49 protein-coding genes, 1 tRNA gene, 1 pseudogene and 1 riboswitch (1 of these 52 running past the window's edge) are annotated in these 57,671 nt (G+C 71.5%); of the genes and pseudogenes, 30 read left to right on the forward strand and 21 right to left on the reverse strand.

Annotated elements, in window-relative coordinates:
• The first annotated feature begins 392 nt into the window (after window positions 1-392).
• Both AB0G79_RS00860 and AB0G79_RS00865 read left to right on the forward strand, forming a co-directional pair.
• Window positions 393-581 carry a helix-turn-helix domain-containing protein gene (locus AB0G79_RS00860; RefSeq protein ID WP_360798119.1) on the forward strand — a complete coding sequence of 63 codons (189 nt, stop codon included), beginning with the start codon at window positions 393-395 and terminating at the stop codon, window positions 579-581.
• Between the two features lie 56 nt (window positions 582-637).
• The gene (locus tag AB0G79_RS00865; RefSeq protein WP_360798121.1) at window positions 638-2,020 is read left to right on the forward strand and encodes a site-specific integrase; all 1,383 of its coding nucleotides are present in this window, start codon (window positions 638-640) and stop codon (window positions 2,018-2,020) included.
• 144 nt (window positions 2,021-2,164) lie between these two features.
• Here the strand turns inward: AB0G79_RS00865 and AB0G79_RS00870 are convergent.
• Window positions 2,165-2,251 (reverse strand) — tRNA-Ser (locus tag AB0G79_RS00870).
• Between the two features lie 220 nt (window positions 2,252-2,471).
• Between AB0G79_RS00870 and AB0G79_RS00875 the strand changes: the two genes are divergently transcribed.
• Entirely contained in the window at window positions 2,472-3,314 is an 843-nt protein-coding gene (locus AB0G79_RS00875) for an MHYT domain-containing protein (protein WP_360798123.1), read from the forward strand.
• A 61-nt stretch (window positions 3,315-3,375) separates the two neighbouring features.
• On the opposite strand, the gene AB0G79_RS00880 is transcribed toward AB0G79_RS00875, so the two are convergent.
• A complete protein-coding gene (locus AB0G79_RS00880; protein ID WP_360798125.1) occupies window positions 3,376-4,896 on the reverse strand; it encodes a trypsin-like peptidase domain-containing protein in 1,521 nt (506 codons plus the stop codon).
• Between the two features lie 197 nt (window positions 4,897-5,093).
• Here AB0G79_RS00880 and AB0G79_RS00885 point away from each other — a divergent pair, with 197 nt between their 5' ends.
• The 3 genes and pseudogenes from AB0G79_RS00885 (at window position 5,094) to AB0G79_RS00895 (ending at window position 7,720) form a co-directional block, all read left to right on the forward strand.
• Window positions 5,094-5,930 carry a glycerophosphodiester phosphodiesterase gene (locus AB0G79_RS00885; RefSeq protein ID WP_360798127.1) on the forward strand — a complete coding sequence of 279 codons (837 nt, stop codon included), beginning with the start codon at window positions 5,094-5,096 and terminating at the stop codon, window positions 5,928-5,930.
• A gap of 73 nt (window positions 5,931-6,003) precedes the next feature.
• A pseudogene (locus AB0G79_RS00890) lies at window positions 6,004-6,617 on the forward strand (ATP-binding protein).
• A gap of 125 nt (window positions 6,618-6,742) precedes the next feature.
• On the forward strand, window positions 6,743-7,720 hold the full coding sequence (locus tag AB0G79_RS00895) for a DUF5926 family protein (RefSeq protein WP_360798129.1): 978 nt from the start codon (window positions 6,743-6,745) through the stop codon (window positions 7,718-7,720).
• A gap of 235 nt (window positions 7,721-7,955) precedes the next feature.
• Here the strand turns inward: AB0G79_RS00895 and AB0G79_RS00900 are convergent, their stop codons facing one another.
• Both AB0G79_RS00900 and AB0G79_RS00905 read right to left on the reverse strand, forming a co-directional pair.
• Window positions 7,956-8,687, reverse strand: coding sequence for a hypothetical protein (locus AB0G79_RS00900; protein WP_360799122.1), 732 nt, complete (start codon window positions 8,685-8,687; stop codon window positions 7,956-7,958).
• A gap of 148 nt (window positions 8,688-8,835) precedes the next feature.
• A complete protein-coding gene (locus AB0G79_RS00905) occupies window positions 8,836-9,516 on the reverse strand; it encodes a bifunctional DNA primase/polymerase (RefSeq protein WP_360798131.1) in 681 nt (226 codons plus the stop codon).
• 530 nt (window positions 9,517-10,046) lie between these two features.
• Between AB0G79_RS00905 and AB0G79_RS00910 the strand changes: the two genes are divergently transcribed.
• On the forward strand, window positions 10,047-11,519 hold the full coding sequence (locus AB0G79_RS00910) for a PP2C family protein-serine/threonine phosphatase (protein ID WP_360798133.1): 1,473 nt from the start codon (window positions 10,047-10,049) through the stop codon (window positions 11,517-11,519).
• A 133-nt stretch (window positions 11,520-11,652) separates the two neighbouring features.
• Complete coding sequence (locus tag AB0G79_RS00915) at window positions 11,653-13,125, forward strand: aminopeptidase P family protein (RefSeq protein ID WP_360798135.1); 1,473 nt, start codon at window positions 11,653-11,655, stop codon at window positions 13,123-13,125.
• Between the two features lie 224 nt (window positions 13,126-13,349).
• Here AB0G79_RS00915 and AB0G79_RS00920 read toward each other — a convergent pair whose 3' ends face one another.
• Window positions 13,350-13,814, reverse strand: coding sequence for an ATP-binding protein (locus AB0G79_RS00920; protein WP_360798137.1), 465 nt, complete (start codon window positions 13,812-13,814; stop codon window positions 13,350-13,352).
• 204 nt (window positions 13,815-14,018) lie between these two features.
• Here AB0G79_RS00920 and AB0G79_RS00925 point away from each other — a divergent pair, with 204 nt between their 5' ends.
• The 9 genes from AB0G79_RS00925 (at window position 14,019) to AB0G79_RS00965 (ending at window position 23,800) form a co-directional block, all read left to right on the forward strand.
• Complete coding sequence (locus AB0G79_RS00925; RefSeq protein WP_360798139.1) at window positions 14,019-14,828, forward strand: hypothetical protein; 810 nt, start codon at window positions 14,019-14,021, stop codon at window positions 14,826-14,828.
• Window positions 14,829-14,948: 120 nt separating this feature from the next.
• Window positions 14,949-15,725 carry a YcnI family protein gene (locus AB0G79_RS00930; protein ID WP_360798141.1) on the forward strand — a complete coding sequence of 259 codons (777 nt, stop codon included), beginning with the start codon at window positions 14,949-14,951 and terminating at the stop codon, window positions 15,723-15,725.
• 67 nt (window positions 15,726-15,792) lie between these two features.
• Window positions 15,793-16,506 carry an SCO family protein gene (locus tag AB0G79_RS00935; RefSeq protein ID WP_360798143.1) on the forward strand — a complete coding sequence of 238 codons (714 nt, stop codon included), beginning with the start codon at window positions 15,793-15,795 and terminating at the stop codon, window positions 16,504-16,506.
• Window positions 16,503-16,961 (forward strand): copper chaperone PCu(A)C, encoded by a 459-nt coding sequence (locus tag AB0G79_RS00940; protein WP_360798145.1) that lies wholly within the window; start codon window positions 16,503-16,505, stop codon window positions 16,959-16,961. The genes AB0G79_RS00935 and AB0G79_RS00940 overlap by 4 nt, the downstream gene beginning before the upstream one ends.
• A 29-nt stretch (window positions 16,962-16,990) precedes the next feature.
• A complete protein-coding gene (locus AB0G79_RS00945) occupies window positions 16,991-18,967 on the forward strand; it encodes a copper resistance protein CopC (RefSeq protein WP_360798147.1) in 1,977 nt (658 codons plus the stop codon).
• Window positions 18,892-20,292, forward strand: a complete 1,401-nt coding sequence (gene efeB / locus AB0G79_RS00950; protein WP_360798149.1) for an iron uptake transporter deferrochelatase/peroxidase subunit — start codon at window positions 18,892-18,894, stop codon at window positions 20,290-20,292. The genes AB0G79_RS00945 and efeB overlap by 76 nt, the downstream gene beginning before the upstream one ends.
• A 51-nt stretch (window positions 20,293-20,343) precedes the next feature.
• Complete coding sequence (gene pheA / locus AB0G79_RS00955) at window positions 20,344-21,279, forward strand: prephenate dehydratase (RefSeq protein WP_360798151.1); 936 nt, start codon at window positions 20,344-20,346, stop codon at window positions 21,277-21,279.
• A gap of 425 nt (window positions 21,280-21,704) precedes the next feature.
• Window positions 21,705-22,994 (forward strand): serine--tRNA ligase, encoded by a 1,290-nt coding sequence (serS, locus tag AB0G79_RS00960; RefSeq protein ID WP_360798153.1) that lies wholly within the window; start codon window positions 21,705-21,707, stop codon window positions 22,992-22,994.
• The gene (locus tag AB0G79_RS00965) at window positions 22,991-23,800 is read left to right on the forward strand and encodes an HAD family hydrolase (RefSeq protein ID WP_360798155.1); all 810 of its coding nucleotides are present in this window, start codon (window positions 22,991-22,993) and stop codon (window positions 23,798-23,800) included. Before serS ends, AB0G79_RS00965 begins: the two co-directional genes overlap by 4 nt.
• 239 nt (window positions 23,801-24,039) lie before the next feature.
• Here the strand turns inward: AB0G79_RS00965 and AB0G79_RS00970 are convergent, their stop codons facing one another.
• Entirely contained in the window at window positions 24,040-24,657 is a 618-nt protein-coding gene (locus tag AB0G79_RS00970; protein ID WP_360799125.1) for a rhomboid-like protein, read from the reverse strand.
• Between the two features lie 116 nt (window positions 24,658-24,773).
• Window positions 24,774-26,177, reverse strand: a complete 1,404-nt coding sequence (lpdA, locus tag AB0G79_RS00975) for a dihydrolipoyl dehydrogenase (RefSeq protein WP_360798157.1) — start codon at window positions 26,175-26,177, stop codon at window positions 24,774-24,776.
• Window positions 26,178-26,309: 132 nt separating this feature from the next.
• Here lpdA and AB0G79_RS00980 point away from each other — a divergent pair, with 132 nt between their 5' ends.
• Both AB0G79_RS00980 and AB0G79_RS00985 read left to right on the forward strand, forming a co-directional pair.
• Window positions 26,310-27,002 (forward strand): FCD domain-containing protein, encoded by a 693-nt coding sequence (locus AB0G79_RS00980; protein ID WP_360798159.1) that lies wholly within the window; start codon window positions 26,310-26,312, stop codon window positions 27,000-27,002.
• A gap of 119 nt (window positions 27,003-27,121) precedes the next feature.
• Window positions 27,122-28,360, forward strand: a complete 1,239-nt coding sequence (locus AB0G79_RS00985; protein ID WP_360799127.1) for an MFS transporter — start codon at window positions 27,122-27,124, stop codon at window positions 28,358-28,360.
• 37 nt (window positions 28,361-28,397) lie between these two features.
• Here AB0G79_RS00985 and AB0G79_RS00990 read toward each other — a convergent pair whose 3' ends face one another.
• Genes AB0G79_RS00990 through AB0G79_RS01005 form a run of 4 tightly spaced genes read right to left on the reverse strand, consistent with a single transcriptional unit; the run spans window position 28,398 to window position 31,922 of the window.
• Window positions 28,398-29,117 (reverse strand): ABC transporter permease, encoded by a 720-nt coding sequence (locus AB0G79_RS00990; protein ID WP_360798161.1) that lies wholly within the window; start codon window positions 29,115-29,117, stop codon window positions 28,398-28,400.
• A 14-nt stretch (window positions 29,118-29,131) separates the two neighbouring features.
• Entirely contained in the window at window positions 29,132-30,043 is a 912-nt protein-coding gene (locus tag AB0G79_RS00995) for an ABC transporter ATP-binding protein (protein ID WP_360798163.1), read from the reverse strand.
• A complete protein-coding gene (locus tag AB0G79_RS01000; RefSeq protein WP_360798164.1) occupies window positions 30,040-30,954 on the reverse strand; it encodes an ABC transporter permease in 915 nt (304 codons plus the stop codon). Before AB0G79_RS01000 ends, AB0G79_RS00995 begins: the two co-directional genes overlap by 4 nt.
• Window positions 30,951-31,922, reverse strand: coding sequence for an ABC transporter ATP-binding protein (locus tag AB0G79_RS01005; RefSeq protein ID WP_360798166.1), 972 nt, complete (start codon window positions 31,920-31,922; stop codon window positions 30,951-30,953). The genes AB0G79_RS01000 and AB0G79_RS01005 overlap by 4 nt, the downstream gene beginning before the upstream one ends.
• 247 nt (window positions 31,923-32,169) lie before the next feature.
• Here AB0G79_RS01005 and AB0G79_RS01010 point away from each other — a divergent pair, with 247 nt between their 5' ends.
• The 6 genes from AB0G79_RS01010 (at window position 32,170) to AB0G79_RS01035 (ending at window position 37,913) form a co-directional block, all read left to right on the forward strand.
• Window positions 32,170-33,015 (forward strand): M24 family metallopeptidase, encoded by an 846-nt coding sequence (locus tag AB0G79_RS01010; protein ID WP_360798168.1) that lies wholly within the window; start codon window positions 32,170-32,172, stop codon window positions 33,013-33,015.
• Entirely contained in the window at window positions 33,015-34,817 is a 1,803-nt protein-coding gene (locus tag AB0G79_RS01015; protein WP_360798170.1) for an SDR family oxidoreductase, read from the forward strand. Before AB0G79_RS01010 ends, AB0G79_RS01015 begins: the two co-directional genes overlap by 1 nt.
• Window positions 34,818-34,930: 113 nt before the next feature.
• Window positions 34,931-35,860 carry a MerR family transcriptional regulator gene (locus AB0G79_RS01020; protein ID WP_360798172.1) on the forward strand — a complete coding sequence of 310 codons (930 nt, stop codon included), beginning with the start codon at window positions 34,931-34,933 and terminating at the stop codon, window positions 35,858-35,860.
• Window positions 35,861-35,942: 82 nt separating this feature from the next.
• Window positions 35,943-36,485, forward strand: coding sequence for an RNA 2'-phosphotransferase (locus AB0G79_RS01025; RefSeq protein WP_360798174.1), 543 nt, complete (start codon window positions 35,943-35,945; stop codon window positions 36,483-36,485).
• 40 nt (window positions 36,486-36,525) lie between these two features.
• Window positions 36,526-36,978: a hypothetical protein gene (locus AB0G79_RS01030; protein WP_360798176.1), complete on the forward strand. Its 453-nt coding sequence runs from the start codon at window positions 36,526-36,528 to the stop codon at window positions 36,976-36,978.
• Window positions 36,979-37,007: 29 nt separating this feature from the next.
• Complete coding sequence (locus AB0G79_RS01035; protein ID WP_360798178.1) at window positions 37,008-37,913, forward strand: LLM class flavin-dependent oxidoreductase; 906 nt, start codon at window positions 37,008-37,010, stop codon at window positions 37,911-37,913.
• Here AB0G79_RS01035 and AB0G79_RS01040 read toward each other — a convergent pair.
• Window positions 37,897-38,136, reverse strand: a complete 240-nt coding sequence (locus tag AB0G79_RS01040; RefSeq protein WP_360798180.1) for a hypothetical protein — start codon at window positions 38,134-38,136, stop codon at window positions 37,897-37,899. The genes AB0G79_RS01035 and AB0G79_RS01040 overlap by 17 nt on opposite strands.
• A gap of 144 nt (window positions 38,137-38,280) precedes the next feature.
• On the opposite strand from AB0G79_RS01040, the gene AB0G79_RS01045 reads away from it, so the two are divergent.
• Window positions 38,281-39,144 carry a Cof-type HAD-IIB family hydrolase gene (locus AB0G79_RS01045; RefSeq protein WP_360798182.1) on the forward strand — a complete coding sequence of 288 codons (864 nt, stop codon included), beginning with the start codon at window positions 38,281-38,283 and terminating at the stop codon, window positions 39,142-39,144.
• Window positions 39,145-39,267: 123 nt separating this feature from the next.
• Here AB0G79_RS01045 and AB0G79_RS01050 read toward each other — a convergent pair whose 3' ends face one another.
• The 5 genes from AB0G79_RS01050 to hisC all read right to left on the reverse strand — a co-directional run bounded on the left by AB0G79_RS01050 (window position 39,268) and on the right by hisC (window position 48,458).
• Window positions 39,268-40,980, reverse strand: a complete 1,713-nt coding sequence (locus AB0G79_RS01050) for a GAF domain-containing protein (protein ID WP_360798184.1) — start codon at window positions 40,978-40,980, stop codon at window positions 39,268-39,270.
• Window positions 40,981-40,999: 19 nt separating this feature from the next.
• Entirely contained in the window at window positions 41,000-44,548 is a 3,549-nt protein-coding gene (gene cydD, locus AB0G79_RS01055; protein WP_360798186.1) for a thiol reductant ABC exporter subunit CydD, read from the reverse strand.
• Between the two features lie 42 nt (window positions 44,549-44,590).
• Window positions 44,591-45,592 (reverse strand): cytochrome d ubiquinol oxidase subunit II, encoded by a 1,002-nt coding sequence (gene cydB, locus AB0G79_RS01060; protein ID WP_360798188.1) that lies wholly within the window; start codon window positions 45,590-45,592, stop codon window positions 44,591-44,593.
• An 18-nt stretch (window positions 45,593-45,610) separates the two neighbouring features.
• On the reverse strand, window positions 45,611-47,119 hold the full coding sequence (locus tag AB0G79_RS01065; RefSeq protein WP_360798190.1) for a cytochrome ubiquinol oxidase subunit I: 1,509 nt from the start codon (window positions 47,117-47,119) through the stop codon (window positions 45,611-45,613).
• 241 nt (window positions 47,120-47,360) lie between these two features.
• On the reverse strand, window positions 47,361-48,458 hold the full coding sequence (gene hisC, locus AB0G79_RS01070; protein WP_360798192.1) for a histidinol-phosphate transaminase: 1,098 nt from the start codon (window positions 48,456-48,458) through the stop codon (window positions 47,361-47,363).
• A gap of 379 nt (window positions 48,459-48,837) precedes the next feature.
• On the opposite strand from hisC, the gene AB0G79_RS01075 reads away from it, so the two are divergent.
• The 3 genes from AB0G79_RS01075 to AB0G79_RS01085 all read left to right on the forward strand — a co-directional run bounded on the left by AB0G79_RS01075 (window position 48,838) and on the right by AB0G79_RS01085 (window position 52,329).
• Entirely contained in the window at window positions 48,838-49,944 is a 1,107-nt protein-coding gene (locus tag AB0G79_RS01075) for a LacI family DNA-binding transcriptional regulator (RefSeq protein WP_360798194.1), read from the forward strand.
• Between the two features lie 249 nt (window positions 49,945-50,193).
• Window positions 50,194-51,519 carry a metallophosphoesterase gene (locus tag AB0G79_RS01080; protein ID WP_360799130.1) on the forward strand — a complete coding sequence of 442 codons (1,326 nt, stop codon included), beginning with the start codon at window positions 50,194-50,196 and terminating at the stop codon, window positions 51,517-51,519.
• Between the two features lie 159 nt (window positions 51,520-51,678).
• Entirely contained in the window at window positions 51,679-52,329 is a 651-nt protein-coding gene (locus AB0G79_RS01085) for a hypothetical protein (RefSeq protein WP_360798196.1), read from the forward strand.
• 68 nt (window positions 52,330-52,397) lie between these two features.
• Here the strand turns inward: AB0G79_RS01085 and thiC are convergent, their stop codons facing one another.
• The gene (thiC, locus tag AB0G79_RS01090) at window positions 52,398-54,176 is read right to left on the reverse strand and encodes a phosphomethylpyrimidine synthase ThiC (RefSeq protein WP_360798198.1); all 1,779 of its coding nucleotides are present in this window, start codon (window positions 54,174-54,176) and stop codon (window positions 52,398-52,400) included.
• Window positions 54,171-54,320, reverse strand: a riboswitch (TPP riboswitch). (Overlaps the previous gene by 6 nt.)
• Before the next feature lie 71 nt (window positions 54,321-54,391).
• On the opposite strand from thiC, the gene AB0G79_RS01095 reads away from it, so the two are divergent.
• Entirely contained in the window at window positions 54,392-55,747 is a 1,356-nt protein-coding gene (locus AB0G79_RS01095) for a YibE/F family protein (protein ID WP_360798200.1), read from the forward strand.
• A gap of 16 nt (window positions 55,748-55,763) precedes the next feature.
• Here the strand turns inward: AB0G79_RS01095 and AB0G79_RS01100 are convergent, their stop codons facing one another.
• The 3 genes from AB0G79_RS01100 to AB0G79_RS01110 all read right to left on the reverse strand — a co-directional run.
• Window positions 55,764-56,198: an SsgA family sporulation/cell division regulator gene (locus AB0G79_RS01100; RefSeq protein WP_360799133.1), complete on the reverse strand. Its 435-nt coding sequence runs from the start codon at window positions 56,196-56,198 to the stop codon at window positions 55,764-55,766.
• Window positions 56,199-56,333: 135 nt separating this feature from the next.
• A complete protein-coding gene (locus AB0G79_RS01105) occupies window positions 56,334-57,104 on the reverse strand; it encodes a helix-turn-helix domain-containing protein (protein WP_360798202.1) in 771 nt (256 codons plus the stop codon).
• A gap of 363 nt (window positions 57,105-57,467) precedes the next feature.
• On the reverse strand, window positions 57,468-57,671 hold the 3' portion of the coding sequence (locus AB0G79_RS01110) for a DUF5326 family protein (protein WP_360798204.1). 15 nt of this gene lie beyond the right edge of the window; the window shows 204 of its 219 coding nt (coding positions 16-219); its start codon lies off the right edge, out of view; its stop codon occupies window positions 57,468-57,470.

A 57,671-nucleotide genomic window follows, 5' to 3' on the forward strand; every position in this document is an offset into this window, starting at 1 on the left:
GCTCAAAGGGCGTGCCGCGCAGCGGCTCCCTCTTCACGCTCTAAGCCGCGCACAACAACAGACACCCCCACCTCTTTTCCTAAGTAGGAAGACGCTGCGTCACCCACGTCACCACCGGGCGCAAAACAGCCCCCGACCTGCCCATACAGAGGTGACGCAGACACCAAAGTCCTGCGTCACCCCGCGTCACCCGCGTCACCGGTGACGGATGCCTGCGTCACCCGTGACAGAGACCGTCACCCCCTGTGTCACCAAAACCCGCAGGTCAGACGAGCGAGTGACGTGCATGTCGCAGTGACGCAGAAATCCCCACCTCGGACACACGCCCGCCGGGCGTCAGCGCCCACCCGCTTGTCACTCACGCCGACAGCACCCTCAGCTCAAGGAGTCCCGTGGCACGTCAGCCGATGCTCAAGCTCCCCGAGGTCCTGGCCGAGCTCCACATGAGCCGCGCCGCCTTCTACCGGATGCGCGCTCGCGGCAGGGGTCCGCGCCTGATCAAGCTCCCCAACGGCCAGCTTCGCGTGCGCCGATCGGACCTCGATGCCTGGCTGTCCCAGTGCGAGGAAGCCGCCGCCTAACCCATCCCGTACTGAGGGGCCCGTCACTGGCGGGCCCCTCATCCATCTGGAGAGACATGCTCACGTACGACGTGGAATTCTGGGCCATCCGCCAGCGCAACCGCCCGAAGCCCTTCGAGCTGCGGTGGCGAGTCGGTGAACGCAAGCACTCGAAGAGCTACAAGCTCAAGACGCAGGCCGAGGGCCGTCAGAACGAGCTGATGTCCGCTCTCCGCAAGCGGGAGCAGTTCGACGAGGAGACCGGCCTCCCCGTCTCCGAGCTTGAGGTGCTGACCACGCCGACCTGGTATGAGCACGCCACCGCGTACGTGCTCATGAAGTGGCCGAAGGCGGCAGCCAAGCACCGCGCGAGCATCGCCGAGACGCTCGCCACCATCACGCCGGTGTTCGCGTCCAGTTCGCGTGGCGCCCCGAAGCCCCCGGTACTACGGAAGGCGCTCTACGGGTGGGCCTTCCGCGCGGTGCGGGACACGGAGGGCGCCCTGCGGCTGCGACACCAGGTCGAGGACCCGCCGGCCGACGTCGCCGCCGCGCTCGCCTGGATCGCCGGGCACACGTACAAGATGACCGAGGTCGCCCGGTCGGACCGCCTGCGCACCGCACTGGACGCCATCTCCGTGAAGCTCGACGGCAAGCCCGCCGCCGACAACACGGTCAACCGGAAACGCATGGTGCTGAGCAACGTCATGCGGTACGCCGTCGAGCGCAGGATCCTGCCCGCGAATCCCCTGAGCGGGGTGGACTGGACGGCGCCGCCGACGGACGACGAGGTCGACTTCCGGTACGTGCCCAACCCGAAGCAGGCTGCCGCCCTCATCGGCGCAGTCCGGCAGGTCAGCGAGCGCGGCGAGCATCTGGCCGCGTTCTTCGGGTGCCTGTACTACGCCGCCATGCGCCCCTCGGAGATCGCCGCCTTGCGTGATGCCGACTGCACGCTGCCGGCGTCCGGGTGGGGTGAACTCATCCTCGCCGGAAGTCGCCCCGAGGTCGGCTCCGGCTGGACGGACGACGGCAAGTCGTACGACGAGCGCGGCTTGAAGCGGCGAGCGCGGAAGGCCACCCGTCCGGTACCAATTCCGCCGATCCTTACGGCGATGCTCCGTGAGCACAAGGAGCGGTTCGGGGTGGCGCCCGACGGCACGCTGTTCCGGGCCGTCGAGGGAGGACGCGTCAACTCCACCGAGTACTGCGCGCTCTGGGACACGGCCCGCCTCAAGGCGCTCTCGGCGACGGAGGCGAAGACGCCCCTCGCGGACGTCCCGTACTCCCTCCGCCACGCCGGGGTGTCCCTGTGGATCAACTCCGGCGTCGACCCGGTGGAGGTTGCGCGGCGGGCCGGGCACAGCCTCACGGTCCTCTTCCGGTTCTACGCCAAGATTCTTCGGGGCCAGCAGGACAAGGCGAACGCGCTGATCGAGCAGGGGCTGAACGGCGACTGAGCCGGCGATTCTGGCCCGCGCCTGGCCCACACATGCTGGTCAGGACCGGGATACCGGCGAGTCAGGGTGAGACAAGGTGCACGCAGAGGGCGAGCCCCGGAATCCGGGACCCGCCCTCTGACCAGTCAGTTCTCTGACCTGCTGCGGTGGGTGTGGGATTTGAACCCACGGTGACATCGCTGCCACGACGGTTTTCAAGACCGTTCCCTTAGGCCGCTCGGGCAACCCACCTCTGCCGCCCCGGTCCACGTCACGGTCGACCTGGGACGGAGCGGCTACAGCGTACCGGCTGGGGGAGCAGCGCGGGGATGGGCTGCGGCGGCCCGTGGTGGGTGGAGGCCCCAGGTGGCTGGGTTAGCATCCACCTTCACAAGATCTCCACATCTCTCCATCTCCACATCTCCACGTCTCCGCGTCGCTCCGGCCGGCGTCGGTTCCGAAGGGTTGCAAGGTGCACGGCACGATCGACGGCTTCAGCTACGGCATGGTCACGCCCCTCGTGGGCTATGTGATGGCCTGTCTGGGAAGCGCCCTGGGGCTGCGCTGCACGGTCAGGTCGCTGCGTACCGAACGCGCCCGCACGTCCGGGTGGCTGGCGCTCGGGGCCGCGTCCATCGGGTGCGGGATCTGGACGATGCACTTCATCGCCATGCTCGGCTTCCGGGTGCGCGAGACGACGATCTCGTACGACCTCCCGCTGACCTTCCTCAGCCTGCTCGTCGCCGTGGTCGTCGTGGGTGTCGGCGTCTTCGTCGTGGGCCACCTCGGCGCCCGGCCCGTCCCGCTGCTCCTCGCCGGCCTGCTCACCGGGCTCGGCGTCGCCGGCATGCACTACATGGGCATGGCCGCCATGCGGATGAACGGCTCGCTCGGCTACGACACCGCGGTCGTCGCCCTGTCCGTCGTCATCGCCGTCGTCGCCGCGACCGCCGCGCTCTGGGCCGCCGTCTCCATCCGCGGCTTCCTCGCCAGCCTCGGCGCCAGCGTCGTCATGGGCGTCGCCGTGACCGGCATGCACTACACCGGCATGGCCGCCGTCAGCGTCCACGTCAACGACGCCACCGCCGCGCACACCACCGACGGCTCCTCGTTCCTCAACGTCCTGCCGATGCTCGTCGGACCGCTGATCTTCCTCGTCCTCGCCACGGCCGTCGTCATGTTCGACCCGCTGCTGATCATGGGCGACGACGAACCGCGCCGCCCCGCGCACCGGGAGGGCGGTGCGGGGAGCGGCGCGGCGGACGGGGCACAGGTGGGCGCCGGGGCCGGGGCGGCGGACCCTCGGACGCACTAGGCGCACTAGACGTACTGGACGTACTAGACGTACTGGACGTACTGGACGTACTGGGAGGGTCTCAGCTGTCGCCGGTGCGCTCGCCCAGGACGACCGTGGCCGTCCTGGTCTTGCCGTCGCGCTCGTAGGTGATCTTCACCGAGTCGCCCGGCTTGTGCGTCCAGATCTCGCTGATCAGCGTCGGGCCGCTGTCGACCGCCTGGCCGTCGAAGCCGGTGATCACGTCGCCGGCCTTGAGGCCCGCCTTCGCCGCCGGGCCGTCCGGGGTGACCGCGGTCGTCCCGCCCGAGCCCTGCGAGGCGATCCGCGCGCCCGTGCCGCCCTCGGCCATCGTCACCGTCGCGCCGATCACCGGGTAGACCGGCTCGCCCGTCTTGATCAGCTGCTGGGCCACGTTCTTCGCCTGGTTCACCGGGATCGCGAAGCCCAGGCCGATCGAGCCCGCCTGGCTCTCGCCGAAGCCGCTGCCCGTCGACCGGATCGCCGAGTTGATGCCGATCACCGCGCCGCTCGCGTCGAGCAGCGGACCGCCCGAGTTGCCGGGGTTGATCGAGGCGTCGGTCTGGAGCGCGCTCATGTACGAGTTGCTGCCGCCCGAACCGTCACCGGAGGCCACCGGGCGGTTCTTGGCGCTGATGATGCCCGTCGTCACCGTGTTCGACAGGCCGAAGGGCGCGCCGATCGCGATCGTCGAGTCGCCGACCGCCACCTTGTCGGAGTCGCCCAGCGGCAGGGGCGTCAGGCCCTTGGGCGCGCTCTTCAGCTTCAGCACGGCCACGTCGTAGCCCTGGGCGCGGCCGACGACCTCCGCGTCGTACGTCCTGCCGTCCGCGAAGGTCACCGACAGCGTGCCGCCGTCGGCCGCCGACGCCACCACGTGGTTGTTGGTGACGATGTGGCCTTCCTTGTCGTACACGAAGCCCGTGCCCGTACCGCCCTCGCCGCTCTCGCCGGGAGCCCCGCCGGACTTCGCCTGGATCGTGACGACGCTCGGGAGCGCCTTCGCCGCGACGGCGGCGACCGTGCCCGGGTCGCGCTTGAAGGAGGCCGGGGACTCGCCCGAGGAGACCGTCGTCGAGCCGGTGCCGTTCGCCTCGTCGCCGCGCTGGGCCGCCCAGTAGCCGACGCCGCCGCCGACACCGCCCGCGACGAGCGCGGCGACGAGGACGGCCGCCAGGAGGCCGCCGGAGCGCTTGCGGGGCGCCTGGGGGGCGGCCGGGGGGAAGGGCTCGCCCCAGGCCGGGGTGGACGGCGGCGGCGGGGGCCAGCCACCGGCCGCCGCGGGGGCGGGCGCGGGGGCGTGAGCGGCTACCGGGGCGGGAGCCGGGGTGGGGGCGTGGGTGGGCGCCGGGGCGGGGGCGGGGGCCGCCGGTTCGGCCACCGGGGGCACGGGGGCCGTCGGGGCCGTCTCCGTCACGGGCGTCAGCGGCGCCGTCTCGGCCGCCGCCGGAGCCGCCGGAGCCGCCTGGGCGGGGGTCGCCTGCGGGGCGGCCGGCGGGGCGGCGGGGACGGGAGGCGTCGGCGGGGCGGACGGGGCAGTCGGGTCCGCCGGAACCGCCGTGCCCTCGTTCTCGGTGCTCACAGCTCGCTCTCCTCGTTCACTGCGCGGGGTCGTCACGGGGGTCTTCCACGTTCTCCAACGTGCGGTACCAGCTTTTCCCACAGGGCGTCGGACCGCCGTAAGCCGGAGCTGTGCATCCGCACGCCCTTCTTTATATACGGACGGAACGGACAGGTTCCGGTGTGCCCTCCGCGCCCCGCCAATGGCACCATGACGCCGTGACCCACGCACGGCAGCACCCGATCAGCACGCCCATCCAGGTCGTCGCCCACCGCGGAGCCTCCGAGGACGCCCCGGAACACACCCTGGCCGCCTACGTGAAGGCCATCGAGGACGGCGCCGACGCCCTGGAGTGCGACGTCCGCCTCACCGCCGACGGCCACCTCGTCTGCGTCCACGACCGGCGCGTCAACCGCACGTCGAACGGCCGCGGAGCCGTCTCCGCCCTCGAACTCGCCGACCTCGCCGCGCTCGACTTCGGCGCCTGGAAGGAACGCGAGGAGCGGGAGGACGCGGCCGAGAGCCCCGACTGGGGCGACCCCGGCTACACCTCCGTCCTCACCCTGGAACGGCTCCTGGAGCTCGTCTCCGACGCCGGGCGCCGGGTCGAGCTGGCCATCGAGACCAAGCACCCCACCCGCTGGGCCGGACAGGTCGAGGAGCGGCTCCTCCACCTCCTCAAGCGGTTCAAGCTCGACGCCCCCGACGCGCCCGAGGCCTCCCCCGTACGGATCATGAGCTTCTCGCCCCGGTCCCTGCACCGGATCGCCGCCGCCTCCCCGACGATGCCGACGGTCTCCCTCTCCCAGTTCGTCAGCCCGCGCCTGCGCGACGGACGGCTGCCCGCGGGCGCGCGCGTGGCGGGGCCGTCGATGCGGATCGTCCGCCACCATCCGGCCGTGATCCTGCGGCTCCAGAAGGCCGGGCACCAGGTCCACGTCTGGACCGTGGACGAACCGGAGGACGTCGAGCTCTGCGTGCGGCTCGGAGTGGACGCGATCATCACGAACCGCCCCAAACAGGTCCTCGCCCAGCTCGGCCGCACCACCGGCTGACCCTTCTTCCCCAACTGCCCCAGGGGTTACGGGGAGTGCTCCGGTGCGTTCGGCGCGTACGCGATCGTCACGAGTGCGACACCCCACGTGCCTCCGGCGGTTTCCGGCCCAGGCCATCGGGGCATCCACACGGTGGCGTGGGGGCAGAAGGAGGTCTCGGGGGTGGCGTTGGTGGTGGCACAGGAGGTGCCCACGTCGTCGAGCATGGCCGTGCCTCATGGCCCTGCGGGCGTGGGGGAAGCGCGGCACCGCATGCGGGACGAGCTGTACCGCAGCGGGGTGGCCGAATCGGTCGTCGACGACGCGGTACTGATCCTTTCCGAGTTGCTGAGCAACGCGTGGCGCTACGCCCAGCCCTTGGGGCGGCCCGAGCACGGCGAGGGCGACGTCCGGGCGGCCTGGCGGGTCGACCCGTCGGGCGGGCTGCGCGTCGAGGTCACGGACGGCGGTGGTCCGACGCGACCCGTGCCGTCCACGCCCTCGGTCACGGCGCACGGCGGACGCGGACTGAACATCATCGGCGCGCTGGCGCGGGACTGGGGCGTGCGGGACAGCGCGACCGGCGAGGTGACGGTCTGGGTGGTGGTCACCGAGGGCCACCGCAACGAGGACTTCGCGACACGCGTCGGCGGCGGGGGCGGCGGGGCGGGCTTCGACTTCCTCTGCGCGTACGACGACCTCGACTGACCCGGTTCCCGGCCGACGCGGCTCCCCTCTCCTGGGATGCGCTGGTGCCGGGTGCGGCTAGGCTCGCGCCCGGTACAGCACGTACGACCACGTACAACCACGTACAGCCGGGAGAGAGCCACACCATGGCCAAGAAGCGCCCCCAGACGAAGGCCGGCAAGGCCGGCCAGGCACAGGTCACGAGCGGGGAGATCCCGGTCGTCGGCGCCCGCGAGCCCTGCCCCTGCGGCTCGGGCCGCCGCTACAAGGCCTGTCACGGCCGGACCGCCGCGCACGCCGTCACCGAGGTCGTCCAGCGCCCCTTCGAGGGCCTGCCCGGCGAGTGCGACTGGGTCGCGCTCCGCGAGCTGGTGCCCGCCGCCACCGTGCCGCTCACCCTCAAGGCCGGTCTGCCCGAGGGCGTGCCGTCGGTGACGCTCGCGACCGTGCTGCCCATGGCGTGGCCCGCGCTCCGCCGCGACGACGGCTCCGTCCTCCTCGCCCTGCAGAACGACTCCTCCTCCGGCGACCTCGCCCGCGACCTCGCCGACACCCTCCAGCGCGCCCTGGAGACCGAGCCGGGCAACCCCGTTCCCCCGCGCCGCGTGCCGGCCGAGGGCCCGCGCCTCCAGGATCTGCTCGACGCGGACGCGCCGTTCGTCCCCGAGGTCCACACGGGCTTCGAGTTCTGGATCCCGCAGTCCGCCGAGGGCTCCGAGCCCGAGGTGGCCGCCTCCCTGGAGCGCGCCAACGCGGCCGCGATCCCGACGGTCAAGCTGACCGGCGTGGACGCCGCCTACTGGTGCGAGGTCCCCGACAAGAACCACCTGCGCTGGGTCATGCCGCACCCCGAGGAGAAGCTCCTCGACGCGCTCGCCCGCCTCCAGGCCGGCGAGGGCACCTCGCTCGGCGAGGGCACCCGTCTCGTCGGTTCGTTCCGCGCGCACGGCCTGATGGTTCCGGTCTGGGACCTGCCGTCGTCGATGACCGCCGAGGAGTGCGAGAAGCCGGCCGCCGCGTTCGCCGAGCGGCTCGCCGCGGCGCTCGCCTCGGACGCCCCGCTGACCGCCGACGAGCGTCGCGCGCGCGGCGGCCTCACGAACCGTCAGGTGACTCTCAGCTGATACCCCAGGTGGTATCGGTGACGGGCAGACCGACCGGTCGGTGACTTCCGCCACAACCCGGTCGGTGAAGGGGTAATTCCCTGTCCGAATAACCGAGATCGAATTTGCGAACAGCAGATCTCTTGTTACCGTTCTGGAAGCCCGGTCGCTGGTGCATCCCCCGTCGCCAGCGACCGGGCCTTTCCATGCCCGCCCCCGCGGGAGGCCCGTCAGGCCACGCCGGGGAGCCCGGCTCTCAACTTCCCTCGGACTCCGCCGCATTGCTGCCGGAACGCAGCAGCAGAGGCGTGTTGTCCCCCTCGCCGGTACCCGCGAATTCCGCGACCGCCGCATACGAAGCGGAATCCCCGGCCCCGCCCCGGCGCCGCTCCCGGGGCGTCTCGCAGGTCCCCGGCTCGTCCTGCGCCGCGACCGCGCAGCGCACCTGGACGGTCCGGCCGCCGGGCGCCATCAGGGTCAGAAACGCGTCGAGTTCCTGTCCGGTCGCGTTGCGGTAGTACGTACGCGCCCACACGTCCGGACCCTCGGAGAGGACACAGGTCTGCGCCTCGACGCCTTCGGGGGAGGCGAGTTCCGGTCCGCAGCGGGTGAGCCGTTCGGGGACCGGCGGTGTCACCGGTGTCACCGGCCCCTTCGGCACGTGCGGTACGGGAGGGGTCGACGCCGGTGCCGCGGACGGCGCGCCCTTCGGCGTACGGAGTCCGAGGTCTCCGCCCAGATCCGAGAGCAGGTCCCCCGACTTCCCGTCCCCGGACCCCCGCGCGTGGTCACCGGACCCTTGCGCCTGGTCACCGGACATTCGCGCCTGGTCACCGGCCCCCCGCGCAAGGTCACCGGACTTCGCGGCGGAACCGGCGGGCTCGCCCGAGGGCCCCGCCACCGCGACGATCGGCAGCAGGACGGCGACCGCGACGGCGGTTCCGAGTCCGGCCATGCGGAGTTTCGCCGGGCTCATCACCGGACTCATGCGACCCACGACCCACCTGCTCCTTCGCCCGTGATCTTCGCCGGGTGGGGCGAACATATCGGCGGCCGGTGGGGGGTCGGCCGGCCGCGCGCCCGTTTGCCCGGGAAGTCGGGCCAGGACACACCCGTTCGGGTGAACGGGCGGGCCCTCAGTACGTCAGCCGGCTGCCGCCGCCCGGAGCGCTGGTGCTCGCCTCGACGAGCGCGTCGACCACGGCCTCCACGTCCGGCAGCCAGGGCCGGGCCGAGCCCGCGAGCGGCGCGCGCTCCCACCGGACCTGTCCGGCGCCGGTGACCGAGGGCGGCAGCAGGAGGTAGCCGCCCTCGCCGTGGAACCGCAGCGAACTGGGGACGCCGTCCTTCGCGTACAGCAGGTCGCCGAGCCGTTCGAGGCCGTACGGGGCGACGAGGATCGACCATCGCGTCGGCGTCGCCACCACGGGTCCGAGCCGCACGCCGGTCGCGTCGAGCGCGGCGAGCGCGCGGGCCCCCGCGACCGCCGGCAGGCTCACCGCGCAGGGCGCGGAACCGCCCGTGGCGAGGACCACCGGGGCGTCCGGGCGGGTCGTCCACCACCAGCGGACCATCCGCTCGTCGGTCGTCGCCGCGAGGAGGCCGGGGTCGTAGGGGTGTGCGCCGGGCACCGGGCATTCGGGGTCGGGGCAGGCGCACACCGACCCCTCCGCCGTACGGGCCGTCGCCTTCGGTTCCACGCCCGGCAGGACCGGCCAGTCCCACTCGGTCGCGAAGGTCACCGCCGCTTCGAGCCGGGCGGTCCTCGCCTTGCGCCGGAACCGGAGCCTGCGTCGCCTTCCGAGGATCTCGCGCATGAGCGCTCGTTCCTTTCCGTTGAACGCCGAATCCACATCAACACATCACGCGTCACACATCACACCATGTGCAGATCTCTTCACCGTGCGTATCAGCGCGTAGCCGGGTCGGCGGCGCGGCGCCCCGTCACGATGCGGGGGTCGAGCGAGCCGGATGGGGCTTGACGGTCAGAACACGTTCCCCGCCACCGGGGGACGGGCTGCGGCCTGCGGTACGAAGGACGCCGGGGCCCCGCCGCACGTTCCGGGACAGCTCCAACTGCCCCTGCCTGTCATCGATTACGTACCCCGCACACCCGGAATGACGCGCTTTCAAACGACGCCAGTCGACCGCAAAAGGTGCACCGAGAGGGCAATTTTCAGCCAACTTCCCGTGTACAGCAACCCTCTCGTCGGCCTTCGCGCGCTCCCCACGGACACCACAAGTCCCACGGGGACAATGCTGGACATCCCTCCGCCCCTGCGTGTACATGTGGAGACATCGAGCGGCGCAGAATGACATGGGGGTTTGCGATGCGATTTGCGATGCTATGGCCTCAAACGCACCGGTCGGAAAGCCGACTGAGATGAGCGCCCCACACCTGCCGAAAGTGGCCGGAATCGACTCCACGGTTCCTTCTCCCCCGCACACTGCGGCGCCTCTCCCCGGAGCCCCGTCGGCTCTCCCCGGCGTCCCGTCGGCCGCGACACCCGGCGACACGCCCCTCCCGCCCGGCGCCCTGATCCAGGACCGCCTGGCCGGCTGGGTCTCCGACCTGACCACCCTCCACGAACTCACCGAGCGCCTCATCAGGACCTCCTCCCTCGCCGACGCCCTCCCCGAGGTCCTCGGCGCCGGAGCGGCCCTCGTCGGCGCCCGCCGCGGCATGGCGGTCCTCGAACCCGCCGACGGCCTCGGCCCCGCCACCACCATCGGCCTCGGCCTCGCCCGCGCCGACCTCGGCGCCATCGAGACCGTCCCGCGCAGCGCCACCAGCTACGGCCGCCTCCTCGACGGCCTCCCGGACCCCGCCCACCCGGCCCGCGTCCCCGACCCGATCGCCATCCGCGACGTCCGTACGGAAGAGGGCCTCGACCCGCGCCACCGCGAGGTCGCCGCCCGACTCGGCTACGCCGCCAGCTACGCCCTCCCCCTCGCCACCGAGGAGGCGGGCCGCCTCGGCGCCGCCGTCTGGCTCTACGACGAGCCCGCGGAACCCAACGACCGCCAGCGCCACCTCATCGGCCTCTACGGCCGCTTCGCCACCGAGCACATCGCCCGCCTCCTCCAGGTCGAGCGCGCCCGCACGCAGGTCTCCACCGTCGCCGAGGAGCTGCTTCCCAGCCGCCTCCCCCGCGTCCCCGGCGTCCAGCTCGCCGCCCGCCACCGCACCGGCCCCCAGGGCGGCGGCGACTGGTACGACGCGCTGCCGCTCCCCGAGGGCGCCCTCGGCCTCGCCGTCGGCTCCGTCTCCGGGAACGGGCCCAGCGCGCTGGCCGCCATGGGCCGGCTGCGCGCCTCCCTCCGCGCGTACGCGGTCATGGAGGGCGAGGACCCCGTCGCCGTCCTCTCCGACCTCGAACTGCTGCTCCGGCTCACCGAGCCCGCCCGCTCCGCGACCGCCCTCTTCGCGTACGCCGAGCCCGCGCAGCGCCGCATCGTCCTCGCCGGGGCCGGGCACGCGCCGCCGCTCCTCGTCGGCGAGCACCGCACCGAGTTCGTCGAGACCTCGCTCTCGGCCCCGCTCGGCATGCTCGCCTGCTGGGAGGCGCCCAGCGTGGAGCTCTCGCCCGCACCCGGAGAAACGGTGCTTCTCTACACGGACGGGCTGCTCCGCCGTACCGGCGATCCCATGGACCGGGCCTTCGCTCGGCTCCACGCCGCCGCCGCGAGCGTGCCGAAGGCCGACCGGGGCGACCCGGGCGCCATCGCCGACCACGTCCTGCGGACGCTCCTCCCGGAGGGGCTCGACCGCCACCGGGACGAGGAGGACGTGGTGATTCTCGCCGCGCGGTTCGAGTGAGGCGACCGGGACCGCGCGTGCGCGGAATCTAACACTCCGGATTGCTGCGGAATGAGGCCCTCCGACCCTGGATCCCCACGTCACGAACGTACGATGGTGGGGGTTCAGTGTCGTACCAAGAGGAGGCAGACCCGTGGCCGAGCTCACGCCGGAGACCCCGGAAGAGGCGACCGAGGAGCAGGAGCAGCAGGCGATCGCGCAGCGGAAGAACGGCCTGTACCCGGGCGTCTCCGACGAACTCGCCGAGAACATGAAGTCCGGCTGGGCCGACACCGAGCTGCACGACCTCACGCCCATCGCGCAGGCCGACAAGACGGCCGCCCGCCGCGCCGCGCTCTCCGCCCGCTTCCCGGGTGAGCGCCTGGTCGTCCCCGCCGGAAACCTGAAGACCCGGTCGAACGACACCGAGTACGCCTTCCGCGCCTCCACCGAGTACGCGTACCTCACCGGCGACCAGACGCAGGACGGCGTCCTCGTCCTGGAGCCCCTCGCCAAGGGCGGCCACGAGGCCACGCTCTACCTCCTCCCCCGCTCCAACCGCGAGAACGGCGAGTTCTGGCTCGACGGCCAGGGCGAGCTGTGGGTCGGCCGCCGCCACTCCCTCGCCGAGGCCGAGCAGCTCCTCGGGCTCCCCGCCAAGGACGTCCGCGAGCTCGCCGGCCACCTGGCCGAGGCCACCGGCCCGGTCCGCGCCGTCCGCGGCCACGACGCCGGCATCGAGGCCGCCCTCGCCGACAAGGTCACCGCCGAGCGCGACGAGGAACTCCGCGTCTTCCTCTCCGAGGCCCGCCTCGTCAAGGACGACTTCGAGATCGCCGAGCTCCGCAAGGCCTGCGAGGCCACCGCCCGCGGCTTCGAGGACGTCGTCAAGGTCCTCGACAAGGCCGAGGCCACCAGCGAGCGCTACATCGAGGGCACCTTCTTCCTCCGCGCCCGCGTCGAGGGCAACGACATCGGCTACGGCTCCATCTGCGCCGCCGGCCCGCACGCCACGACCCTCCACTGGGTCCGCAACGACGGCGACGTCCGCTCGGGCGAGCTCCTCCTCCTCGACGCCGGCGTCGAGACCAACGAGCTCTACACCGCCGACATCACCCGCACCCTGCCGATCAACGGCCGGTACACCGACCTCCAGCGCAAGATCTACGACGCCGTGTACGAGGCGCAGGAGGCCGGCATCGCCGCGGTGAAGCCCGGCGCCGCCTACCGCGACTTCCACGACGCCGCCCAGCGCGTCCTCGCCGAGAAGCTCGTCGAGTGGGGCCTCGTCGAGGGCCCGGTCGACCGCGTCCTGGAGCTCGGCCTCCAGCGCCGCTGGACCCTCCACGGCACCGGCCACATGCTCGGCATGGACGTCCACGACTGCGCCGCCGCGCGCACCGAGACGTACGTCGACACCACGCTCGAGCCGGGCATGTGCCTGACCGTCGAGCCCGGCCTCTACTTCCAGGCCGACGACCTGACCGTGCCCGAGGAGTACCGCGGCATCGGCGTCCGGATCGAGGACGACATCCTCGTCACCGCCGACGGCAACGTGAACCTCTCGGACGCGCTCCCGCGCCGCTCCGACGAGGTCGAGGCGTGGATGGCCGGCCTGAAGGGCTGACCTCCGCTCCGCACGACGTACGGGAAAGGGCCCCCGCCGACCGACCGGCGGGGGCCCTTTCCCGTACCCGCCGCCCGTACCCGCCGCCCGTACCCGCCGCCCGTACCCGCCGCCCGTACCCGCCGCCCGTACCCGCCGCCCGTACCCGCCGCCGTACCCCCGCGCCGGTCAGGTCATCGGCCCACCAGGTCAGCAGCCCACCAGGCCACCAGGCCACCAGCTCGTCAGGCCATGAGGAGCGACGGGCTGTCCCGCCACTTCAGGATCTTGTCGAAGCTGACCACCGCGCCGCCCCGGCCCGTGCGGTTGCCGAAGTGGACGTGGTCGGCGAGCTCCTCGATCAGCCGCAGTCCGCGGCCGTGCTCCGCCTCGTCCGACGGAACCGGAGCGGCGCCCGCCGCCGTGCCGGGGAACCCCGGCCCCGCGTCCGCCACCTCGATGCGGCAGGTCTCCCCGTCCAGGTACGCCGTCACGCGGTACGCCTCCGAGAGCGCCCCGCCCGGCACGTCCTCCGTGCCCCGGCCGCCGTGCTCCACCGCGTTCGCACACGCCTCGGTCAGGGCGACCGACAGCTCGTAGGACACGTCGGGATCGACCCCCGCCGTCTCCATCGTGCCCATCAGGAGCCGCCGCGCGAGCGGCACGCTCGCAGCCTCACGCCGCAGATGGAGTGACCACCAGATGCTCATGCTCCAGCCTCCCGGCCGCGGCTCGACATACCGTTACCTATTGCCGGAAGGAAGGCTCCGTAAGCCCCCGGAACCGTCAAGAGCGCTCGTTCGGCGGATGCAGCGGGCGGCGGCCCCGGTGTATGTCGTCCCCAAGGGGCGCAAGAACGACCTTCCGGACCTGCCGCATGGCGGAGGCACCCCTGGTGCGATGATGGGCCCGCCATGTCTGCCCCCGCGCTCGCTCCACGGCTGCTGAGGGCCGCGGTGTTCACCGCGGTCTGCGTCGTGCTGTCCGCGACCGGACACGCCCTCGCCGCCTGCGCGGGCATCGCCCTGTGGTCCCTGCTCGCCGGCTTCCTCGGCGTCTTCGGGTTCACCGTCCTCTTCACCGGCCGCGAACGCTCCCTCGGCTTCGTCGTCGGCGCCCTCGCGGCCGGGCAGCTCGGCCTCCACGGCCTCTTCGGCCTCGGCCAGCGCCACCTCGCGCAGGCCGACCAGGCCGACGGCGCCGCCCTCGTCCGGCTCGCCGCCAAGCTGATCTGCGGCAAGAACGAGGCCGCCATCGGCCCGGCCGAAGCCGCCCGGATCGTCGGCGACGCGGGCCTCGGCGGCGGACACGGCTCCCTCGTCCACGGCTCCGTCGCCCAGGCGGCCGGCACCGGCATGGGGCTGGCCGCGGACGCACCGCTCGCCGGGCTCCTCCCGAGCCTCCCCATGCTCCTCGGTCACCTGCTCGCCGCCCTCGCGGCCGGCTGGCTGCTCCGCCGGGGCGACCAGGCGATCGTCACCCTCGGCCGCCTCTCCGGGCAGGGCGCGACCGAGCTCGCCGAATGCGCCCTGGTCCGCGCCCTGCGCGCCTCGCTCCGTCTCGTGCGGAGCCTGCTCGCCGGCCTCCCGGCCGCGCCGCACGCCGGGCCGCGCCGGCCCGCCCGTACGGCCTTCGACTCCTCGCCGCCGCCGGTGGCCGAGGCACTCAGAGACACCGTGATCAGGCGCGGCCCGCCGGCCGCCCCGTACGCCCTCGCAGCCTGACGCGGACCGCTCACCACTCCTTTCCGGGAGGGGGCGGCGCCGCGAAAGCCCGCACGCCCGGACGTCCCGTCGGTGTGCCGGCTCCCGTCGTCATCCCTCCGAGCTGGAGTGTCTTCTGCCATGACCGTTTCCGTTTCCCGCATCGCCGTCGCCGGCGGCGTCGCCCTCTCCTCCGTCGTCCTGCTGTCCGGCACGGCCTTCGCGCACGTCAGCGTGCAGCCGCAGGGCGAGGCCGCCAAGGGCGGGTACGCGACCGTCAACATCAAGGTCCCGAACGAGCGGGACAACGCCTCCACCGTGAAGCTCGAGGTCAACTTCCCCCTCGACCACCCGCTGGCCTCCGTCATGCCGCAGCCCGTCCCCGGCTGGAAGGCCGAGGTCACCAAGAGCAAGCTCACCAAGCCGCTGGAGCTGCACGGCAAGAAGATCAACGAGGCCGTCTCCAAGGTCACCTGGACCGCCGACGGCTCGAAGATCGGCCCCGGCCAGTTCCAGCAGTTCCCGCTCTCGCTCGGACAGCTGCCCGAGGACACCGACGAGCTCGTCCTCAAGGCGATCCAGACCTACGACAACAAGGAAGTCGTGCGCTGGATCGAGGAGGAGAAGGAGGGCGCGGACGAGCCGCAGAACCCGGCCCCCGTCCTCAAGCTCTCCGCCGCGAGCGCCGACCACCACGGCGGCGGCAGCGGTACAGCCCCGACGGCCACCGCCACCGCCTCGGCCGACGCCAAGGGCGGTCACGACGACACCGCGGCCGACCACAAGGAGACCGCCTCGGCCTCCTCCGCCACCACGGACACCACGGCCCGGGTCCTCGGCGTCGTCGGCATCCTCGTCGGCATCGCGGGCGTCGCCTTCGGCGTCCTCGCCGGCCGCCGCCGCTCGACGTCCGCCTGACGGCCGCCGCTCCCCCTCCCCCCCCTTCACCCGTACAACCCTCACTCGTACGACCGGAAGAACCACCATGTCCGAAGAGAAGACGCCCGGGGCGGCCACCGCCCGCCCCGGGCGGCGCACCCCGCTGATCATCGCGGCCGTCGCGATCGTCGCCGCCCTCGGCATCACCGCCGCCGTCGGCCTCGGCGACGACTCCAAGCCCGCGACCGGCTCCGGCTCCGTCGCCGAGGTCTCCGGCGGCAGCGACCCCGAGAAGGCCGCCACCGTCCTGGACCGGCCGTTCACCAAGCCCGACCTCGTCCTCACCGACACCAAGGGCCAGAAGTACGACCTGCGGGAACGCACCAAGGGCAAGCCGACCCTCATCTACTTCGGCTACACGCACTGCCCGGACGTCTGCCCCCTCACGATGAGCAACATCGCCATCGCCAGGAAGCAGCTCCCCAAGGCCGACCAGGACAAGCTCCAGGTCGTCTTCGTCACCACCGACCCCGAGCGCGACACGGCCGCCGAGCTCGGCAAGTGGCTGCCCGCCGCGGGCGACCCCTCCTTCACCGGTCTGACCGGCGACTTCTCCGCCATCCAGGCGGGCGCCCGCTCGATGGGCATCGGCATCGACCCGCCCAAGGTCGAGAACGGCAACGTCGTCTCCATGCACGGCGCCCAGGTGATCGCCTTCTCGCCCACCACCGACCAGGGCTACGTCCTGTACGGCGAGGACACCACCGTCGAGCAGTACGCGAAGGACCTGCCGAAGCTGATCAAGGGGGAGAACCCGTGACCCGCCGCACCACCACCCTGGCCGCCGTCTCCGCCGTGGCGCTCGCCGCCTCCCTCGCGCTGACCGGCTGCTCGTCCTCCGACGACAAGCCGCGCCTGGAGGTCAGCGGCGCGTTCATGCCCCAGCCCGTGATGGACATGGCCGGCGGCTTCCTCACCATCAAGAACGACAGCGGCACCGCCGACAAGCTCACCTCCGTCACCAGCCCGATCTCGGACGACGTCACGATCCACGAGACGAAGAACCAGAAGATGCAGCAGGTGACGTCGTTCGACATCCCCGCCAACGGGGAGCTCAAGCTCGAACGCGGCGGCAACCACATCATGTTCATGGAACTGAAGTCGAAGCCGAAGCAGGGCGACAAGGTCAGCATCGAGCTCCACTTCGAGAAGGCCGACCCGATCAAGGTCGACGTTCCCGTCGAAGCCGCCAACCACAACCCGCAGCAGCACTGAGCGGACCGCTCTGAAGAAGTGACGGAGAGATGACAACGACCACCGCCCCGCGCCTCGGCGCCGCCTGGGCCCGGCTGCTCGTCCTCGCGGCCGCGCTGCTCGGCACGCTGCTCGCGGGCGCCGCACCCGCCTCCGCGCACGCGGCGCTCACGGGCAGCGACCCGAAGGACGGGGCGGTGGTCGCCACCGCTCCCAAGGAGGTCAACCTGACCTTCAGCGAGCAGGTCGCCATGAGCGCCGACTCGATCCGGGTCCTCGACCCCTCGGGCCGCCGCGCCGACACCGGCGAGATCCGCGACCTGTGCAGCGGTTCCGTCGTCCGGTACGGAGTCGGGCTCCGCGCCGGACTTCCCGACGGCACCTACACCGTGGCCTGGCAGACCGTCTCCGCCGACAGCCACCCCATCGCGGGCGCCTTCACCTTCTCCATCGGCGCCCCTTCCGCGACCTCCGTCGCCCTCCCCGACCAGAACGTCGGCGGCGGCCCCGTCGGGGCCTTCTACGGCATCGCCCGCTACCTCTCGTACGCCTCCTTCGCCGTCCTCGTCGGCGGCGGCGCCTTCGTCCTGATCTGCTGGCCCCGCGGCGCGGGCTCCCGCCCGGTCCAGCGGACCGTCGTCCGGGCCTGGCTGACCCTGACCGTCGCCACCCTCGTGATGCTGCTGCTCCGCAGCCCCTACACCGGCTCCGGCGAACTCTCCGACGCCTTCGACCTGGCCGGCCTGAAGGCCGTCCTGGAGACGAAGACCGGCGCCGCGCTCACCTCCCGGCTGCTGCTCCTCGGCGCCGCCGCGCTCTTCGTGGCCGTCCTCTTCGGCTCCTACGCCCGGCGCACCGACCCGAAGGAGAAGAAGGACCTCGCCTTCGGCCTGGGTCTCGGCGGCACGGTCGTCGCCGCCGGCATCGCCGGCACCTGGGCCCTCGCGGAGCACGCCTCCACCGGCATCCAGCCCGGCATCGCCATGCCCGTCGACATCCTTCACCTCCTCGCCGTCGCCGCCTGGCTCGGCGGACTGACCGTGCTGCTCGTCGCGCTCTACCGGACCACCGCCGTCGACCGCTCGGCCGTCGAGCGCTTCTCGAAGGTGGCCTTCGCCTCCGTCCTCGTCCTCGTGGCCACGGGCGTCTACCAGTCCTGGCGCCAGGTCGGCTCCTGGTCCGCCCTGACCGACACCCGCTACGGCCAGCTGCTCCTGGTCAAGATCGGTCTGATGGCCGTCCTCCTCGGCATCGCCTGGACCTCCCGCCGCTGGACCCAGCGCCTGGCGGACCCGACGCCGGCCGAGGAGACGATCCCTGCCGAGGAGCCGGCCGCGCATCCGAACGCCGCCCGCGCAGAGGACTCGGTCGAGAAGCCGGTAGACGGGTCGGCCGACGAGTCGGCCGAAGCCCCGGCGGAGGCCGCACCCGCCGAGGAGCAGGAGGTCGGCCCCGAGCGGGCCGCCCAGCTCGCCCGGCAGCGGGCCGCCGTCGCCACCGCCCGGCGCAAGCGGGAGCGGGACAGCGACCCCGAGCGGACGGGACTGCGCCGCTCGGTGCTGACAGAGGCCGCCGTCGCCGTCGTCCTCCTCGCCGTCACCACCGTCCTCACCTCGACCGAGCCCGGTCGCACCGAGGAGGAGGCCGGCCGGACCGGCGTCGCCGGATCGGCCGCCGTCCCCGACCGTCCGGTCGACATCCGGCTGCCCTTCGACACCGGCGGCGTCGACGGCAAGGGCGTCGTGCGTCTCAGCCTCGATCCCGGCCGCACCGGCGCCAACGCGCTCCATCTCTTCGTCGAGCGCCCCAACGGCAAGCCGCTGGACGTCCCGGAGATCAAGGTCGCCTTCACCCTGGAGGCCAAGGCCGTCGGCCCCCTGCCCGTCGTGCCCGACCGGATCCAGACCGGACACTGGACCGCGAGCGGCGTCCAGATCCCGATGCCCGGGGAATGGAAGATCCAGGTGACCGTCCGTACCTCCGACATCGACCAGACCACCATCGCCAAGAACGTGAAGATCGGCTGAACCAGGTGACCGAGAGCGACAACAACACGAGCGAGAACAGCGGCACCACCGTCGACATCTCGCGGCGGCGCCTGCTCGGCACCGTCGGCGCCGCGGGCGCGGCCGGGCTCGTCATCGGCGCGGCCGGCGGTGCCGGGATCGCCGGGGCGGTCTCGGGCGACGAGTCCTCCGCGACCGGTGCCGGAGGCCCGGGTGCCCTCACCTCCGTCGGCGCGACGGAGGTGATGTTTCACGGGAAACATCAGGCCGGCATCACCACTCCCCTCCAGGCCCGCGGCCATCTGATCGCCTTCGACCTCGCCCCCGGAGCGGGCCGCAAGGAGGCCGCCGCCCTGCTGCGCCGCTGGTCGGCCACTGCGAGGACGCTGATGGCGGGCGAGGCCCCCGCCGTGGACACGGGCATCGCGCTGGACGCGGGTCCCTCCTCCCTCACGCTCACGTTCGGCTTCGGCAGGACGTTCTTCGACCGCACCGGGCTCGCCTCGCGCCGCCCCTCCGCACTCGACCCGCTGCCCGCGTTCTCCTCCGACGCGCTCGACCCCCGGCGCTCCGAGGGCGATCTGTGGGTGCAGATCGGTGCGGACGACGCCCTCGTCGCCTTCCACGCCCTGCGGGCCGTGCAGAAGGACGCGGGCGACGCGGCCCGGGTGCGCTGGCAGATGAACGGCTTCAACCGCTCGGCCGGTGCCACCGCGAAGCCGATGACCGCGCGCAACCTCATGGGCCAGGTCGACGGCACGGGCAACCCCAAGCCCTCGGACCCGGACTTCGACCAGCGGATCTTCGTCCCGGCCGGGGCGGCCGACGGCGGGACCGGAGCCGGAACCGGCGCCGCCGCCTGGATGGCCGGAGGTTCGTACGCGGTGGTGCGACGGATCCGGATGCTCCTCGACGACTGGGAGAAGCTGCCGCTCGACCGCCAGGAGAAGGTGATCGGCCGCCGGAAGTCCGACGGCGCTCCCCTCACCGGCGGCAGCGAGACCACCGAGCTCGACCTGAACAAGTTCGGCCCCGACGGGAAGCTGGTGATCCCGGACAACGCCCACTCCCGGATCTCCGCCCCCGAGCAGAACGGTGGCGCGGCGATGCTGCGCCGGCCCTTCTCCTTCCATGACGGGATCGGTCCCGACGGGACGCCGGACGCCGGTCTGCTCTTCGTCTGCTGGCAGGCCGATCCGCTCCGGGGCTTCGTCCCGGTGCAGCGGAAGCTCGACCGGGGCGACGCGCTGTCGGCCTTCATCCGGCACGAGGCGAGCGGTCTCTTCGCGGTGCCGGGTGGCCCCGCCGAGGGCGAGTACGTGGGCCAGCGGCTTCTGGAGTCGTAGCAGTCCTCGGGACCGGCGTCCGGCGGGACCCGGGAGCATTAGGGTGACGGTATGTCCGCCACCCGGTTCACGTATCTCGGCCCCGAGGGCACTTTCACCGAGGCCGCGCTCCGTACGCTGCCCGAGGCCGCGACGCGGGAGCTGGTCCCGATGGTCTCGGTCCCGGCCGCGCTCGACGCCGTACGGAACGGGGAGGCCGCCGCCGCGCTCGTACCGATCGAGAACTCGGTCGAGGGCGGAGTGACCGCGACCCTGGACGAGCTGGCCTCCGGCGAGCCCCTGGTGATCTACCGCGAGGTGCTGCTGCCGATCGCCTTCGCGCTGCTCGTACGGCCCGGGACCAAGCTGTCGGAGGTCAAGACGGTCACGGGCCACCCGGTGGCCCAGCCGCAGGTCAGGAACTGGCTGCGCAAGCACCTGCCCGACGCCGTGTGGGAGTCGGCCGCGTCCAACGCGGACGGGGCCCGGCTGGTCCAGGAGGGCCGGTTCGACGCGGCCTTCGCGGGTGAGTTCGCGGCGGCGACGTACGGTCTCGAAGCGCTGGTGACCGAGATCCACGACGCGGAGAACGCCGAGACGCGGTTCGTGCTCGTGGGTCGGCCGGCCCGGCCGTCGGCCCCGACGGGCGCGGACAAGACCTCCGTGGTGCTGTGGCTGGGTGACGATCATCCGGGTGCCCTCCTCGAACTTCTTCAGGAATTCGCGGTGCGCGGGGTGAACCTGATGCTGATCCAGTCCCGGCCGACGGGGGCGGGGATCGGGAACTACTGCTTTGCCGTGGACGCCGAGGGGCATATCTCGGACCGCCGCGTGGGCGAGGCGCTGATGGGGCTCAAGCGGATCTGCCCCAAGGTCCGCTTCCTCGGTTCGTATCCGCGGGCGGGCGTCAGGCCCGAGGACGTGGCGGCGCTGCGGCGCGGTACGTCGGACGAGGAGTTCACGGCGGCCTCCGACTGGTTGGCGAGGGCCCAGGACGGTCGGGCCTGATCCCGATACTGGCCGATCGCCTCGACCGCCGTCGGCGGTCGTCCACAGGTGCGAATAACTAGTTCTACTAGTCCTACCTGCGTACTTTTCTTTTCCCACAGGGGTTATCCACAGGATTTCGCGCACCCCTGGGGACAAGTCGACATCGCGAACGTCCACCCCGGCCGACCTCGCCTTTCCCTGTCGCTATCCGACATGGTCGACAAATCACCCCACTTCCTCCGAGTGGTCCACCCAAACGAGGAGAGGGCAGACGTTTGGTCGTGGAATTGTCGGATTCGAGGTCCACTCGACCCCTGTCGCCCCTTTCCCCATGGCCTCCCGTAGTCCACAGAACTTCCGCACAGCCTGTGGATAACTGGGACAACACGCGGGCCCCCTCCGGTGGGGACGGGCGTGCAAGCGGGCACCGGTAGCCTGGTGGGGTGATTGACCTTCGTCTGCTCCGTGAGGACCCCGACCGTGTTCGCGCCTCCCAGCGCGCCCGTGGAGAGGACGTCGCACTCGTCGACGCCCTGCTCTCCGCCGATGAGCGGCGCAGGTCGTCCGGCGTCCGTTTCGACGAGCTCCGCTCCGAGCAGAAGGCGCTCGGCAAGCTGATCCCCCGGGCCACCCCCGAGGAGCGCGCCGAGCTCCTCCAGAAGGCCGAGCAGCTCAAGACGGACGTCAAGGCCGCAGAGGCCGAGCAGAACGAGGCCGACGAGACGGCCAAGCGGCTCCTCCTCCAGCTGGGGAACATCGTCCACAGCGACGTGCCCGTCGGCGGCGAGGAGGACTTCGTCGTCCTCGAGACGCACGGCACCATCCGCGACTTCGCGGCCGAGGGCTTCGAGCCCAAGGACCACCTGGAGCTCGGCGAGGCCCTCGGCGCCATCGACGTCGAGCGCGGCGCCAAGGTCTCCGGCTCGCGCTTCTACTACCTGACCGGCGTCGGCGCCCTCCTGGAGCTCGCCCTCGTCAACGCGGCGATCGCCCAGGCCACCGAGGCCGGCTTCATCCCGATGCTGACCCCGGCGCTGGTCCGTCCGCGCGCCATGGAGGGCACCGGATTCCTCGGCCAGGCCGCGGAGAACGTGTACCACCTGGAGAAGGACGACTACTACCTCGTCGGCACCTCCGAGGTCCCGCTCGCGGCGTACCACATGGACGAGATCATCGACGCCGACAAGCTGCCCCTGCGGTACGCCGGCTTCTCGCCCTGCTTCCGCCGCGAGGCCGGCACCTACGGCAAGGACACCCGCGGCATCTTCCGCGTCCACCAGTTCGACAAGGTCGAGATGTTCTCGTACGTCGCGCCCGAGGACGCGGAGAACGAGCACAAGCGGCTCCTGGAGTGGGAGAAGCAGTGGCTCACCTCCCTTGAGCTGCCGTTCCAGGTGATCGACGTCGCCACCGGTGACCTGGGCTCCTCCGCCTCGCGCAAGTTCGACTGCGAGGCGTGGATCCCGACCCAGGGCAAGTACCGCGAGCTGACCTCCGCCTCCAACTGCGACGGCTTCCAGGCCCGCCGCCTCTCCGTCCGCATGCGCGACGAGCAGAACGGCAAGAAGACGGTCCAGCCGCTGGCCACCCTGAACGGCACGCTGTGCGCCGTACCGCGCACGATCGTGGCGATCCTCGAGAACCACCAGCTGGCCGACGGTTCGGTCCGGGTGCCGGAGGTACTGCGGCCGTACCTGGGCGGCCGCGAGATCCTGGAGCCGATCGCCAAGTGACCTCCTTCCCCTACCGCCTGGTGGCGACCGACCTCGACGGCACGCTGCTGCGCTCCGACGACACCGTCTCCACCCGTACGCGGGACGCCCTCGCCGCCGTGACCGAGGCGGGCGCGGCACACATCGTCGTCACCGGCCGGGGAGCGCCCTGGACCCGCCACATCCTCGACGACCTCGGCTACGAGGGCATCGCGGTGTGCGGTCAGGGCGCGCAGGTCTACCACGCGGGTGAGCACAGGCTGCTGACCTCGGTGACGCTGGACCGGCAGCTCGCCGGGCTGGCGCTCTCCAAGATCGAGGCGGAGGTCGGGCCGCTGGCCGTGGCCGCCAGCCGCGACGGTCTGGACGGCGGCGTCCTGATGGGTCCGGGCTACCGGCTCCAGGCGGGGTCGGACCTGCCGTACGTCCCGTTCGAGGACCCGGCCGAGCTGTGGGCGGCGCCGCTGACCAAGGTCTACATCCAGCACCCGGAGCTGAGCGACGACGAGCTGACGCGGATCGCGCGCGCGACCGTCGGCAGCCTCGTGGAGATCGTCATGGCGGGGCCCGGGATCGTGGAGATCCTCCCGCTCGGTCTGAGCAAGGCGACGGGGCTGTCGCTGGCCGCGCGCCGGCTCGGCGTGAAGGCGGCGGAGACGATCGCCTTCGGCGACATGCCGAACGACGTCCCGATGTTCGCATGGGCGGCCCACGGCGTGGCGATGGGCAACGCGCACGCGGAACTGCGGGCGGTGGCCGACGAGGTGACCGCGTCGAACGAGGACGACGGCATCGCGGTCGTCCTGGAGCGCCTGCTCGGCTCCTGAGCGGAGCCCGTACGAAGAAGCCTGAGCGGAGCCCGTACGAAGAAGACGGACCCGAAGAAGACGGACCCGAAGTAGACGGACCCGAAGTAGACGGACCCGAAGAGGAAGGCCCGCTCCCTTACCCGGAGCGGGCCTTCGCGGTTCGCGGCCTCGCGCGTCCGTGAACGGCTGCGAACAGCCTCACCGGTACGCGCGCTCGAAGCGGCCGCGTCGGGAGATCCCCCGTCTCCCCCGCACAACTAGTGTGCGCCGTACCCGTGTTCGTCGGCGACTGGTTTTCCGCGGGTCAGCGGGTAGCAGCCGAGGCCGATGGCCAGGGAGATCGCGTGCCCGAGGTCGGTGTACGTGTGCCCGGCGAAGAGCGGTACGAGGAAGAAGGCGACCGCGCCGACGAGGTAGAACCAGCGCCAGGGGCGGGGGATCCGGTAGGTCAGGATGCCCGCGGAGGCGGCGAGTCCGTAACTGACGCCGATGTCGACGACGTGTGCCATGCTGCGCGGCACGTCGTGGTCCTGGATGGCGTCGAGCACCACCTGCTGGCTGATGAGCGTGGCCGCGATGTGTGCGGTGCCCACGGTGAAGAGCCATTTCGGTGTGCCGAGCCACCGCTCCACGGGGGCGTGGAAGAGCTCGAAGAGGACCGCGTACAGAAGCAGGTCGGTCGGGTTCTCGATCCAGAACGCGCTGCCGAGCAACGCCCGCGCCGGGTGGTGCGCGAGTTGGTAGAGGTTGCTGCTGTTGCGGTGGAGGAAGTACGTCTCCAGTGCGTCGGGCGAGAGCGCGATGACGAGGCTGGTGATCGCGATGACGAGCAGCCAGACATGCGTACCGGGTGACGAACGCACCCACGACCTGATCGGTCGTGACGGTTCGCCACCCGGGGACTCATGACGCGGAGCTTCCCCGCCCGGAGGGATGTTGTTCGGCACGCACCGTGCCTATCACCCCGGATCGGTCCTCATCGGGAGGAACCTCAGAAATTGATCATGTGTCCGGCGATGCCGTGGATCGCTTCCTTCACGGCCTCGCCCAGCGTCGGGTGCGCGTGGACGTTCCGCGCGACCTCGTGGACGGTGAGGTCCCACTGCTGGGCCAGGGTCAGCTCGGGCAGCAGCTCGGTGACGTCGGGGCCGATGAGGTGGGCACCGATGATCTCGCCGTGCGTGCCGTCCGCGATGATCTTGACGAAGCCTGTGGCGTCGCCGAGGCCGTGCGCCTTGCCGTTCGCCATGAAGGGGAACTTGGCGACCTTGACGTCGTACCCCTTCTCGCGGGCCTGCGCCTCGGTCCAGCCGAAGCTGGCGATCTGCGGCTGGCAGTAGGTCGCACGCGGGATCATCGGGTAGTCGAGCTCCATCGTCTCGGCGTCCGCGATGGTCTCGGCGGCGATGACGCCCATGGCCTCGGCGGTGTGCGCGAGCATGAGCTTCGCGGTGACGTCACCGATGGCGTAGATGTGCGGCACGGAGGTGCGGCAGCGGCCGTCGACGTCGATCGCGCCGCGCTCGGTCAGGGCGACACCGGCGGCCTCCAGGCCGTAGCCCGTGACGTTCGGGGCGAAGCCGATCGCCTGCAGGACCTTGTCGGCCTCCAGGACCTTCTGCGCGCCGTCCTTGCCGGTGACGGTGACGCGGACCTGCGGGCCGGACTCGTCGATGGACTCGACGCGGGTGGAGGTCAGGACGTCGATGCCGAGCTTGCGGTACTGCTTCGCCAGCTCCTTCGACACCTCCTCGTCCTCCAGCGGGGCGATGCGGTCGAGGAACTCGACGATCGTGACCTTGGTGCCGTAGTTGTTCAGCACGTACGCGAACTCGATGCCGATCGCGCCGGCGCCGGCGATGACGATCGACTTCGGGGCGTCCTCGGCGAGGATCTGCTGCTCGTACGAGACGACGCGGTCGCTGAGGGCCGTGCCGGGGAGCAGACGCGGGGTGGCACCGGTCGCGATGATGCAGTTGTCGAAGGTGATCGTCTCCGAGGTGCCGTCGGACTTGGCGACCTGGAGGGTGTTCGCGTCGAGGAAGGTGCCCCGGCCGTCGAACTCCGTGATCCCGTTCTTCTTCATCAGGAAGTGGACGCCCTTGACGCGGCCGTCCGCCACCGAGCGGCTGCGGTTGAACGCCTCGCGGTAGTCGAAGGAGACGGTGCCGTCGACCTTGATGCCGAAGGTCTTCGCCTCGTGGTTGAAGATGTGGGCGAGCTCGGCGTTGCGCAGCAGCGCCTTGGTGGGGATGCAGCCGACGTTCAGGCAGACACCGCCCCAGTACTTCTCCTCGACGACCGCGACCCGCTTGCCCAGCTGGGCGGCGCGGATGGCGGCGACGTAGCCGCCGGGGCCAGCTCCGAGTACGACGACGTCGAAGCGGTCTGACATGACTGACTCCCGAGGGTGGTGAGGGTGTTCGGTCCGCGTACGGCCCCACAGTAGCCCCGTGTCCCGCCCACGGGTCAGTTGTAGGATGACCGGGCAACCGGGCGAATCAAGAGGTCAGAGGGACGGAGTCGGATGGCGGCGTTGAAGGCGGCGGGACGGACCTCGCTGGTGGACTCGGTCGTGGAGCAGCTGCGCGCGCAGCTCACCGGCGGGGACTGGGCGGTCGGGGACCGCATCCCGACCGAGCACGAGCTCGCCAAGGAGCTCGGGGTGGGTCGCAACACCGTGCGCGAGGCGATCCGGGTGCTCGTCCACGCCGAGCTCCTGGAGTCGCGACAGGGCAACGGCACCTTCGTCCGGTCGACCGCCGACCCGGCGGCCGTCCTGCGCGGGGTGCGCCACGCGGGCGCGGCGGACGTCCTGGAGGTCAGGGTCGCCCTGGAGGCGGAGGCCGCCCGGCTCGCCGCCGTCCGCCGGGACTCCGAGGACCTGGAGCGGCTGCGGGCGGCCCTGGTGACGCTGCGGGAGGAGGGCGACCGGGACGCGGACGCGGACCTCGCCTTCCACCTCGCGATGGTGGGCGCGACGCACAACGCGGCCTTCGTCGAGGTCTACCGCTTCTTCTCGGCCCAGGTGCACGAGGTCCTCGTGGAGGCCCTGGGCGACCGGGAGATGCCGCCGGTCGACATCGACGCTCACGAGGCGCTGGTGGCGGCGGTCGCGGCGGGCGATCCGGAGGAGGCGGAGCGCCAGGCGCGGGAGCTGCTGAGGGTGCCCATGGACACGATCGCCGGACTGACGCCGGCCCCTGAGGGGGCGCGGTGAGCGGGGACATACGTACGGGTACGGGTTCGGGTCCGGGAGTACGTACGGACACGGGCGCGGCCTCGGGCAGCGGCGTACGTACGGATACGGGCGCGGCCTCGGGCGCGGGTGCCGTTCTGCTGGTCGACGCGGAGGCCGACGTCCGGCCCTCGGCGGAGGGCGCGGCGGCGCGGCGGGCCCTGCTCGCGCACCCTGTCGTCCTTCTGGTCGGGATCGTTCTGGCCTCGCTGAACATGCGGGCCGCCCTCGCCAGCGTGGCACCGCTGGTGGGCGAGATCTCCTCCTCCCTGGGGCTGTCGGCGACGGCGAGTTCGCTCGTCACCTCGGTCCCGGTGCTGTTCCTGGGGCTCGGCGCGCTGGTCGCGCCCTGGCTGGGGCGTCGCTTCGGCGCCGAGCGGGTGCTGTTCTGCGCGCTGGTCCTGCTGTGCGTCGGCATCCTGACGCGCGTGCTGCCGTCGGCGTACGCGCTGTACGCGGGCGGGGTCCTCGTCGGCACGGCGATCGCTCTTCTGAACGTCCTGATGCCGGGCCTGATCAAGCGTGACTTCCCGGACCGGGCCGCGTCGATGACCTCGGTCTACACGGGCGCGATGATCGCGGGCGCGACGGTCGCCGCGGCCTCCGCGGTGCCGCTGGAGGAGGCCCTCGGGGGTGGCTGGAGGGCGTCGCTCGGCTTCTGGTCGGTGCTCGCCGGGGTGGCGGCCGTCGCCTGGCTGCCGCAGGTCCTGATCGCCCGGGGACGTACGGGTCACGAGGTACGGGCCGTGCCGGCCGCGGGCGCCCGGCAGGTGAACGTCTGGCGCTCGCCGCTGGCCTGGCAGGTGACCGCTTTCATGGCCGGGCAGTCGCTCTGGTCGTACGTCCTGATCGCGTGGATGCCGACGATCTTCACCGACCACGGGATGAGCCGCTCCACGGCGGGTGTGATCTTCGCCTTCAACACCCTGACGCAGATCGTGGGCGCCTTCGCCGTGCCGGTCCTGGCGGGCCGGACGCGGACCCAGCGTCCGCTGATCGTCCTGGTCACGTCGCTGGTCGCGGCCGGTTACGCCGGTCTGCTCGTCGCGCCCGCCGAGGGCGCCTGGCTGTGGGCCGGGCTCCTCGGTGTCGGTCAGGGCGGTGCGCTCGGCCTCGCCCTGACCTTGATCGTGCTCCGCTCGGGCGACGCGGCGACCGCGTCCCGGCTGTCGGGGATGGCGCAGACGGTCGGCTATCTGGTCGCCGCCGTCGGGCCGCTGGCCGCCGGCGCCCTGCACCAGGCCACCGGCTCCTGGAGCCTGCCGATCTCCCTGGTCCTCGGCGTCTGCGCGGCCTCCCTCGCCGTGGGCCTCCTCGCGGCCCGGGACCGCACGGTCTGAACGAGTCCCGGGCCGTGCCGTCCCTGGCCCCGGCGTCCTACTCCTCGCCCGCCAGGGTCAGCGTCCGCAGCTTGTGCCCGGCGAACCAGGTCGCCGCGGCGGTCACCACCGCGAGCAGCACCACCGCGGTGGGAAGGCCGACCTCGGAGTCGATCAGGCCGTCGCCGGTGACCTTCTCCGCGAGGGCCAGCGCCCACTGCTGGACGCTCAGGGTCCGCGCGCCGGAGATCAGGGAGCCGAAGAGGGTCTCCCAGACGAGGGCGTAGACGAGGCCGATGACGACCGCGTGCCGGCTGACGGTGCCGAGCAGCAGGAACAGCGCGCTGTAGGCGATCGAGGCGACGAGCGCCGCCACCGTGTACGCCACGGCGACCTGCTGGCCGTTGCCGTTGAGGATGAATCCGGCGATGAGCGTCGGAAGGGCGGAGAAGACCATCGTGACGGCGATCGCGACGATCAGCTTGGTGAAGATGATCGTCGGCCGCTTCACCGGCTTGGAGAGCAGGTAGACGATCGAGCCGTCGTCGATCTCGGGGCCGATCGCGCCCGTCCCGGCGATGACGCCGATCAGCGGCACCATCGTGGCCAGCGCGAAGCCGCCCAGGACGTCGGCGGCGACCTGGTCGTCGGCCCCGTTGAAGCCGCGGACCGCTATCGCGATGAGGACCAGGAGCGCGGGCAGCACGAAGAGGATCATCGCCCGCCGGCGGCCGAGCAGAGCCCGGTAGGTGAGCCGGGCGACTGTGGGGTTGTACATCGGTCAGGCTCCTTTCAGGCCGCGACGAGGTACGAGAAGACCGATTCGAGGGACTCGTCCGAGGGCGAGACCGTCAGGAGGCGGATGCCCCGCTCCTTGGCGACCTTCGGCAGGAGCTGCGTGAACCTCCCGAAGTCGACCGCCTGGATGCGCAGTCCGCCCTCGACGTGGTCGACCTCGATGCCGGCCGTGGACGGGTCGGCGATCAGCGCGGCGGCCAGCGCCCGGTCGTCGCTGGAGCGCACGAGGTAGCGGTGCGGCCGGTCCGTCATGAGGCGGCGGATCTTGCGGAAGTCGCCGGAGGCCGCGTGGCGGCCGGCCACGATCACCTCGATGTGGGAGGCGAGCTGTTCGACCTCCTCCAGGATGTGCGAGGAGAAGAGGACGGTGCGGCCCTCCGCGCCCATGCGGCGCAGCAGGTCCATCAGCTGCATGCGCTGGCGCGGGTCCATGCCGTTGAACGGCTCGTCGAGGAGGAGGACGGACGGCTGGTGCACGAGGGCCGAGGCCATCTTCACGCGCTGCCGCATGCCCTTGCTGTACGTGGAGACCTTGCGGTCCTGCGCGTACTCCATCTCCACCGTGGCCAGGGCCTCCTGGGCCTCCTTCTCGCCGAGGCCCTGCAGCTCGGCGTTGGCCACGACGAACTCGCGTCCGGTGAGGAAGTCGTACATCGCCTCCCGCTCGGGGACGACACCGATCTGGCGGTAGACGGACTCGTTGCCCCAGATCTTCTGCCCGTCGAGGGTGACGCTGCCCGTGGAGGGGTCGAGGAAGCCGCCCATCATGTTGATGAGGGTGGACTTGCCGGCGCCGTTCGGGCCGAGGAGACCGGTGACGCCGGGGCCCACCGTCATCGTGATGTCGTTGACGGCGACGACGTTTCCGAACCAGCGGGAGACGTGGTCGATGTGAAGCGTGGTCACAGCCCGACCTTTCGGTAGCGGCGCATCAGGATGCCGTACGAGCCGGCGATGAGCGCGAGGACGACCAGCAGGTAGATCACGCCGACTCCGGCGCCCGGGGCCCCGACGCCGTCGGGGAAGGCGGAGGGCGCGCCGAGGAAGGCCGTCTGGACGCCGATGAAGAGGGTCATCGGGGAGAACAGGCCGAGCCACTGCATGGCCCCGGCGTTGTCCGTGGCGAGCGCGATCCCCATGAGGGTGGTGACCGCGCCGTACGAGACGGTGAGGACGGCGATGACGGCGGCGACGCCGAAGCCGCGGCGCGGGGTGAGGGCCGCCATGACGAGGCCTATGCCGCCGAAGAGCAGCGACAGCAGCACCACGGAGACGAGGCCCTGGGCGAACATCTTGGTCTGTTCGGCGAAGTCCATCTTGGCGAGCATCGAGCCGATCCAGAGGATCAGCAGCGGCGAGGCGGTGAGGATGAAGAGCGCCGAGGCCATCGCGCCGTACTTGGCGAGGACGTAGTCCGCGCGCTCGATCGGGCGGGAGAAGTACAGCGGCACCGTCCGGAAGCGGAGGTCCCGGGAGACGGACTGGGGGGCCTGGGAGGCCAGGTAGATGCTGATGACGAGCTGGAGGAAGACCGCGTACTCCGTGTACTCGATCGAGAGCTTGGACTGCTTGGTGACGACGGCGACGGCGACGATGACCAGCGCCGGGATGCACATCACGGCGAAGAGGATCATCGGCAGCACCTTCGACTTGGCGCTGCGGCCGAGGCCGTAGGCGCCGCGGAGGGACTGCGAGAAGAGCGAGCGGCGCGCGTAGGCCCGGCCGAGGCGGGGGCCGTCGTACGACCGGTAGCCGATGTTGTGGATCTGGGTGGTGTCGGGGGCGGCCTGGTTCGGCTGGGGCGTCTGGGTGCTCATCGGGCCGGCACCTCCTCGTGCCGCGGGGGCGTCTCGGGCCGGAAGACCTCGGCGATGTGGTGACGGCGCTGCTCCATGCGGACGAGTCCGAGGCCGAGGCCGGCCACGGTGTCGCGCACGAGGTCGTACGTCTCCTCGCCGGAGGACTCCAGGAGCAGGATGTGGCCGGCGCCGGGCAGACCGTCCTCGACCCCTGCGTGGAGGGTGACACCGGCGGCGGTGAGGGCCGCGCGGAGTGCCTCCGTGCCGTCCGGGTGGGCGTCGGAGTCGGTGACCTCGACGGCGAGCGTCGCGGTGCTCCGGGTGAAGTCGCTGGTGGAGCTGGATCGGAGCAGCCGGCCGCCGTCGATGACGACGACGTGGTCGCAGGTGCGCTCCAGTTCGCCGAGGAGGTGCGAGGTGACGAGGACGGAGATGCCGAAGTCGGTCCAGACGCGGCGGATCAGTCCGAGCATCTCGTCGCGGCCGACCGGGTCGAGGCCGTTGGTCGGCTCGTCGAGGAGGACCAGCTTCGGGTCATGGACGAGGGCCTGCGCGAGCTTCACCCGCTGCTTCATGCCCGTCGAGTAGCCGCCGATGGGGCGGTAGCGCTCCTCGTACAGGCCGACGTGACGGAGGGTGTCGGCGGTCCGCTCCCGGGCGGCGGTCGCGGGCAGGCCCGACATGCGCGCCATGTGGACGACGAACTCGGTGGCCGAGACGTCCGGGGGCAGGCAGTCGTGCTCCGGCATGTAGCCGACCCGCTCGCGGATCTCGGCGCCGGAGGTGCTGACGTCGAGGCCGAGCACCTCGGCGCGTCCCTCCGTGGCGGGGGCGAGGCCGAGCAGGATCTTGATCATGGTGGACTTGCCGGCTCCGTTGGCACCCACAAGGCCGGTCACACCGGGCCCGATGTCCAGGGAGAGCCGGTCAAGCGCGGTCACCCGGGGGAACCGCTTGCTGAGGCTTTCGGTCGCGATGACAGTCACAGGTACGACGGTAGTGGCGTGCGCCACAGCAGTCGTCAGACCAACGGCTCGAATCGTCTCCGACCAGAGGAGTACAAGCCGGTGGGGGAGGTCGAGACGAAAGTCGTCGCGGGCGGGCGACGAACCCCGACGTTTCCCCGAGTCCGTGTCCGACCCCTTGACTCAGCCGTCGAGCATTGTCACATTCATCGGTGTCAAGTTACGGACGCGTAGTGCGATCGAACGCTCACACGGGACGGCGGTTGGCATGGCCCCAGCAGTGACAGGCGAACTCACCGCGGAGCTGCGGGGGTTCAGGGAGGTGCAGCGGCTCGCGTACGAGTGCGCGGAAGCCGTCGCGGCCCAGCTCAAGCCGGGCGTGACCGAGCGCGAGGCCGCCCGCATGCAGCGGGAGTGGCTGTACGAGCGGGGCGTGCGGGACTGGTTCCACCGGCCGTTCGCCTGGTTCGGGGACCGCACCGCCTTCGTCGACTTCAAGATCCCCCTCCAGTTCTTCCCCACCAACCGGCGCCTGGAAGCGGGGATGCCGTTCATCCTCGACATGGCACCGGTCTACAAGGGGCACACGGCCGACATCGGCTACAGCGGCTGCCTGGGCCTCAACCCCCTGCACGACAAGCTGCTCGCGGACCTCCGCGAGCACCGCGAGCTGATCCTCCGCGAGGTGCGCGAGCGCCGTACGCTCCGCGAGATATACGAGGACGTGGACCGGCTCATGGTCCGCCAGGGGTACGCGAACCGGCACCGGGCCTACCCCTTCGGCGTCATCGCCCACAAGATCGACCGGGTGAAGGAGCGCCGCTGGTCCCCGACGCTCTTCGGCTTCGGCAGCCAGGCGCTCAAGGGCCTGGCGAGCGACGCGCTGCACGGCCACCGGGACGGCTGGTCGCCGCTCTGGTCGCCGTACACCTTCTCCGACCACCCGCCCGTGCCGGGGATGTGGGCGGTCGAACCGCACCTCGGATTCCGGGGGACCGGTGCGAAGTTCGAGGAGATCCTGGTCGTCACCGACTCCCGGGACCCCGAGCAGAGCGCCTTCTGGCTGGACGACGATCTGCCGCACGTGCGGCGCTGGAACGAGGGAGCGGTCTGATGGCGGCAATCGCCGGACTGGGGAGCGCGCGGGAGCGCCGGGTCCGTACGGGCGGGATCGACCTGTGTGTCGTCGAGCTCGGCGAGACGGACCGGCCGACGGTGATGCTCGTGCACGGCTACCCGGACTCCAAGGAGGTCTGGTCGGAGGTCGCGACCCGGCTGGCCGAGCATTTCCACGTGGTGCTGTACGACGTCCGGGGCCACGGCCGGTCGACGGCCCCGGCCCCGCTGCGCGGCGGCTTCACACTGGAGAAGCTGACGGACGACTTCCTCGCGGTCGCCGACGCCGTCAGCCCGGACCGTCCGGTCCACCTCGTGGGCCACGACTGGGGCTCGGTGCAGTCCTGGGAGTTCGCGACCGTCGCCCGCACCGAGGGCCGGATCGCGTCCTTCACCTCGATGTCGGGGCCGAGCCTCGACCACTTCGGGCACTGGATCAAGCAGCGCATGACCCGGCCCACCCCGCGCCGGGTCGGTCAGCTCCTCGGCCAGGGCGCCAAGTCCTGGTACGTGTACATGCTGCACACGCCCGTGCTGCCGGAGCTCGCCTGGCGGGGGCCGCTCGGCAAGCGCTGGCCGAAGCTCCTGGAGCGGGCCGAGAAGGTCCCGGCCGGCGACTACCCCACGCCGTCCCTGCCGAACGACGCGGCGCACGGTGCCTGGCTCTACCGGGACAACGTCCGCTCCCGGCTGGGCAGACCGCGCCCCGACGCTTACGCGCACGTGCCCGTCCAGCTGATCACGCCGACCGGTGACGCCTTCCTCTCCGAGCGGCTCTACGACGACCTGGCCACCTGGGTGCCGGACCTGACCCGGCGCAGCCTGCCGGCCAAGCACTGGGTGCCGCGCACCCGGCCCGACCAGCTGTCCGCCTGGATCGCCGAGTTCGTCCGGGCCAACGAGGACGCGTCGACCAGGGCGCCGAAGCCGGTGGCGACGACGTCCGCCAGAAGCCAGGCGAAGCCGGCGTACGCGGAGCGGTTCGGCGGACAGCTGGTCCTGGTGACCGGCGCGGCCAGCGGCATCGGCCGGGCCACCGCCTTCGCCTTCGCCGAGGCCGGCGCCCGGGTCGTGGCCGTGGACCGGGACGCCGAGGGCGCGGCCAGGACGGCGGAGATGGCCCGTCTCATCGGCGCCCCGGCGTCCTGGGGCGAGGCCGTCGACGTCGCCGACGAGCAGGCGATGGAGAAGCTGGCCGCGAAGGTGGCGAGCGAGTACGGCGTCGTCGACGTCCTGGTCAACAACGCGGGCATCGGGCTCAGCGGCTCCTTCTTCGAGACGACGAGCGAGGAGTGGAAGCGGGTCCTCGACGTCAACCTGTGGGGTGTGATCCACGGGTGCCGGATCTTCGGCGCGCAGATGACCGCGCGCGGCCAGGGCGGCCACATCGTGAACACCGCCTCGGCGGCGGCCTTCCAGCCCTCCCGCGCCCTGCCCGCGTACAGCACGTCGAAGGCCGCAGTGCTGATGCTCAGCGAGTGCCTGCGCGCCGAGCTCGCCGGCCAGGACATCGGGGTGTCCGCGATCTGCCCGGGCATCGTCAACACCAACATCACGGCGACCGCGCGGTTCGCCGGCGTCACGGACGAGGCGGAGGAGAAGAGGAGACAGCGCAAGGCCTCCCGGCTCTACGGCCTGCGGAACTACCCGCCGGAGAAGGTCGCGGACGCGATCCTCGACGCCGTCCTGCACGACCGTGCCGTCGTCCCGGTCACCCCCGAGGCGCGGGGCGTCCACGCCCTGTCCCGGCTCAGCCCGGGCGTCCTGCGGGCCTTCGCCCGCTGGCAGCCGCCCGCGTAGCCGGGGGTCCCCCGGCCGCACCGAGGGGAGCGGGAGGGGCCGGCGGTCGTACGATCCCTCCCAGGAGGGGCCCCGCGGCGACGGGGTGCGGTGAGCGGTCGGTGGGAGCGGGTTTGTCCGAGCAGTCAGCACAGCCGGAGTACCGGATCGAGGACCTCGCGCATCACAGCGGGGCCACCGTCCGGACGATCCGCGCCTACCAGGACCGCGGCCTGCTGCCCCGCCCCGAGCGGCGCGGCCGGTCGAACGTGTACGGGGACGCCCACCTCGCCCGGCTGCGGCAGATCGCGGACCTCCTCGACCGCGGCTACACCCTGGCCTCCATCAAGGAGCTCCTGGAGGCCTGGGACACCGGCCGGGGCCTCGGCGGGGTGCTCGGCCTGGTCGCCGAGGTCCACGGCCCGTGGACCGACGAGGAGGCGGACCGGATCTCGCGCGCGGACCTGGACGCCCGTTTCGGCGGCACGCCGGACGAGGACGCCATCCGGGACGCCATCGAGCTCGGCGTACTGGAGCGGCTGACGGACCGGGAGACGGAGGAGTACCTCGTACCGAGTCCGCAGGAGCTCGCCGTGGCGGTCGAGCTGTACGCGGCCGGGGTGCCGCTCGCGGCCATCACCGGGCACCTGCGGGAGCTGCGCGACCAGGTCGAGCACATCGCCTCGCGCTTCCTGGAGTTCACCACCGAGCACGTCTTCGCCCGCTACCTGGAGCACCGGCCGCCGACGGACGCCGACGCGGCCGAGGCGGCGACCATGGTGCGGCGGCTCCGGCCGCTCGCCCAGCAGACCGTCGACGCCGAACTCGCCCGTGCCATGCGCCTCTTGGCGACCCGGCACCTCCAGCTCCACCTGTCCCCCGAACCTCCGCCGTCCCGCGGTGACGAACCGCGGCCGATAGCGCTCCCGGCCGACACCGTCCGGGCCGTGCAGGAGCTGGTCGGCCCGGACGGCGTGGCGGCGTTCGTCGCGGCCGCCACCGAACGCGAGCTGGGGAAAAGGACCTTGGACGCCCTCGCCGCGCGCCACTCCCCCCAGAATTGAGTTCGTTGTCCACAGAACAGCCAACTAGCCTGTGGATAAATCGCTTTGGCTGTGGACCAAACGCCGACGAACGGGGGAACTCATGGACGAACGACGCACGGTGAAGGTGTCGAAATACCTCTCCAAGCACCTGCGCCACCAGCCCGAGCGGATCGGGCTGACCCTCGACGCACACGGCTGGACCGAGATCGACACGCTGCTCCGCTCCGCGGCCGACCACGGCTTCCGGATCACCCGCGAGGAACTCGACCACGTCGTCGCGACCAACGACAAGAAGCGCTTCGCGATCGAGGGCACCCGCATCCGCGCGAGCCAGGGGCACACCGTGCGGGTGGACCTCGACCTGCCGGCCGCCGAACCCCCCGCGTACCTCTTCCACGGCACGGTCGCGGCCGCGCTGCCCGCAATCCGCGCGGAGGGGCTGCGCCCCATGGCCCGCCACCACGTGCACCTCTCGCCGGACCGGGAGACCGCGACCCGCGTCGGCGCCCGGCGCGGCCGCCCGGTCGTCCTCAGCGTCGACGCGGGAGCCATGCACCGGGCCGGACACGTCTTCCACGTCAGCGCCAACGGGGTCTGGCTCGCCGACGCCGTCCCGCCGGAGTTCCTCCGACTGCCCTCCTGAGCCCGTCGCGCGGGCCGGGAACTCAGGCATGATCGTTTCTATGCCGCATCCGCACCTGCCCACGACCGAATCGGCCGTCACCGCGATCCGCGAGATCGCCCGCGAGTTCAACCTGGAGATGTCGGTCACCGACGACATCGGCGCGGACCGGACCTCCCGGCGCACCTCGTCCGACGCGTTCGCCGTCCTCGACCCCGACGGCTCCCTCCCGCACGAGGCGTACGTCGAACTCGGCGGTTCCCCCGTGCTCACCGTCCAGCTCTACCCCGACGACGACGCCAGGATCACCGTCGACGGGATCGAGTTCGCGGACCTCACGCGCGACGAGGTCCCCGCCTTCCTGCGCTCCGTCCTCGGCGGCCTCGCCCACGTGAAGGGCCGGTTCTTCCCGCCGGGCTGGTGGCTGGTCGTCCCGCTCCCCGGCGACAGGACGCACAAGGAGCTCGTCGCGGCCCTCACGCTCACCCCCTGGATGAGCTCCAGAATCCGCTGACCCCCGGATCCCGCCGTAGGCTCGGGACCATGAGCAACCTGCGCCTGAGCACCGTCATCCTGCCCATCGACCGCTGGCACGACGGCGGACGCGCGAAGTGGCAGCGCGCGGAGGAGCTGGGGTTCCACACCGCGTACAGCTACGACCACCTCTCCTGGCGGACCTTCCGCGAAGGGCCCTGGTTCGGTGCCCTCCCCACCCTGACCGCCGCCGCCACGGCGACCGAGCGCATGCGCCTCGGCACCCTCGTCACCTCGCCGAACTTCCGGCACCCGGTGACCCTCGCCAAGGAACTGATCTCCCTCGACGACGTCTCCGGCGGCCGGATCACCCTCGGCATCGGGGCCGGCGGCAACGGCTTCGACGCCACCGCCCTCGGCCAGGAGGCCTGGACGCCGAAGGAGCGCGCGGACCGCTTCGGCGAGTTCGTGCCGCTGCTCGACCGCCTGCTCACCGAGAACGCGGTCACCGAGCGCGGCACGTTCTACACGGCGGAGGACGTCCGGAACATCCCCGGCTGCGTCCAGCGCCCCCGCCTGCCCTTCGCCGTGGCCGCGACCGGCCCGCGCGGACTGCGCCTCGCCGCCCGCCACGGCCAGGCGTGGGTGACCACCGGCGACCCGAAGCTGTACGAGGAGGGCACCCCGGCACAGTCCGTGGAGGCCCTGCGCGGCCAGATCGAGAAGCTCGGCAAGGCCTGCGCGGAGACCGGCCGTGACGTGGCCGAACTCGACAAGATCCTGCTGACCGGCTTCACCCCGGACCGCTCCGGCCCGCTGGAGTCGGTCGACGCCTTCGTCGACTTCGCCGGCACCCACCGCGACCTCGGTTTCACCGAGCTCGTCATCCACTGGCCGATCGCCGACTCCGTCTTCGCCGCGGACCAGGCCGTCTTCGAGCGGATCGCGACCGAGGCCCTCACGCAGCTGGGCTGATCCCGCCGTCCGCGCCGCCTCCGGGAGGACCGGAGGCGGCCGCCAGGGCCACGGCCTCGGCCATGCCCAGCAGGACCTCCCCGATGAGGACCGGCTCACGGGCCGGGCACTCCGTCTCCGCCTGCTCGCAGCTCCCGCACAGCGCCATCCGCAGGCTCGCGATCCAGCGCCCGTACGGTGCTCCGCAGGCCTCGCACTCACCGGTCCGCCGGCCCGAGACCATGGTCCACCCCCTGGATTCGTCGCGAGCTCCCCAGGAATCCTTCCCCGGCCTCCGGATACCGAACGGGCGTCTTACCGCCGAATCCGCCCACTCATCTGCGCACCTCCCCGCACGCACGTGCGCCTCGTGCGGAACAATGGGGCGGTGACCTCTCCCCTCTCCCCGCGCCCCTCGGCCCCCACGTCCCGGCTGATCGCCACCGATCTCGACGGGACGCTCCTGCGCGACGACAAGTCCGTCTCCGAGCGCACGATCGCCGCCCTCGCCGCGGCGGAGCGGGCCGGCATCGAGGTCTTCTTCGTCACCGGCCGCCCCGCCCGCTGGATGGACGTCGTCAGCGACCACGTCCACGGCCACGGCCTGGCCATCTGCGCCAACGGCGCCGCCGTCGTCGACCTCCACCAGGGAGGCACCTTCCTGGAGGTCCGCCCCCTGGAGCGGCCGGTCGCCCTCGCCGTCGTCCAGGCCCTCCGCGCCGCCGTGCCCGGGACCTCCTTCGCGGTCGAGCTCACCACCGGCATCCACTACGAGCCGCACTACCCGCCGTTCCACCTCGACCCCGGCGCCACCGTCGCCACGGCCGAGAAGCTCCTCTTCGAGGAGGAGCCGGGCACGGCCGCCCCGGTGATCAAGCTGCTCGCCCAGCACCCCGAGCTCGACCCCGACGACTTCCTGGCCGGCGCCAGGCGGGCCGCCGGCGAACTGGCCTCCTTCACCCGCTCCAGCCCGACCGCGCTCCTGGAGATCAGCGGCCTCGGCGTCTCCAAGGCCTCCACCCTCGCCCTGTGCTGCGCCCAGCGCGGGATCGCGCCCGAGGAGGTCGCCGCCTTCGGCGACATGCCGAACGACATCGAGATGCTCAGCTGGGCCGGCCGCTCGTACGCGATGGGCAACGCCCACCCGGACGTGATCGCCGCCGCCTCCGGCCGTACCGTCGGCAACAACGAGGACGGCGTGGCCGTGATCATCGAGCAGCTCGTCGCGGAAGCCCTCGGCGAGCCGACGTAACGGGGGCTGCGGCCCCAGAGCGCCACGCAGCGGGCCCGCCGCGAGAGCGGACCCTGTCCGCGCCAGAGCGGGGCCTGCCGCGCCAGAGCGGGGCCTGTCCGCGCCAGAGCGGGACTCGCCGCGCTAGAGCGGCGCCTCCCACACCACCGTCGTACCGCCGCCGTCCTCCCCGAGGCCCGGGCCGCACCAGCTCGCGCCGCCCAGCGACTCGGCCCGCCGCGCCAGGTTGCGCAGACCGCTGCGCCGCCCGCCCTCGGGGATGCCGACGCCGTCGTCCGCGACGGAGAGCCGGACCCCGGCCGAACCGTCGGGCAGGGTGACCGTGGCGTCCACGACCACCTCGATCCGGGTCGCCTCCGCGTGCCGGAACGCGTTCGACAGCGCCTCCCGCAGCGCCGCGATGAGGTTCTTCCCGGTGAGCTCGCCGACCGCCGAGTCGATCACGCCGAGGAAGCGGTGCGCGGGCTTGAAGCCGAGCGGAACGGCCGCCATGTTGATCTCGCGCAGGACGCGGGTGCGCAGTCCCGACGGTGCTTCGGCGGGCCCCTGCTGGAGCGCGAAGATCGCCGTACGGATCTCCTGGATGGTCACGTCCAGCTCGTCCACGGCCTTGCCGACGCCCTCGCGCACGGCCGGCACGATCGACTTCCGCTGGGCGCTCTCCAGCATCATCCCGGTGGCGAAGAGCCGCTGGATGACGAGGTCGTGCAGGTCGCGGGCGATGCGGTCGCGGTCCTCGTACACCGCGAGCCGCTCCCGGTCCCGCTGCGCGTCCGCCATCATCAGGGCGAGCGCCGCCTGCGAGGCGAACTGCGTGGCGAGCGTCCGCTCCGCCTCCGTGAACGGGCGGGCGCCCCGCGCGCGGGGCATGGCGAGCGCGCCGAGCACCCGGCCGCCGCTCTGCAGCGGCAGCATCATGCTCGGGCCGTACGGGGAGGTCAGCCGGCTGATCATGCGCGGGTCGCTCGACGCGTCCGCCACGAAGACCGGTTCGCCGTTCAGGAGCTGCTCCACCACGGCGCTCTCGGGCGGGATCACCACGCCGAGGGACTTGGTGGGGCGGGGCGAGGAGACGGAGACGATCTCCAGGCCGCCGTCCTCGGCGGGCAGCAGCACGATCCCGGCGTCCGCGTCGGCGAGCCGCCGGGCCTGTTCGGCGACGACCGACAGCGCGTCGTCCGCGTCACCGCCGGAGAGCAGCGCCGTGGTGACGGCCACCGAGCCGTCGATCCACCGCTCCCGCTGCCGGGCGGCCTCGTAGAGGCGGGCGTTGCCGATGGCGATGCCGGCCTCGGTGGCGAGGACCCGGACCATGTGGACGTCGTAGTCGTTGAACTCGCCTGAGCCGCGCTTCTCGGCGAGGTAGAGGTTGCCGAAGATCTCGCCCTGGACCCGGATGGGGACGCCGAGGAAGCTCCGCATGGGCGGGTGTCCGGGCGGGAAGCCGGCCGAGCGCGGGTCGGTGGACAGGTCGGCGAGACGGATGGTCTGCGGATCGCGGATGAGCGCGCCGAGCAGCCCCGCATGCCCGTCGGGAAGGCGCCCGATCCGGCGGGCGACGTCCTCGCCGACGCCGAAGGTGACGAAGTCGGAGAGGCCCTCGCCCTCGTCGTCCACGACGCCGATGGCGGCGTAGCGGGCGTCGGCGAGCTCGGCGGCGGTCTCGCAGATCCGGTCGAGCGTGGAGTGGAGTTCGAGGCCGGTGCCGACCGAACGCATGGCCTCCAGGAGCTGCGGCACGCGGGCCGTGAGCTCCGTGGACAGCCCCTGGAGGCTGCGGGTGGCCTGGGTGGCGGCTTCCAGGGGGTCCGAGGTGTCGGACACGGCGTCGGTCATGAGGTGAGCCTAGTTAGTCCTATTTGGCGAGAAAAGTCGGCACCGCGGCGGCGCCGACCAGCAGGTCGGTCTCCCGTTCCTGCTCCAGCATCCGGCGCAGCGGGCCCTCCGCCTCCGCAAGCTCCGCGTACGGGCCGTGCTGCACGGTCCTTCCCTCGTCCAGGACGACGACCTCGTCGACGACGTCGAGGCCGTGCAGCCGGTGCGTGATGAGGACGGTGGTGCGGCCTTCCGTGGCCCGGAGCAGGTCGTCGGTGAGCGCGTCGGCGGTGGCCAGGTCGAGGTGCTCGGCGGGCTCGTCGAGGACGAGGACGGGGAAGTCGGCGAGGAGCGCGCGGGCCAGCGCGAGGCGCTGCCGCTGGCCGCCGGAGAGCCGGGAACCGTGCTCGCCCACGAGGGTGTCGAGCCCGGCCGGAAGCCCGTCCACCCAGTCGAGGAGCCGGGCGCCGCGCAGGGCCTCGCGCAGCTCCTCGTCGCTCGCGCCGACCTTGGCGAGCCGCAGGTTCTCCCGTACGGAGCTGTCGAAGAGGTGGGCGTCCTGGGCGCAGAGGCCGACGAACCGCCGTACGGCGTCGCCGTCGAGCTCCCGCGCGGGCACACCGCCGATCCGGTACGTGCCGTGCTCCGCGTCGAGGAAGCGCAGCAGCACCTGGGCGAGGGTGGTCTTCCCGGAGCCGGAGGCGCCGACGACGGCGATCCGGCGCCCGGCCTCCAGGGTGATCCCGAAGTCGGCGAGCGCGGGCCGCTCCTGCCCGGCGTACCGGGCGGAGAGCCCGGCCAGCTCCAGCGGGAACGGGCTCGCGGGAGGCGTCGCGGGGTGGGCCGGCTCGTGTACGGGGGCGGGGGCGTCGAGCACCTCGAAGACGCGCTGGGCGCTGTGCCGGACCCGCTGGCGGTACTGGACGGCGAGCGGGAGGCCGGTGACGGCCTCGAAGGCGGCGAGCGGCGTCAGGACGACCACGGCGAGGGCCACCCCGTCGAGCCGTCCGTCGCGCACGGCCTGGACGCCGACGAGCGCGGCGGCCGCGACCGTGAGGCCGCAGAGCAGCGCGGAGAGCCCGGCGCCGACCGCGGTGGCGGCGGCCTGCCGGGAAGCGATGGAGGTGAGGTCGCGGTCGGCCGTACGGGTACGGGCGAGGCGGCCCGGCAGCGCACCCGCGACCGTCAGTTCGGCGCAGCCGCGCAGCAGGTCCGCCACCGCGGTCGCCAGCGTTCCACGGGCGGGGGCGAGCCGCCGCTCCGCCCGGCGGGCGAGGGCGCCGCCGACCATCGGTACGGCGATGCCGGCGACGAGCAGACCCACGGCGAGGACGATCCCGGCCTCGGGCAGCAGCCAGGCGGTGAAGCCGACGGACGCGACGCCCACGACGAGCGCGGCCCCGGCCGGCAGCAGCCAGCGCAGCCAGTAGTCCTGGAGGGCGTCGACGTCCTGGACGAGACGGGAGAGGAGGTCTCCGCGCCGAGTGCGACGGAGCCCGGCGGGGGCGATCCGCTCCAGGCGACGGAATACGGAGACGCGGAGCTCGGCGAGCATCCGGAGCACGGCGTCGTGGGAGACGAGCCGCTCGGCGTACCGGAAGACGGCCCGGCCGATGCCGAAGGCGCGCGTGGCGGTGACGGCCATCATCAGATAGAGCACCGGCGGCTGTTCGGAGGCCCGGGAGATCAGCCAGCCGGAGACGGCCATGAGCCCGACCGCCGAGCCGAGCGCCAGGCTCCCGAGGAGCAGGGCCAGTGACATGCGTCCCTTGAGCTCGCCGGCCATGCCCCGGACCCGTGCGAGCACCGACGTGGGAACCGCGGAAGCCTGCGCGGCAGAGTCCGCGAGGGGAGCCGCCTCGGCGAGATCCGTGCCCGGCGCCGCGTCCGCGGAGCTCGTGACGGACGAATGTTCCACGTGAAACACGCCTGATGCGTCGCCGCCGAGGGTCACCACGCGGTCGGCGACCGCGAGGAGGGCCGGTCGGTGGACGACCAGGAGCACGGTCCGACCCGCCGCGAGGCGTCGTACCGCGTCGACCACACCGGCTTCCGTCTCACCGTCGAGGGCGGCCGTCGGCTCGTCGAGCAGCAGCAGGGGACGGTCGGCCAGAAACGCCCGGGCGAGCGCCAGGCGCTGCCGCTGGCCCGCCGAGAGCCCCGTACCGTCCTCGCCGAGCGGGGTGTCGAGCCCCTGGGGAAGGCCCGCGACGAAGCCGTCGGCCCCGGCGTCCCGCAGGGCCGCCCGCACCTCCTCGTCGGAGGCGTCCGGACGGGCCAGGCGGACGTTCTCGGCGACCGTCCCCGCGAAGAGGTAGGGGCGCTGGGGCACCCAGGCGATCCGGGACCGCCATGCCTCCGGGTCGAGCGTCGCGAGCTCCTGTCCCTCGCCGGCGACGGACCCGCCGACCCGGACGGACCCGCCGTCCTCCGGCACGGCGAATCCGAGCACCACGTCGAGCAGCGTCGACTTGCCGACCCCGCTCGGACCGACCAGGGCGACCGTCTCGCCGGGCTCCACCGTCAGCGTCGCCGCGTCGAGCGCCGGCGCGGCGCGCCCGGGGTACCGCACGGTGACCCCGTCGAGCTCGAGGCGTACGGAGCCGGACGCCGCCCCCGTACCGCCGTCCCGGACAGGCTGCTCCAGGACCTCGAAGATCTCCTCGGCGGCGGCGAGCCCCTCGGCGGCCGCGTGGTACTGCGCCCCGACCTGCCGCAGCGGCAGATAGGCCTCGGGCGCGAGGACCAGGATGACGAGCCCGGTGTACAGGTCGAACTCGCCATGGACGAGCCGCATGCCGATGGTGACGGCGACGAGCGCGACCGAGAGGGTCGCGAGGAGTTCCAGCGCGAAGGAGGAGAGGAAGGCGATGCGCAGGGTCCGCATGGTCGCCTGCCGGTACTCCGAGGTGATCGCGCGGATCGACTCGGCCTGGGCCTTGGCCCGGCCGAAGATCTTCAGGGTGGGAAGCCCGGCCACCACGTCCAGGAAGTGGCCGGAGAGCCGGGAGAGCAGCTTCCACTGCCGGTCCATCCGCGTCTGGGTGTACCAGCCGATGAGGATCATGAACACCGGGATGAGCGGCAGGGTGACGACGATGATCGCCGCCGAGACCCAGTCCTCGGTGACGATCCGGGCGAGGACCGCCACCGGGACGACCACCGCGAGACCGAGCTGCGGCAGGTAGCGGGCGAAGTAGTCGTCGAGCGCGTCCACACCGCGCGTGGCGAGCGCGATCAACGATCCGGCCTTCTGGCCGCTCAGCCAACCGGGCCCGAGTGCCGCCGCCCGCTGGAGCAGCCGGCCGCGGAGCTCGGACTTGACCGCCGCGCTCGCCCGGTGGGCGGCGAGCTCGGTCAGCCAGGAGACGAGCCCCCGCCCCACGGCGACTCCCGCGAGCAGCAGCAGAGGGGTGGTCAGGTCGGAAACCGCGAGGCCCTTCTGGAAGGCCCCCACCACGACCTCGGCGATGAGCATCGCCTGGGCGATGACCAGCGCCGCTCCGACCAGTCCGAGCATGACCACCGCGGCGAGGAAGAAGCGGGTGGCACGGGCGTACCGGAGCAGACGCGGATCGATCGGTTTCACGTGAAACATGCCCCTCTGATGAGCACCGAAAGGTGAGTGCGACTAGTGGGCGTCGGCGATGTGCTGCGTGCCGATGCGCTTGCGGAACACCCAGTAGGTCCAACTCTGGTAGAGCAGCACCAACGGGGTCGCGATCGCCGCGCACCAGGTCATGATCTTCAGCGTGTACGGGCTCGACGACGCGTTCGTCACGGTCAGGCTCCACTCGGGGTTGAGCGAAGACGGCATGACGTTCGGGAAGAGCGCGAGGAAGAGCATCGCCACCGCGGCGGCGATGGTCACGCCCGAGAGCGCGAACGACCAGCCCTCGCGGCCTGCCTTGATGGCACCGATCGCGCCGACCAGGGCCACCACGGCGACCAGCATCGCTGCGAGGCTCCAGCCGTCCCCGGTGTCGACCTGGGTCCAGATCAGGAAGCCGAGCGCGAGCACGGCCGTGACCAGACCCAGCTTGAGCGCCAGGTCCCTGGCCCTGACCCGGATGTCACCGATCGTCTTGAGCGCGGCGAAGACCGCGCCGTGGAAGGTGAAGAGGGCGAGCGTGACCAGGCCGCCGAGGATCGCGTACGGGTTGAGCAGGTCCCAGAAGGTGCCCACGTACTCCATGTCGCCGTCGATCTTCACGCCCCGGACGATGTTGCCGAAGGCCACGCCCCAGAGGAACGCGGGGATCAGGGAGGTCCAGAAGATGGCCTGCTCCCAGTTGCGCTGCCAGTTCTCCTCGGGACGCTTCGCGCGGTACTCGAAGGCCACGCCCCGGATGATCAGGCAGATCAGGATGACGAGCAGCGGCAGGTAGAAGCCGGAGAAGAGCGTCGCGTACCACTCGGGGAACGCGGCGAAGGTCGCTCCGCCGGCGGTGAGGAGCCACACCTCGTTGCCGTCCCAGACGGGTCCGATGGTGTTGATGAGGACCCGCTTCTCGGCCCGGTCGCGGGCGAGGAGCTTGGTCAGGATGCCGACCCCGAAGTCGAACCCTTCGAGGAAGAAGTAGCCGATCCAGAGGACGGCGATGAGTACGAACCAGACGTCGTGGAGTTCCATGCCTCGATCTCCTGAGCCTCAGTACGAGAAGGCCATGGGGCGGTCGGGGTCACGCGAGTCCCCGCCGATCTTGGTGGGCGGGTTGAGGTCGTCCTCGGTGAGCTCGGGCGGCCCCGCCTTCACGTACTTGACGAGGAGCTTCACCTCGATCACGGCGAGGACGGCGTAGAGGGCGGTGAAGATGATCATCGAGGTGAGCACCTCGCCCTGGGAGACGCCGGGCGAGACCGCGTCACGGGTGCGCAGCACGCCGTAGACGACCCAGGGCTGACGGCCCATCTCGGTGAAGATCCAGCCCCAGGAGTTGGCGATGAGCGGGAAGAGCATGGTCCACAGGGCGACGACCCAGTACCACTTGGTGAAGCGGGGGCTGAGCGCCTTGCTCTTGAACAGGACCAGGTTCGGCACCTCGTCCTCACCGGTCCTCATCCCCGGCGCCAGCATGAACTTCTTCCGGGTCAGCCAGAGACCGAGCACGCCGATGCCGAGCGAGGCCATGCCGAAGCCGATCATCCAGCGGAATCCCCAGTACGCGACCGGGATGTTCGGCCGGTAGTCGCCGGGTCCGTACTTCTCCTGCTCGGCCTTGTTGACGTCGTTGATGCCGGGGACGTACGAGTCGAAGTCGTCGTTGGCGAGGAAGGACAGGAGGCCGGGAATCTCTATGGCCACCTTGTTGTGACCCTGGTCGACATCGCCCCAGGCGAAGACGGAGAAGGGCGCGGGTGCCTCGCCGTCCCACAGCGCCTCGGCGGCGGCCATCTTCATCGGCTGCTGCTTGAACATGACCTTGCCGAGCACGTCACCGCTGATCGCGGTGCCGAGGCCGGCGATGATCAGGGTGACCAGGCCGAGCCGCAGCGAGGTCCGCATGACCGGGATGTGCTTCTTGCGGGCCAGGTGGAAGGCGGAGATGCCGACCATGAACGCGCCGCCGACCAGGAACGCCGCCGTCATCGTGTGGAAGACCTGGCTGAGGGTGGTGTTCTGGGTGAGCACCGCCCAGAAGTCGGTCAGCTCCGCCCGGCCGCGCTCCTCGTTGATGCGGTACCCGACGGGGTGCTGCATCCAGGAGTTCGCCGCGAGGATGAAGTAGGCCGACAGGATCGTGCCGATCGAGACCATCCAGATGCAGGCGAGGTGGATCTTCTTCGGCAGCTTGTCCCAACCGAAGATCCACAGCCCGATGAAGGTGGACTCGAAGAAGAAGGCGATGAGCGCCTCGAAGGCGAGCGGGGCGCCGAAGATGTCGCCGACGAAGCGCGAGTAGTCGGACCAGTTCATGCCGAACTGGAACTCCTGCACGATGCCGGTGACGACACCCATGGCGATGTTGATCAGGAAGAGCTTGCCCCAGAACTTCGTCGCCCTGAGGTACTTCTCCTTCTCCGTCCGCACCCATGCCGTCTGGAGGCCCGCCGTGAGCGCGGCCAGGGAGATCGTCAGGGGGACGAAGAGGAAGTGGTAGACGGTGGTGATGCCGAACTGCCAGCGCGCCAGAGTCTCTGGCGCCAGAGCGAGGTCCACGTCGTTTTCTCCTTACTCGCCGTGGTCACATCGGCAGTTTGCCCCGTTAATCCCACCAATTACGGGATGAAGCAGGACACGCTTGTGAACGCGTTCACATTCACAAGCATTATTACTCATACGAATTCCGTACCTTCGGTCGGGGTCCCCCTACCGCGGGTCACGGCTCCGGAAACGCCGACGGCCCCCACGAGCCGGGCTCGTGGGGGCCGTCGTGCCGGCCCGGAAGGCCGTCCCCGGATCAGCTCTCCTTGCGGAAGCCCTCCGTCACCTTCAGGAAGAGGTCGTTGGCCTCGGTCTCACCGATCGTGACGCGCACACCCTCGCCGGCGAACGGACGCACGACGACACCGTGCCGCTCGCACTCGGCCGCGAAGTCCAGGGTCCGGTCGCCCAGCCGCAGCCAGACGAAGTTCGCCTGGGTGTCCGCCACGGTCCAGCCCTGGGCCAGGAGCCCCGACCGGACCCGCTCGCGCTCGGCCACCAGCGAGCCGACCCGCCCGAGCAGCTCGTCCTCGGCGCGCAGCGAGGCCACGGCCGCGTCCTGCGCCAGCTGGCTCACGCCGAACGGCACCGCGGTCTTGCGCAGCGCCGCCGCCACCGGCTCGTGGGCGATCGCGAAGCCGACCCGCAGCCCCGCCAGGCCGTACGCCTTGGAGAAGGTGCGCAGCACGGCGACGTTCGGACGGTCGCGGTAGAGCTCGATGCCGTCCGGGATATCGGTGTCGCGCACGAACTCGCGGTACGCCTCGTCGATCACGACCAGGATGTCGGAGGGCACCCGGTCGAGGAAGCGCTCCAGCTCGGCCCGGCGGACCGCGGTGCCCGTGGGGTTGTTGGGGTTGCAGACGAAGATCAGACGGGTCCGCTCGGTGATGGCCTCGGCCATCGCGTCGAGGTCGTGCACCTCGCCGTCGGTCAGCGGCACCTGCACCGAGGTGGCTCCGCTGATCTGCGTGATGATCGGGTACGCCTCGAAGGAGCGCCAGGCGTAGATGACCTCGTCGCCCGGGCCGGAGGTGGCCTGGATGAGCGACTGCGCGACGCCGACCGAGCCCGTGCCCGTCGCCAGGTGCGAGACCGGCACGCCGAAGCGCTCGGCCAGCTCCTCCATGAGACCGGTGCAGGCCATGTCGGGGTAGCGGTTGAAGTTCGCGGCGGCGGCCAGCGCGCTGTCCATGACCCCCGGCAGCGGCGGGTAGGGGTTCTCGTTGGAGGACAGCTTGAAGGCCACGGGGCCGTCCGCGGCGGCCGGCTTGCCCGGCTTGTAGGTGGGAACGCCGTCCAGCTCGGCGCGCAGCCTGGGGCTGCCGGTGCTCTTCCCGCTGGTCTCGCTCACAGTGTGGCCTCCTCGACCGTCCGTACCGCCAATACTCCTCACCTTATGAGGATTCGCCCCCGCTGCGAATGGGCTGTGGACAACAGGAGGGACACACTCTGGGCCCCCGCCCCAGAGGGGGGAGCGCGTGATCGGGTGGCGTGCGCCGGTGGCGAGCGCCGTGGCGCGCATCCCCCGTAGAGGTGAGTTGAGACCTCTTCGAGACATCAACCCATCGCCAGGCCAGGGCCGCCTGACAAGCCCAACTCACATGAGGCAACCTTTAACTACCTGGGTTTCTTTGGCAATTGACCACTTTCGATCATGCAGAAACGTGCCTGTCAATGCCCGCATATGCGACCGCCCCGACCGCCCTCCGTCGCCCTACTATCGGCTCGCCATGACAGCAGCAGGGAAGCACCAGGTGAGCCGGGCACAGACCCGGGGAAGCCGGCAGGGCCGGGCGGGCATCCGGGACGTGGCCGCCGCCGCCGGGGTCTCCATCACGACTGTCTCCGACGCGCTCAACGGCAAGGGCCGACTCCCGGACGCCACGCGCCGGCACGTACGCGAGGTCGCCGACCGGCTGGGCTACCGCCCATCCGCGGCGGCCCGCACGCTCCGTACGGGCAAGTCGGGACTGATCGGCCTGACCGTGACCACGTACGGGGATGAACCTTTCACCTTCACCGAATTCGCGTACTTCGCGGAGATGGCCAGAGCAGCCACATCGGCGGCGCTCGCCCGGGGCTACGCCCTGGTCATCCTCCCCGCCACCTCCCGCCATGACGTCTGGTCGAACGTCGCCCTAGACGGCACCGTCGTCATCGACCCCTCCGACCACGACCCGGTCGTCACCGAACTGGTCCGGCAGGGCCTCCCCGTCGTCTCCGACGGACGCCCCGCCGGCACCCTTCCGGTCACCGCCTGGGTCGACAACGACCACGAAGCCGCCGTCCTCGACCTGCTCGACCACCTCGCCGACGCCGGCGCCCGCCGGATCGGCCTCCTCACCGGAACCACCACCGACACCTACACCCGCCTGTCCACCACCGCGTACCTCAACTGGTGCGAGAGGGTCGGCCAGGACCCCGTATACGAGGCCTATCCGGCGCACGATCCGTGCGCGGGCGCCGTCGCGGCCGACCGGCTGCTCGCCCGCCCGGACCGACCCGACGCCGTCTACGGCCTCTTCGACCCCAACGGAACCGATCTCCTCGCGGCCGCGCGCCGCTACGGGCTGCGCGTCCCGGAGGACCTGCTGCTGGTCTGCTGCAGCGAGTCCACCGTGTACGCGACGACCGAACCGCCCATCACGACGCTCTCGCTCAAACCGCGCAGGATCGGCACGGCCGTCGTCCAGCTCCTCATCGACGCCATCGAGGGGATCGACGCGGACGGCCCGGTCGAGCGGGTGATACCGACCGAACTCATCGTCCGCACCTCCTCGCAGCGGCGCTCGCCGCGCACCACGGTCAGCCCGCCGCGCTCACCCGCGAAGGACTGACACGGCCCCATCCGCCACCGCCGCCCCGCCCCCTGCCCGTGGGCCGGGGCGGCGAAACCGGTCGCCACACCGGCTTCAACCCTGGACTGGACCTTCTCAATTCGGGCGAAACAACCGGTGAACCCGGAGTGGACCCGGATTCACCACCCCTGGTGCGTCACACAGGAGGACCCTCATTCCTATGATGGGCGGACGACACCGCGGACCACCCCGACCAGGCCGGTCCGCGATGTGCAGGGCATCGCGACGGTGGTGGAGGGGTCCATGACTCAGGGGGCCGGGCAGGAGCCCGTGGTGCGCACGGCGACATTGCGCGACTTCCGCGTACCGCCGTACGCCCTGGTACCCGTACAGGGTCACGCCGTCGAGCCGCCCTCGGCGGAGCGGCAGAGCCCGGAGCCCGCACCGGCTCCGGCCGACCCGACCCTCCTCCTGGGCCGCCGCCTCGCACCCGTGGCGGACGCGGGAGTCCCTGTCTCTGGCGCCGGAGCCCCCGTTCCTGACGCCGGAGCGCACGCACAGGCCCAGGAGCCCGCGGCAAGCGCCCCCGCCGTCTCCTCCGCCGTCTCCTCCATCGTCTCCGTCGCCACCGGCCACCACCCCGGCAACGGCTTCCCCCAGGGCGAGCCCCCCGCCGACTACACCCCGACCGAGCGCGACCTCCCCGTCATCCAGCGCGGCGACACCCTCCAGGTCCCGGTCACCCCCGACGCCGCCGCGACGCCCGAGCGCGCCTCCGCGCCCGCCGACGGCCCCGGCCCGCTCTACGTCGTCGGCGACGTCCACGGCTACCTCGACGAACTCCTGGCCGCCCTCCGCGCCCAGGGCCTCGTCGACGAGAACGGCGGCTGGGCCGCGGGCAACGCCCGGCTGTGGTTCCTCGGCGACTTCACCGACCGCGGCCCCGACGGCATCGGCGTCATCGACCTCGTCATGCGGCTCTCCGCCGAGGCCGCGGCCGCCGGCGGCTACTGCAAGGCCCTCATGGGCAACCACGAGCTGCTGCTCATCGGCGCCAAGCGCTTCGCCGACACCCCGGTCAACTCCGGCGCGGGCACCGCCACCTTCCAGGCGGCCTGGCTGCTCAACGGCGGGCAGAAGCACGACATGGACCGCCTCCAGGACGTCCACCTCCAGTGGATGTCCCGGCTCGACGCCGTGGTCCTGGAGGACGACCACCTCCTCCTGCACTCGGACACCACCGCCTACCTCGAGTACGGCGAGAGCATCGAGGACGTCAACGAGAAGGTCCACGAGATCCTCACCCGAAGCGACGCCGACGAGGTCTGGGACCTCTTCCGGAAGTTCACCAAGCGCTTCGCGTTCCGCGACGACGAGACCGGTCCGCAGGCCGTGCAGGAGCTCCTCTCCACCTATGGCGGCCACCGGATCGTGCACGGCCACAGCCCCATCCCGTACCTCCTCGGCCAGGTCGGCGGCGAAGAGGACGAGGGTGACGGCGGCCCGGTCGTCGACGGACCGCACGTGTACGCGGACGGGCTCGCCATCGCCATGGACGGCGGCGTGACCATGGCCGGAAAGCTGCTGGTCGTCCAACTCCCCCTGAACGACTGACGGATAACCCAGCGCATCCGGAAAAGGCGATTTCCGGAAACACCCTGTCAGCCAGTGGCGTCACCGCAATACCATCGGACCATCCGTAGCAGGCTCTCCTCCGTTTTCGCCCGCCCGGCCGTTCTCCGCGGCTGATCCGGGCCTGCGGAGCATCGGGGGATGCACATGAACGTGGCTCCGTACCTGCTGACCGAGGACCGCGCCGAGTACGAGCGCGTCCTCGACGACGCACTGAGCACCGCGCACACACGCCCGGAACTCGCCGGATTCGGGACATGGCTGACGGCCGCACAGCTGCGCGCCATGGCCGTGAACGCGACGGCGCTGATCACCACCGCGGCGGCGAGCGAGTACGCCCACTTCACCAAGGTCCGCGAGGCGGGCCGCGTCGCCGTCGCCACCCGCGTCCCCGCCCGGCAGGACGGTTCCGGGGCCGGAATCGTCGCGATCCTCACGGTGATGGTGCCCGTGCTCGCCGGGTCCGCCGCCGTCATCTTCCTGCTGGTCGGCGCGGTGCTGCGGGCCGTCGCGCCCGGCCTGCGGTTCGGCGGGACCCTCCTGACGGCCGGCCTGGTCTTCGGTGCGCTCGCCGCCGCGGGCCTGGTCTGCGCGGGGGCGGGGCTCCTCGTGACCGCCCTGCGGAACAGTCCGGCCGCGACCGTCACCTCCGCCGCGGCCGCCGGCGGTCCGGAGGACGAGCTCGCCCGCGCCCGCGAAGCCTGGCGCCACGCCCTGCTCGAACGAGGGATCGTCCCGTTCCTCCGCGACGCCCTCGCCGCGACCGAACCACCGGACCAGCAAGGCCCGTAGGCCCGGGGCTCCCCCGCGCCAAGCGGGGGACCGGCACCCGGCCGGTCCCCCGTTCCCCCTCGGGCCGGTCAGTCCGCCAGCGGCAGGTAGACGCGGTTGCCGGAGGCCGCGAACTCCTTCGACTTCTCCGCCATCCCGGCCTCGATCTCCTCCGGCGTCCCCCCGTGCTCACGCCGGATGTCCTGGGAGATCCGCATCGAGCAGAACTTCGGCCCGCACATCGAGCAGAAGTGCGCCGTCTTCGCGGGCTCCGCCGGCAGCGTCTCGTCGTGGAACTCGCGGGCGGTGACGGGGTCGAGGGCCAGGTTGAACTGGTCCTCCCAGCGGAACTCGAACCGCGCGTCCGAGAGCGCGTCGTCCCACTCCTGCGCGCCCGGGTGCCCCTTGGCCAGGTCCGCCGCGTGGGCCGAGATCTTGTACGTGATGACGCCGGTCTTCACGTCGTCCTTGTTCGGCAGGCCCAGGTGCTCCTTGGGCGTGACGTAGCAGAGCATCGCCGTGCCCCACCAGGCGATCATCGCGGCGCCGATGCCCGAGGTGATGTGGTCGTACGCGGGCGCGACGTCCGTGGTCAGCGGGCCGAGCGTGTAGAACGGGGCCTCCTCGCAGATCTCCTGCTGGAGGTCGATGTTCTCCTTGATCTTGTGCATCGGGACGTGGCCCGGGCCCTCGATCATCGTCTGCACGTTGTGCCGCTTGGCGATCGTGTTCAGCTCGCCGAGCGTCTTCAGCTCCGCGAACTGCGCCTCGTCGTTGGCGTCCGCGATCGAGCCGGGGCGCAGGCCGTCGCCGAGCGAGTACGTGACGTCGTACGCCGCGAGGATCTCGCAGAGTTCCTCGAAGTTCGTGTAGAGGAAGTTCTCCTTGTGGTGCGCGAGGCACCAGGCGGCCATGATCGAGCCGCCGCGCGAGACGATGCCCGTCTTGCGGCGCGCGGTGAGGGGCACGTACGGCAGGAGCACGCCGGCGTGGACCGTCATGTAGTCGACGCCCTGCTCGGCCTGCTCGATGACCGTGTCCTTGTAGATCTCCCAGGTCAGGTCCTCGGCCTTGCCGTCGACCTTCTCCAGCGCCTGGTAGAGCGGCACGGTGCCGATCGGCACGGGGGAGTTGCGCAGCACCCACTCGCGGGTGGTGTGGATGTTGCGGCCGGTGGACAGGTCCATGACCGTGTCGGCGCCCCACTTCGTCGCCCAGGTCATCTTCTCCACCTCCTCCTCGATGGAGGAGGTGACGGCCGAGTTGCCGATGTTGGCGTTGACCTTCACCAGGAACCGCTTGCCGATGATCATCGGCTCGATCTCCGGGTGGTTGACGTTCGCGGGGAGCACCGCGCGACCCGCGGCGATCTCCTCCCGCACGACCTCGGGGGAGACGTTCTCGCGGATCGCGACGTACTCCATCTCCGGGGTGATCTCGCCCCGGCGGGCGTACGCGAGCTGGGTCACCGCCTGGCCGTCGCGGCCGCGGCGCGGCAGGCGCGGGCGGCCGGGGAAGACGGCGTCGAGGTTCTTGAGCCCGCCGCCGCGCGGCGAGGTGTGCTTGATGCCGTCGTCCTCGGGGCGGACGGGGCGGCCGGCGTACTCCTCGGTGTCGCCGCGCGCGATGATCCAGTTCTCGCGCAGCGGCGCGAGGCCCCGCCGCACGTCGGTGTCGACGGTGGGGTCGGTGTACGGGCCGGACGTGTCGTACAGCGTCACGTCCTTGCCGTTGGTGAGGTGCACCTGACGGACCGGCACCCGGATGTCGGGGCGGGAACCCTCGACGTACCCCTTGTGCCAGCCCGGCGTGCGCTCCTGCGGGCTGTTCTGGTCGGAGGCAGGCGTGCGTGCATCCTGAATGGTCATGAGACCGAATCTCCCTACGCCGGCATTACCCGGTAACAGGTTCGGCGGTCGGCGCAGCCTCCTCCCGTTCGACGTACTTCAGTACGCGCGTACGGTGATCAGCGCCCTCTCAGCCCGGTGCTCCGAGCTCCCGCGTGTGCAAAGGTGTCACCACGCTAGCGCCATCCCTGGCGTGCTGAACAGTGGGCCCTCGCCGTTCTTGCGATGATCGGTCGGTGACTTCCCCCCAGCAGACACCCGAGCCGCACGGCCACGATCATGCCCCCGGCACCTCGCACGGTCATGGTCACAGCCACAGCCACGGCCCCGCCGCCCCCGTCTCCCGGCATCTGCGCAAGGTCATCGCCGCGGTCCTGATCCCCTTCGCCACCGCCGTGGTGGTCGGTCTCGTGGTCCTGTGGCCAGGCGGCACCCCGGCGCACGAGCGCACGGGGGTCGGCTTCGACAGGCAGACCGAGCAGGGCACGGTCGTCTCCGTCGAGCAGGTCGACTGCAAAGACGTGAACGCCGCCCAGGTACCGCCCACCGGCGACACCTCGACCGCGCAGGGCCGCGAGGCGGTCAACGCGCAGCAGGGGCAGTGCGAGAAGGCGACGATCGAGGTCACCAGCGGCCCGGACAAGGGGCGTACGTTCACCGAGATCGTGCAGCCCGACGCGCCGCGCCAACTGGAAGAGGGTCAGGGCGTGGTGGTGGCGTACGCCCCCGACGCACCGCACGACCTCCAGTACTCGGTGACGGACGCGAACCGGAAGCTGCCGATGGCCCTGCTCGCGGGGATCTTCGCGCTGGCGGTGGTGGTCGTCGGGCGAATGCGGGGCGTCATGGCGCTCGTCGCCCTCGTGGTGAGCTTCCTGATCCTGACCTTCTTCATCCTGCCGGCGATCCTGGACGGATCGAACCCGCTGGTCGTGGCCGTGGTCGGATCGAGCGCGATCATGCTGATCGCTCTCTACATGTGCCACGGGCTCTCGGCCCGCACCTCGGTCGCCGTACTCGGCACGCTGGTCTCGCTGCTGCTGATCGGGCTGCTCGGCTCGATCTTCATCGGCTGGGCCTCGCTCAGCGGCAACACCGATGACAACACCGGCCTGATCCACGGCCTCTACCCGGACATCGACATGTCCGGCCTGCTGCTCGCCAGCGTGATCATCGGCTCGCTGGGCGTCCTGGACGACGTGACCGTCACGCAGACCTCGGCGGTGTGGGAGCTGCACCAGGCCGATCCCCGCATGGGCCCGCGCGGTCTGTACCGGGCCGGGATCCGGATCGGCCGCGACCACATCGCCTCGGTGGTGAACACCCTGGTCCTCGCCTACGCGGGTGCCGCCCTGCCGCTCCTGCTGCTCTTCTCGATCGCGCAGAGCAGCATGGGCACGGTGGCCAACAGCGAGCTGGTCGCGGTGGAGATCGTCCGAACGCTGGTCGGTTCGATCGGACTCGTCGCCTCGGTGCCGGTCACCACCGCCCTCGCGGCCCTGGTGGTCTCCGCCGACCGGCCGGGGCCCGATGGCGAGGGGAACTCCCGGGCGGCAGCGGTACGGGGCGGCCGGCGGCGGCGCGCGAAGTAGGGACTTTCGGCAGGGGTCAGCCCGCGTTCTCCTCTGCCAGAATCCGGCCGAGTGCGGCTTCGAGGTTGTCCTCGAAGTCGCCGAGTGTCCTTTCCTGACCGAGCGGGACCAGCTTGTCCGTCCGGTCCAGGAACGCGACCAGCGGCGGCGCGCTGGCGCGGAAGAGGGCACGGTCGGCGCCGACCTGGAGGCGGATGGAGACGTCCGAGAGCCCCTCCGGGTCCGTCGGCGCGATGTGCACGTCGCCGTCGCCGCTCGGGCGGTTGATTCCGTCGAGCAGCAGTTCACGACCGAACGCCCAGGTCACGGGCGCGTCTCCGGGAAGGTGGAACGTCATCCGTACCGCGTAAGGATCCCGGGCCTCGTATCGCAGCTCGACCGGGATCTTGAAGCAGAGCTCCTCGGAGACGAGGAAGCTCATCAGGACCTCGGCCTGAACCGACTCTCGCATCATGTACCCCGCAGTAGATGAAGCTGTGTAAACACAGCTGCTGAAAGCTGTGACCGAAACGGCCAGGAATGATCCCCCGTGGCCCTCTTGACGCAATCGTGCTGTACGCGCTAGCAGATCACAAGGAGTGATTTTTCAGATACTGATAGAGAACGCGAGTGAGCTGAAGAGCCTCCCGATCTCTGTACGTAGCCGCTCGACTGCCGGGAGCAACCGTTCTGCCTGGTGGAGGGGGAGGGAAATGGCCATCGCGCCCGCCGTGGAGCCCGCGGTGATGGGGATGGCGGCACAGACCGTGCCGAGCGCATATTCCTGACGCTCTACCAGGGGTTCCATACGGCCCAAATCGCCCAAACGCTCCAAAAGGGCACGGCGATTACGCACCGTGTACGGAGTGATGGCTTCCACCGGGTGCCGGTCGAGGTGGTCTTGACGGCTCTTCAGATCGAGTTGGCTCAGGAGGCATTGCCCGATCGCGTGGGCGTGCCCGGTCTCCCGGAAGTCGGCCCATTCCTCGACCGCGGGGGCCGAAGGAGTGTCGGCGACGGCGACGAGCTCGATCTCGCCCTCGCGATAGAGGGCGAAGTACACCGGCACACCGATCTCGTCCCGCCAGCGGGCAAGGGAGTCTTCGATCTTGATGCGACGATTCTGCACAGCTCCGCCACCGGCCAGTCGGACGGCGGCGTCACCCAGGAGGAACACACCCTTCTCGCGGCGCAGATAGCCCTCGTGCGTCAGGGTGCGGAGCAGGTGGTACGTCGTGGGGAGCTGAAGGCCCGTCTCGCGGGCGAGTTGTTTGGCCGGGGCGCCGTCCGCATGGGAGGACACGGCCTCCAGAAGTCTCAGCGCCCGCTGCACCGAACCGATCAGGGTAGGTGCAGCCGTCTGCGTAGCCGTGGCCAAAGGTCACCCCCAGGCGTGACGACGGGTGCGTCGCACCCGCCCGCGGGGGCCGCCCCCGCGCCCGCCGGGCCTGGGAAACCGCTGTTTCGACACGCGGTCTACGCCCGTAGTCCCCAACACGGCGGAGGGATTCCACTCTAGTGGCAGGCTCTGGAGGCCGTCCGGATTCCCGGCTTCCGTTCCCTCGGCCGGGCTAATGCCCTTCGCCGACTTCGTACTGACGGGTAGTCAGCGTCGCCGGGGCGGCATTCGAGGTGGCCTGGCCGGGCGGGGTTGGCCGGCCAGGCGGGGTGGACCGGCGAGGCGGGGTGGACCGGCCAGGCTGGGTGGACCGGCCAGGCTGGGTGGACCGGCCGGGCTGGGTCACCACTCCTCGCGGGACCTGCCCGATCCCTTGACCTTCTGCACGACGTAGATCAGGCCGCCGACGAGCGCCACGAAGAGCAGCACCTTGAACAGCAGGCCGACGACGAAGGTCAGCACGCTGGTGATCAGTCCGCCGAAGACCAGCAGGGCGAGTGCGGGTATGGCGACCCACTTCACCCACCAGGGCAGCCCCGCGAGCAT

The organism is Streptomyces sp. NPDC020807, from assembly GCF_040641575.1.
GTDB lineage: Bacteria > Actinomycetota > Actinomycetes > Streptomycetales > Streptomycetaceae > Streptomyces.

Bases quoted from the DNA above. Each gene is read 5' to 3' on its own strand.
- AB0G79_RS00865 (WP_360798121.1), top strand. From the start codon at position 638: ATGCTCACGTACGACGTGGAATTCTGGGCCATCCGCCAGCGCAACCGC.
- AB0G79_RS00895 (WP_360798129.1), top strand. From the start codon at position 6,743: ATGGCCAAGAAGCGCCCCCAGACGAAGGCCGGCAAGGCCGGCCAGGCA.
- AB0G79_RS00900 (WP_360799122.1), bottom strand. From the start codon at position 8,687: ATGAGTCCGGTGATGAGCCCGGCGAAACTCCGCATGGCCGGACTCGGA.
- AB0G79_RS00905 (WP_360798131.1), bottom strand. From the start codon at position 9,516: ATGCGCGAGATCCTCGGAAGGCGACGCAGGCTCCGGTTCCGGCGCAAG.
- AB0G79_RS00910 (WP_360798133.1), top strand. From the start codon at position 10,047: ATGGCCTCAAACGCACCGGTCGGAAAGCCGACTGAGATGAGCGCCCCA.
- AB0G79_RS00920 (WP_360798137.1), bottom strand. From the start codon at position 13,814: ATGAGCATCTGGTGGTCACTCCATCTGCGGCGTGAGGCTGCGAGCGTG.
- AB0G79_RS00925 (WP_360798139.1), top strand. From the start codon at position 14,019: ATGTCTGCCCCCGCGCTCGCTCCACGGCTGCTGAGGGCCGCGGTGTTC.
- AB0G79_RS00930 (WP_360798141.1), top strand. From the start codon at position 14,949: ATGACCGTTTCCGTTTCCCGCATCGCCGTCGCCGGCGGCGTCGCCCTC.
- AB0G79_RS00935 (WP_360798143.1), top strand. From the start codon at position 15,793: ATGTCCGAAGAGAAGACGCCCGGGGCGGCCACCGCCCGCCCCGGGCGG.
- AB0G79_RS00945 (WP_360798147.1), top strand. From the start codon at position 16,991: ATGACAACGACCACCGCCCCGCGCCTCGGCGCCGCCTGGGCCCGGCTG.
- efeB (WP_360798149.1), top strand. From the start codon at position 18,892: ATGGAAGATCCAGGTGACCGTCCGTACCTCCGACATCGACCAGACCAC.
- pheA (WP_360798151.1), top strand. From the start codon at position 20,344: ATGTCCGCCACCCGGTTCACGTATCTCGGCCCCGAGGGCACTTTCACC.
- lpdA (WP_360798157.1), bottom strand. From the start codon at position 26,177: ATGTCAGACCGCTTCGACGTCGTCGTACTCGGAGCTGGCCCCGGCGGC.
- AB0G79_RS00980 (WP_360798159.1), top strand. From the start codon at position 26,310: ATGGCGGCGTTGAAGGCGGCGGGACGGACCTCGCTGGTGGACTCGGTC.
- AB0G79_RS00990 (WP_360798161.1), bottom strand. From the start codon at position 29,117: ATGTACAACCCCACAGTCGCCCGGCTCACCTACCGGGCTCTGCTCGGC.
- AB0G79_RS01000 (WP_360798164.1), bottom strand. From the start codon at position 30,954: ATGAGCACCCAGACGCCCCAGCCGAACCAGGCCGCCCCCGACACCACC.
- AB0G79_RS01010 (WP_360798168.1), top strand. From the start codon at position 32,170: ATGGCCCCAGCAGTGACAGGCGAACTCACCGCGGAGCTGCGGGGGTTC.
- AB0G79_RS01015 (WP_360798170.1), top strand. From the start codon at position 33,015: ATGGCGGCAATCGCCGGACTGGGGAGCGCGCGGGAGCGCCGGGTCCGT.
- AB0G79_RS01025 (WP_360798174.1), top strand. From the start codon at position 35,943: ATGGACGAACGACGCACGGTGAAGGTGTCGAAATACCTCTCCAAGCAC.
- AB0G79_RS01030 (WP_360798176.1), top strand. From the start codon at position 36,526: ATGCCGCATCCGCACCTGCCCACGACCGAATCGGCCGTCACCGCGATC.
- AB0G79_RS01035 (WP_360798178.1), top strand. From the start codon at position 37,008: ATGAGCAACCTGCGCCTGAGCACCGTCATCCTGCCCATCGACCGCTGG.
- AB0G79_RS01040 (WP_360798180.1), bottom strand. From the start codon at position 38,136: ATGGTCTCGGGCCGGCGGACCGGTGAGTGCGAGGCCTGCGGAGCACCG.
- AB0G79_RS01050 (WP_360798184.1), bottom strand. From the start codon at position 40,980: ATGACCGACGCCGTGTCCGACACCTCGGACCCCCTGGAAGCCGCCACC.
- cydB (WP_360798188.1), bottom strand. From the start codon at position 45,592: ATGGAACTCCACGACGTCTGGTTCGTACTCATCGCCGTCCTCTGGATC.
- AB0G79_RS01075 (WP_360798194.1), top strand. From the start codon at position 48,838: ATGACAGCAGCAGGGAAGCACCAGGTGAGCCGGGCACAGACCCGGGGA.
- AB0G79_RS01085 (WP_360798196.1), top strand. From the start codon at position 51,679: ATGCACATGAACGTGGCTCCGTACCTGCTGACCGAGGACCGCGCCGAG.
- thiC (WP_360798198.1), bottom strand. From the start codon at position 54,176: ATGACCATTCAGGATGCACGCACGCCTGCCTCCGACCAGAACAGCCCG.
- AB0G79_RS01100 (WP_360799133.1), bottom strand. From the start codon at position 56,198: ATGCGAGAGTCGGTTCAGGCCGAGGTCCTGATGAGCTTCCTCGTCTCC.